Annotated in this window: 48 protein-coding genes and 2 pseudogenes; 28 read left to right on the top strand and 22 right to left on the bottom strand. The window is 37.7% G+C overall.

Annotated elements, in window-relative coordinates; all coding sequences use genetic code 11:
- Positions 1–587 precede the first annotated feature (587 nt).
- Positions 588–3,347, top strand: a complete 2,760-nt coding sequence (polA, locus tag H4J67_RS17050) for a DNA polymerase I (RefSeq protein ID WP_182172392.1) — start codon at positions 588–590, stop codon at positions 3,345–3,347.
- A gap of 302 nt (positions 3,348–3,649) precedes the next feature.
- Here polA and H4J67_RS17045 read toward each other — a convergent pair whose 3' ends face one another.
- Together H4J67_RS17045 and H4J67_RS17040 are read right to left on the bottom strand one after the other, a co-directional pair.
- Entirely contained in the window at positions 3,650–3,832 is a 183-nt protein-coding gene (locus tag H4J67_RS17045) for a hypothetical protein (RefSeq protein WP_220463235.1), read from the bottom strand.
- A gap of 23 nt (positions 3,833–3,855) precedes the next feature.
- Complete coding sequence (locus tag H4J67_RS17040) at positions 3,856–4,722, bottom strand: SPFH domain-containing protein (RefSeq protein ID WP_182172394.1); 867 nt, start codon at positions 4,720–4,722, stop codon at positions 3,856–3,858.
- A gap of 596 nt (positions 4,723–5,318) precedes the next feature.
- Between H4J67_RS17040 and H4J67_RS17035 the strand changes: the two genes are divergently transcribed.
- The 5 genes from H4J67_RS17035 to H4J67_RS21085 all read left to right on the top strand — a co-directional run bounded on the left by H4J67_RS17035 (position 5,319) and on the right by H4J67_RS21085 (position 10,603).
- Complete coding sequence (locus tag H4J67_RS17035; protein WP_182204448.1) at positions 5,319–8,096, top strand: pitrilysin family protein; 2,778 nt, start codon at positions 5,319–5,321, stop codon at positions 8,094–8,096.
- Positions 8,097–8,417: 321 nt separating this feature from the next.
- Positions 8,418–8,891: a transcription elongation factor GreB gene (greB, locus tag H4J67_RS17030; protein WP_182172396.1), complete on the top strand. Its 474-nt coding sequence runs from the start codon at positions 8,418–8,420 to the stop codon at positions 8,889–8,891.
- A gap of 180 nt (positions 8,892–9,071) precedes the next feature.
- Positions 9,072–9,263 carry a PAS domain S-box protein gene (locus tag H4J67_RS21095; protein ID WP_310740639.1) on the top strand — a complete coding sequence of 64 codons (192 nt, stop codon included), beginning with the start codon at positions 9,072–9,074 and terminating at the stop codon, positions 9,261–9,263.
- Positions 9,264–9,600: 337 nt separating this feature from the next.
- Positions 9,601–10,122: a methyl-accepting chemotaxis protein gene (locus H4J67_RS21090; RefSeq protein ID WP_310740637.1), complete on the top strand. Its 522-nt coding sequence runs from the start codon at positions 9,601–9,603 to the stop codon at positions 10,120–10,122.
- A 97-nt stretch (positions 10,123–10,219) separates the two neighbouring features.
- Positions 10,220–10,603, top strand: a complete 384-nt coding sequence (locus H4J67_RS21085; protein WP_310650634.1) for a methyl-accepting chemotaxis protein — start codon at positions 10,220–10,222, stop codon at positions 10,601–10,603.
- A 263-nt stretch (positions 10,604–10,866) separates the two neighbouring features.
- On the opposite strand, the gene H4J67_RS17020 is transcribed toward H4J67_RS21085, so the two are convergent.
- The 3 genes from H4J67_RS17020 to H4J67_RS20835 form a co-directional block, all read right to left on the bottom strand.
- Complete coding sequence (locus H4J67_RS17020) at positions 10,867–13,122, bottom strand: EAL domain-containing protein (protein ID WP_182172398.1); 2,256 nt, start codon at positions 13,120–13,122, stop codon at positions 10,867–10,869.
- An 88-nt stretch (positions 13,123–13,210) separates the two neighbouring features.
- Positions 13,211–13,597, bottom strand: a complete 387-nt coding sequence (locus tag H4J67_RS20840; RefSeq protein ID WP_259368655.1) for a peptidylprolyl isomerase — start codon at positions 13,595–13,597, stop codon at positions 13,211–13,213.
- A 23-nt stretch (positions 13,598–13,620) separates the two neighbouring features.
- The gene (locus tag H4J67_RS20835) at positions 13,621–14,067 is read right to left on the bottom strand and encodes a peptidylprolyl isomerase (RefSeq protein ID WP_259368654.1); all 447 of its coding nucleotides are present in this window, start codon (positions 14,065–14,067) and stop codon (positions 13,621–13,623) included.
- Positions 14,068–14,182: 115 nt separating this feature from the next.
- Here H4J67_RS20835 and H4J67_RS17010 point away from each other — a divergent pair, with 115 nt between their 5' ends.
- Together H4J67_RS17010 and H4J67_RS17005 are read left to right on the top strand one after the other, a co-directional pair.
- Positions 14,183–14,893, top strand: coding sequence for a DUF445 family protein (locus tag H4J67_RS17010; RefSeq protein ID WP_182172402.1), 711 nt, complete (start codon positions 14,183–14,185; stop codon positions 14,891–14,893).
- A gap of 256 nt (positions 14,894–15,149) precedes the next feature.
- The gene (locus H4J67_RS17005; RefSeq protein WP_182172491.1) at positions 15,150–16,337 is read left to right on the top strand and encodes an amino acid aminotransferase; all 1,188 of its coding nucleotides are present in this window, start codon (positions 15,150–15,152) and stop codon (positions 16,335–16,337) included.
- 122 nt (positions 16,338–16,459) lie between these two features.
- Here H4J67_RS17005 and H4J67_RS17000 read toward each other — a convergent pair whose 3' ends face one another.
- The gene (locus tag H4J67_RS17000) at positions 16,460–17,071 is read right to left on the bottom strand and encodes a DUF952 domain-containing protein (RefSeq protein ID WP_182204435.1); all 612 of its coding nucleotides are present in this window, start codon (positions 17,069–17,071) and stop codon (positions 16,460–16,462) included.
- A gap of 213 nt (positions 17,072–17,284) precedes the next feature.
- Between H4J67_RS17000 and glpE the strand changes: the two genes are divergently transcribed.
- The gene (gene glpE, locus H4J67_RS16995; RefSeq protein ID WP_083277969.1) at positions 17,285–17,614 is read left to right on the top strand and encodes a thiosulfate sulfurtransferase GlpE; all 330 of its coding nucleotides are present in this window, start codon (positions 17,285–17,287) and stop codon (positions 17,612–17,614) included.
- Positions 17,615–17,627: 13 nt separating this feature from the next.
- On the top strand, positions 17,628–18,500 hold the full coding sequence (gene glpG / locus H4J67_RS16990; RefSeq protein ID WP_182172406.1) for a rhomboid family intramembrane serine protease GlpG: 873 nt from the start codon (positions 17,628–17,630) through the stop codon (positions 18,498–18,500).
- 483 nt (positions 18,501–18,983) lie between these two features.
- On the opposite strand, the gene H4J67_RS16985 is transcribed toward glpG, so the two are convergent.
- Positions 18,984–19,376, bottom strand: coding sequence for a flagellar basal body-associated protein FliL (locus H4J67_RS16985; RefSeq protein WP_182172409.1), 393 nt, complete (start codon positions 19,374–19,376; stop codon positions 18,984–18,986).
- Between the two features lie 308 nt (positions 19,377–19,684).
- On the opposite strand from H4J67_RS16985, the gene H4J67_RS16980 reads away from it, so the two are divergent.
- Both H4J67_RS16980 and ubiA read left to right on the top strand, forming a co-directional pair.
- Positions 19,685–20,257: a chorismate lyase gene (locus tag H4J67_RS16980; protein WP_182204433.1), complete on the top strand. Its 573-nt coding sequence runs from the start codon at positions 19,685–19,687 to the stop codon at positions 20,255–20,257.
- 37 nt (positions 20,258–20,294) lie between these two features.
- Positions 20,295–21,158: a 4-hydroxybenzoate octaprenyltransferase gene (gene ubiA / locus H4J67_RS16975; protein ID WP_182204431.1), complete on the top strand. Its 864-nt coding sequence runs from the start codon at positions 20,295–20,297 to the stop codon at positions 21,156–21,158.
- A gap of 104 nt (positions 21,159–21,262) precedes the next feature.
- Here the strand turns inward: ubiA and plsB are convergent, their stop codons facing one another.
- Entirely contained in the window at positions 21,263–23,704 is a 2,442-nt protein-coding gene (plsB, locus tag H4J67_RS16970; RefSeq protein ID WP_182172417.1) for a glycerol-3-phosphate 1-O-acyltransferase PlsB, read from the bottom strand.
- Positions 23,705–23,842: 138 nt separating this feature from the next.
- Here plsB and H4J67_RS16965 point away from each other — a divergent pair, with 138 nt between their 5' ends.
- The 3 genes from H4J67_RS16965 (at position 23,843) to H4J67_RS16955 (ending at position 25,925) form a co-directional block, all read left to right on the top strand.
- The gene (locus H4J67_RS16965) at positions 23,843–24,316 is read left to right on the top strand and encodes an NYN domain-containing protein (protein WP_220463233.1); all 474 of its coding nucleotides are present in this window, start codon (positions 23,843–23,845) and stop codon (positions 24,314–24,316) included.
- 174 nt (positions 24,317–24,490) lie between these two features.
- Complete coding sequence (locus H4J67_RS16960; RefSeq protein ID WP_182204429.1) at positions 24,491–25,471, top strand: WD40 repeat domain-containing protein; 981 nt, start codon at positions 24,491–24,493, stop codon at positions 25,469–25,471.
- A 31-nt stretch (positions 25,472–25,502) separates the two neighbouring features.
- Positions 25,503–25,925: a hypothetical protein gene (locus H4J67_RS16955; protein ID WP_182204428.1), complete on the top strand. Its 423-nt coding sequence runs from the start codon at positions 25,503–25,505 to the stop codon at positions 25,923–25,925.
- Here H4J67_RS16955 and H4J67_RS16950 read toward each other — a convergent pair.
- Complete coding sequence (locus H4J67_RS16950) at positions 25,922–27,364, bottom strand: response regulator (protein WP_182204426.1); 1,443 nt, start codon at positions 27,362–27,364, stop codon at positions 25,922–25,924. The genes H4J67_RS16955 and H4J67_RS16950 overlap by 4 nt on opposite strands.
- Positions 27,365–27,650: 286 nt before the next feature.
- Here H4J67_RS16950 and H4J67_RS16945 point away from each other — a divergent pair, with 286 nt between their 5' ends.
- From H4J67_RS16945 to H4J67_RS16935, 3 genes are read left to right on the top strand one after another with little or no spacing between them, the layout of a single operon-like run.
- Positions 27,651–28,259 carry an energy transducer TonB gene (locus tag H4J67_RS16945; RefSeq protein WP_182204424.1) on the top strand — a complete coding sequence of 203 codons (609 nt, stop codon included), beginning with the start codon at positions 27,651–27,653 and terminating at the stop codon, positions 28,257–28,259.
- A 9-nt stretch (positions 28,260–28,268) separates the two neighbouring features.
- Positions 28,269–28,865, top strand: coding sequence for a sigma-70 family RNA polymerase sigma factor (locus H4J67_RS16940; RefSeq protein ID WP_182172434.1), 597 nt, complete (start codon positions 28,269–28,271; stop codon positions 28,863–28,865).
- Positions 28,862–29,569, top strand: coding sequence for an energy transducer TonB (locus H4J67_RS16935; protein WP_182172436.1), 708 nt, complete (start codon positions 28,862–28,864; stop codon positions 29,567–29,569). Before H4J67_RS16940 ends, H4J67_RS16935 begins: the two co-directional genes overlap by 4 nt.
- Positions 29,570–29,718: 149 nt before the next feature.
- On the opposite strand, the gene H4J67_RS16930 is transcribed toward H4J67_RS16935, so the two are convergent.
- Positions 29,719–32,052 carry a fatty acid cis/trans isomerase gene (locus H4J67_RS16930; protein WP_182204423.1) on the bottom strand — a complete coding sequence of 778 codons (2,334 nt, stop codon included), beginning with the start codon at positions 32,050–32,052 and terminating at the stop codon, positions 29,719–29,721.
- Positions 32,053–32,395: 343 nt separating this feature from the next.
- Here H4J67_RS16930 and H4J67_RS16925 point away from each other — a divergent pair, with 343 nt between their 5' ends.
- Positions 32,396–32,803, top strand: coding sequence for a GFA family protein (locus H4J67_RS16925; protein WP_182204421.1), 408 nt, complete (start codon positions 32,396–32,398; stop codon positions 32,801–32,803).
- 212 nt (positions 32,804–33,015) lie between these two features.
- On the opposite strand, the gene H4J67_RS16920 is transcribed toward H4J67_RS16925, so the two are convergent.
- The 4 genes from H4J67_RS16920 to H4J67_RS16905 all read right to left on the bottom strand — a co-directional run bounded on the left by H4J67_RS16920 (position 33,016) and on the right by H4J67_RS16905 (position 37,444).
- Positions 33,016–33,660, bottom strand: coding sequence for an NTP transferase domain-containing protein (locus H4J67_RS16920; protein WP_182204419.1), 645 nt, complete (start codon positions 33,658–33,660; stop codon positions 33,016–33,018).
- Positions 33,661–33,684: 24 nt separating this feature from the next.
- A complete protein-coding gene (locus H4J67_RS16915; protein WP_182204418.1) occupies positions 33,685–34,707 on the bottom strand; it encodes an XdhC family protein in 1,023 nt (340 codons plus the stop codon).
- Positions 34,708–34,797: 90 nt separating this feature from the next.
- Positions 34,798–36,975 carry a xanthine dehydrogenase family protein molybdopterin-binding subunit gene (locus tag H4J67_RS16910; protein ID WP_182204416.1) on the bottom strand — a complete coding sequence of 726 codons (2,178 nt, stop codon included), beginning with the start codon at positions 36,973–36,975 and terminating at the stop codon, positions 34,798–34,800.
- A 1-nt stretch (position 36,976) separates the two neighbouring features.
- The gene (locus H4J67_RS16905) at positions 36,977–37,444 is read right to left on the bottom strand and encodes a (2Fe-2S)-binding protein (RefSeq protein WP_259368652.1); all 468 of its coding nucleotides are present in this window, start codon (positions 37,442–37,444) and stop codon (positions 36,977–36,979) included.
- 573 nt (positions 37,445–38,017) lie between these two features.
- Between H4J67_RS16905 and H4J67_RS16900 the strand changes: the two genes are divergently transcribed.
- From H4J67_RS16900 to H4J67_RS16895, 3 genes and pseudogenes are all read left to right on the top strand, one after another.
- The gene (locus H4J67_RS16900; protein WP_182204414.1) at positions 38,018–38,287 is read left to right on the top strand and encodes a HAMP domain-containing sensor histidine kinase; all 270 of its coding nucleotides are present in this window, start codon (positions 38,018–38,020) and stop codon (positions 38,285–38,287) included.
- A gap of 99 nt (positions 38,288–38,386) precedes the next feature.
- Positions 38,387–38,500 (top strand): annotated as a pseudogene (locus H4J67_RS20830) (ATP-binding protein); the annotation flags it as partial.
- A gap of 6 nt (positions 38,501–38,506) precedes the next feature.
- The gene (locus H4J67_RS16895) at positions 38,507–38,926 is read left to right on the top strand and encodes a response regulator (RefSeq protein ID WP_259368657.1); all 420 of its coding nucleotides are present in this window, start codon (positions 38,507–38,509) and stop codon (positions 38,924–38,926) included.
- 75 nt (positions 38,927–39,001) lie between these two features.
- On the opposite strand, the gene H4J67_RS16890 is transcribed toward H4J67_RS16895, so the two are convergent.
- From H4J67_RS16890 to H4J67_RS16880, 3 genes are all read right to left on the bottom strand, one after another.
- A complete protein-coding gene (locus tag H4J67_RS16890; protein WP_259368651.1) occupies positions 39,002–40,039 on the bottom strand; it encodes a GGDEF domain-containing protein in 1,038 nt (345 codons plus the stop codon).
- 118 nt (positions 40,040–40,157) lie between these two features.
- Positions 40,158–42,167 (bottom strand): tetratricopeptide repeat-containing sulfotransferase family protein, encoded by a 2,010-nt coding sequence (locus tag H4J67_RS16885; RefSeq protein WP_182172460.1) that lies wholly within the window; start codon positions 42,165–42,167, stop codon positions 40,158–40,160.
- 130 nt (positions 42,168–42,297) lie between these two features.
- On the bottom strand, positions 42,298–44,952 hold the full coding sequence (locus tag H4J67_RS16880) for a TonB-dependent receptor (RefSeq protein ID WP_182172463.1): 2,655 nt from the start codon (positions 44,950–44,952) through the stop codon (positions 42,298–42,300).
- Positions 44,953–45,207: 255 nt separating this feature from the next.
- Here H4J67_RS16880 and H4J67_RS16875 point away from each other — a divergent pair, with 255 nt between their 5' ends.
- Positions 45,208–47,163, top strand: coding sequence for a choline BCCT transporter BetT (locus H4J67_RS16875; protein WP_182172466.1), 1,956 nt, complete (start codon positions 45,208–45,210; stop codon positions 47,161–47,163).
- A gap of 32 nt (positions 47,164–47,195) precedes the next feature.
- Here H4J67_RS16875 and H4J67_RS16870 read toward each other — a convergent pair whose 3' ends face one another.
- The 5 genes from H4J67_RS16870 to H4J67_RS21300 form a co-directional block, all read right to left on the bottom strand.
- The gene (locus tag H4J67_RS16870; protein WP_182172468.1) at positions 47,196–47,699 is read right to left on the bottom strand and encodes a MarR family winged helix-turn-helix transcriptional regulator; all 504 of its coding nucleotides are present in this window, start codon (positions 47,697–47,699) and stop codon (positions 47,196–47,198) included.
- A gap of 301 nt (positions 47,700–48,000) precedes the next feature.
- Positions 48,001–48,180, bottom strand: coding sequence for a type II toxin-antitoxin system RelE/ParE family toxin (locus tag H4J67_RS21310; RefSeq protein ID WP_182172470.1), 180 nt, complete (start codon positions 48,178–48,180; stop codon positions 48,001–48,003).
- A 147-nt stretch (positions 48,181–48,327) separates the two neighbouring features.
- Positions 48,328–48,561: a helix-turn-helix domain-containing protein gene (locus tag H4J67_RS16860; RefSeq protein ID WP_182172472.1), complete on the bottom strand. Its 234-nt coding sequence runs from the start codon at positions 48,559–48,561 to the stop codon at positions 48,328–48,330.
- A gap of 110 nt (positions 48,562–48,671) precedes the next feature.
- On the bottom strand, positions 48,672–49,049 hold the full coding sequence (locus H4J67_RS21305; protein ID WP_182204410.1) for a cupin domain-containing protein: 378 nt from the start codon (positions 49,047–49,049) through the stop codon (positions 48,672–48,674).
- A gap of 5 nt (positions 49,050–49,054) precedes the next feature.
- Complete coding sequence (locus H4J67_RS21300) at positions 49,055–49,285, bottom strand: cupin domain-containing protein (protein WP_182204409.1); 231 nt, start codon at positions 49,283–49,285, stop codon at positions 49,055–49,057.
- 326 nt (positions 49,286–49,611) lie between these two features.
- On the opposite strand from H4J67_RS21300, the gene H4J67_RS20820 reads away from it, so the two are divergent.
- From H4J67_RS20820 to H4J67_RS16825, 5 genes and pseudogenes are all read left to right on the top strand, one after another.
- Positions 49,612–49,953 (top strand): cytochrome P460 family protein, encoded by a 342-nt coding sequence (locus tag H4J67_RS20820; protein ID WP_310740638.1) that lies wholly within the window; start codon positions 49,612–49,614, stop codon positions 49,951–49,953.
- Positions 49,954–50,181: 228 nt separating this feature from the next.
- Complete coding sequence (locus H4J67_RS16840) at positions 50,182–50,439, top strand: hypothetical protein (protein WP_182172476.1); 258 nt, start codon at positions 50,182–50,184, stop codon at positions 50,437–50,439.
- 566 nt (positions 50,440–51,005) lie between these two features.
- Complete coding sequence (gene msrB / locus H4J67_RS16835) at positions 51,006–51,452, top strand: peptide-methionine (R)-S-oxide reductase MsrB (protein ID WP_182204407.1); 447 nt, start codon at positions 51,006–51,008, stop codon at positions 51,450–51,452.
- A gap of 2 nt (positions 51,453–51,454) precedes the next feature.
- The gene (msrA, locus tag H4J67_RS16830) at positions 51,455–51,955 is read left to right on the top strand and encodes a peptide-methionine (S)-S-oxide reductase MsrA (RefSeq protein ID WP_182204405.1); all 501 of its coding nucleotides are present in this window, start codon (positions 51,455–51,457) and stop codon (positions 51,953–51,955) included.
- Positions 51,956–51,995: 40 nt separating this feature from the next.
- Positions 51,996–52,463 (top strand): annotated as a pseudogene (locus tag H4J67_RS16825) (peptide-methionine (S)-S-oxide reductase).
- Positions 52,464–52,546: the final 83 nt, after the last annotated feature.

Raw genomic sequence — 52,546 nt, 5'->3', positions numbered from 1 at the left:
ATTAAAATATTAAAATTGTAATGTTGTAATCTTATGGCAACAATAATAAAGCAAGAATAATAAAGCAATATTTTCGATGATTTATTTTCTGATGATTTCAGCTTTTATTCAAATTATAGATAAATTAATTCAGGTTTTTTTATCTTTAAAATCGCGCAAAGTCTTACTGTTATTCGCTTATGTTTTTTAGTTATTTAAAGCAGAAATATACCACTAAAAATAATTTAATAATTGTCTGGTATTGAGAGAAAATTCTGGTACTCTCTTACCTCGTTTATTTGAGCAGCACAAAAAACACACAATTAATAAGATGCTGAAAACATACAGGATAAATTTTTATCCACATAAATAAAAATAATAATAAATATGTGAAAAAGGAATTTAAAACTACCTTTTCCCAATAAAAATAAGATGTTACCTATCAATTTATCGTAATAGCCATTTGGTTGTTATGATTTTTTTCGTTGTTTTCAACATACTTATCCACAATTTAAACGATCTTTTGTGACTAATTTTATAGATTAAGTGGAGAGAATGTACTGAGTATGGCATCCTTAGCCAAATTTCACTTCTAGTCACATATCATCATGACAAATTCTGCTTTATCGCCACTCATTTTAGTAGATGGTTCTTCGTACTTATTCCGTGCTTATCATGTTCCATATTTACAAGCATTATCAACAAAAGATGGTCAACCTACCGGTGCGATTACTGGCGTGTTAAACATGCTAAAAAGTCTGAAAAAAAATTATCCAAATGGCAATGTTATTGTGATATTTGATGCGAAAGGCAAGACCTTTCGTAATGACATGTATCCTGAATATAAAGCGAATCGTCCACCAATGCCCGACGATCTTCGTACTCAAATTGCACCCATCCATGAAATTGTTGCCGCTATGGGGTTACCGCTATTGGTGATTGATGGCGTCGAAGCCGATGACGTTATTGGTACCTTGGCAGAACAAGCGAGTAAAGCCGGTATCGACACCGTTATTTCAACCGGCGACAAAGACATGGCACAACTCGTTGATAAGCATGTCACGCTTATTAATACCATGACCGATGTAAAAATGGATGTTGATGGTGTTATTGAAAAGTTTGGTGTCCGCCCAGACCAAATTATTGATTACCTCGCGTTAATGGGTGATAAAGTCGATAATATTCCAGGGGTCAATAAGTGTGGTCCCAAAACCGCAGTAAAATGGTTGCTTGAGCACGAAAATTTAGAAAATGTCATGGCTAATGCTGGAAACGTAAAAGGTAAGATTGGTGAGTATTTACGTGAAGCACTTGAGTTTTTACCCCTCTCTTATGAATTAGCTACTATTAAACTTGATGTACCGCTTGAGCAAACCGCCGATCAATTACAGCCAGGCGTTGCCGATGTTGAAAAATTAACTGAGTTATACACTCGATTTGAACTACGCCGGTTATTAGCAGACTTACAAAATGGCGAATCTGCTATTGCGGGTTCACCCGGACAACAACCCTCAAGTGTTGACACGATTGTAGAAGAAACACCTGCAACAGATGATATTGAAACTGACTATCAAATTATTTTTAGTGAAGCTGAGTTTACTTCTTGGCTGACAAAATTAAAAAATACTGATCTCTTTGCCTTTGACACCGAAACAACCAGTGTCGATTATATGAAAGCTGAGTTAGTGGGCTTATCGTTTTCTGTCGAAGCTGGAACTGCCGCTTATGTGCCGCTTATGCATGATTATCCTGATGCACCCAAACAGCTCGACCGTGACTGGGTCTTGACGCAATTAAAACCACTTCTCGAAGATAAAAATCAAGCAAAAGTTGGTCAGAACTTAAAGTATGATGTTAATGTGCTTGCACGTTACGGTATTGAAATGCAAGGTATTACTTTTGATACCATGATCGAGTCTTATTGTTTAAACAGTGTTGCGACTCGCCACAATATGGACGCGTTAGCGACTAAATATTTAGGTTACAAAACGGTCAGTTTTGAGGAAGTTGCTGGCAAGGGCGCTAAAAAATTAACTTTCAACCAAATTGAAATTGAAAAAGCCGGATATTATGCCGCCGAAGATGCCGATATTACCTTGCGCTTGCACCAAGCCATTTATGCCAAGTTAGAAAAAAATAAAGATCAATTGTCAGTATTTACCGACATTGAAATGCCTTTGTTACCTATTTTAGCGCGTATGGAGCAACACGGTGTTCTAATCGATTCTGATTTGCTCAATGAACAAAGCCATGCACTTGGTATGCGCTTACAAGAATTAGAAATTCAAGCACACGATATTGCTGGACAAACGTTTAACTTATCATCACCCAAGCAACTACAAAAAATATTGTTTGAAGAGTTAAAAATCCCAGTAATTAAGAAAACGCCCAAAGGTGCACCTTCAACTGCAGAAGAAGTGTTACAAGAGCTGGCGTTAGATTACCCTTTACCGAAAGTTATTTTAGAAAACCGAGGACTGAGTAAGTTAAAATCAACTTACACTGATAAGCTTCCATTGTTAGTGTGTAAGTTAGGTCGAGTACATACCTCTTATCAACAAGCCGTTGCGGCAACAGGGCGTTTATCTTCGACCGATCCAAACCTTCAAAATATTCCAATTCGTAGTGAAGAAGGTCGAAAAATTCGCTTAGCTTTTATTGCGCCCAAAGATCATAAAATTGTCGCGATAGATTATTCTCAAATAGAATTGCGTATTATGGCGCATTTATCTGATGATCCAGGATTAGTCTCTGCCTTTTCAGAAGGGCGAGATGTGCATAAAGCAACAGCGGCTGAAATATTTGGTGTCGATTTGACCGAGGTAACCGTTGATCAACGCCGTAGCGCTAAAGCAGTAAACTTTGGTTTGATTTACGGAATGTCAGCGTTTGGTTTAGCAAAACAACTTGATGTGCCTCGCCATCGCGCGCAAGAGTATATGGATAAATATTTTGAACGTTACCCTAATGTTATGGCTTACATGGAGGACACGCGTCAGCAAGCTGCAGAGCAAGGTTTTGTGGAAACATGCTTTGGTCGTCGTTTATATTTACCTGATATTAAAGCTAAAAATGCGATGCGTAGAAAAGGTGCTGAACGTGCCGCTATTAATGCACCTATGCAAGGCACTGCCGCTGATATCATTAAAAAAGCAATGTTAGCTGTAGATGAATGGATACAAATCCAGCAAGACCCACGTATTAAAATGACAATGCAAGTACACGATGAGTTGATATTTGAAATTCATCAAGACATCGTTGATCAAACAACGGCGAAGCTTGTTGAAATTATGAATGATGCGGTAAAGTTAAAAGTCCCTCTCATTGCTGAGGCAGGTATTGGCGATAACTGGGAACAGGCGCATTAACTATACAAGCGTACTTTTTGGTGTTTTTAAAACTAAAGTGTAATTTAATTACATAATTCGCTTTACAAAAGTAGAATGATTACTCTATAATGGAGTTGTTCTTTTGTGAACACTTGTTGTAATAATTTGTATATTCAAGCTCTCCTCATAGCTTATAAGCCGATGACATTGTCATCGGTATTTTTTTGTCTAAAATTTGATAACTATGTCTTATGTAATTATATTTCAGAATATGAGTGATCGACACCACTTAATAACAGTATCACTGTCGATCATCCGTTTATGGGTATTTAAAAACAAGATTAATTTTTAGGATCAATAATAGTTTCTATCGGTTTAGGCTTAGTTCGGCCAGACTTTCTTAAGGCATCACGCAGCACGTACTCTATTTGTGCGTTTAAACTGCGTAATTCATCATCAGACCAGCGTTGCATGGCAGAAAGAATTTCTTCATTAATGCGAAGAGGATATGCTTTTTTTGCCACAATATTTCTCACTCAATTGACGATTAGTATAAGCTGCCAGTATTTACTACAGGTTGTGCCGCTTCGTCGCTACATAGAACAACTAATAAGTTACTCACCATAGCGGCTTTTCTTTCTGCATCAAGTTCTACAATTTGACGCTCTTCTAATTTTGTTAATGCCATTTCTACCATACCGACAGCACCTTCGACTATGGTTCTACGTGCGGCAATAATTGCCATGGCTTGCTGGCGTCTTAGCATAGCGTTGGCAATTTCTGGCGCGTAGGCTAAATGACTAATACGAGATTCAATCACAGTGACTCCAGCTTTTTCTAACCGGTCTTGCACTTCAATTTTTAATGCGGCTGAAATTTGAGTAGGATCGCTGCGTAAAGAAATATCGTCATCCTCGTGATGATCGTACGCATAACTTGTGGCTAAATTACGTAATGCGGATTCACTTTGAATTGAGACAAAATCCTCATAATCATCAACCTGGAAAACGGCCTCAGCGGTATCTGTTACTTCCCAGACAATAACCGCCGCAATCTCAATGGGGTTACCATTTTTGTCATTAACTTTTAGTTTACTACTTTCGAAATTTTTAACCCGTAAAGAGACGCGCATTTTTGTGTAAAAAGGGTTAGCCCAGCGTAGGCCTGAATCATGAACGGTACCCGTGTACTTACCAAACAATTGCATTACCCGAGCTTCTTTGGGATTGACCATAAAAAAACCAAACCAGCAAATAAAAATAGCAAGGGTGACCAATAAACTAATAATGGTAAGTGTGACATTGTTATTTATTATGTTATTAATTAACAAGGTGAAAGTTCCAATCTGTAATGTCAATAAAACAAAAATAAACATAATGCCATTGGGGGCTTTGATTTCTTTTTCCGTAATCATATTATTCTCAGTAAGATTTCAATAAGTGATATCATTATGATATCACTTATTGTTTGTTGCAAGTATTTAGCAGAGCAACATTCATTAAATAAGATATTTATAAACGTTTAGGTGTCAGTAAAAGGCTAAAGTTATTAGACGTTTGATGATTTCGATCAATTTTGTCGAGTTCAGGCTTAGCTATAATTTTTCCTTCATTATTCAATAGGAAAATACAATGGGATGATGCAGAGGCGGTGGCGGCGAAGGTCATCAACCAGTGAAAACTGAAACACAAGAACAGCAAGAACAAGAGAAAAAACAAAAAGAGTAGCTAATATTTTTCCTGTATTCATTGAGACAACAGCCGTTGTCTTTTTTGTTTTAAATTTAAAGGTTAACAAATAAGTAACAAAGTATTACAAAACAGAAATATCATTGGCAAAGCAAGTGAGCAAATCATATATTAGAGCTAGATACTGGCGCAGAAGTTGAGCGCGAGAAAATATATTTATATAGATAATAAAGCCACCAAGGAGCATAAATTGAAAAAATGGAGCATCCCATTGCTATTAACTTGTTTAGCAGCATGTGAACAAACTGCGCCAACCACCACCATGGTTGAAGTAACATTACCAGCAGGTGTAAGTTTTGTTGAGCAAGTAACCACAGAAGCGGGTAAAACTGTTATTCCTTATCAAAAATATACCTTAAGTAATGGTTTGACGGTTATTCTTCATAAAGATGCTTCTGATCCCTTAGTTCATGTTGACATGACTTATCACGTTGGCTCTGCTCGCGAAGAGTTGGGTAAGTCAGGTTTTGCTCATTTTTTCGAACATATGATGTTTCAAGGTTCTGAAAACGTAGCTGACGAACAGCATTTTAAATTAATAACTGAAGCTGGTGGTACCTTAAATGGAACCACTAACGGTGACCGAACTAATTATTTTCAAACAGTTCCAGCTAACCAACTAGAAAAAATGTTGTGGTTAGAGTCAGACCGTATGGGCTTTTTGGTAGATGCGGTAACGCAAGAAAAATTTGAAGTACAACGTGAAACGGTAAAAAATGAAAGAGGACAAAGTTATGATAATCGTCCTTACGGTTTATTAGGAGAGAGAGTTGCCGAAGCGTTATATCCGGCAGGGCACCCTTACTCATGGCAAACCATCGGTTACTTAGAGGATCTAGATCGTGTAAATGTTAACGACTTAAAAGCATTTTTCTTAAAATGGTATGGTCCAAATAACGCAACCTTAACCATAGGTGGTGATATTGACGCTAAAGAAACGTTAGCCTTAGTGGAACAGTATTTTGGGTCTATCCCACGCGGACCTAAAATCGCGATGCCTGAGAAACCTACATTCACCATAAATGAAGACCGTTATATTTCCATGGAAGATAATGTTCATTTACCTTTAGTGTATATGTCTTATCCGACCGTTTCTGTTCGCCATGCAGATGAAGCCCCACTTGACGTTTTATCCAGTATTTTAGGTGGCGGTAAAACATCTTTGCTTTATAAAAACTTAGTGAAAAATCAATTAGCGGTTCAAGCTTCAGTGGGGCATCCCTGTGCAGAACTAGCTTGTACCTTCACTTTATTAGCGTTACCACACCCGGCTTCAGGAAAAACATTAGCAGATATAGAAAAAGTGATCCGCGATAGCTTAGTTGAATTTGAAGAGCGTGGCGTACAAGACGACGATCTAGCGAAAGTTAAAGCGAGTATGGAAGCAAGCTTTATCTTTGGTTTACAAAGTGTTTCAGGCAAAGTGAGTACACTTGCGGCTAATCAAACATTTAAGGGCGATCCAAATTACATTGAAAAAGATATCGCACGTTATGCCAATGTTACTAAGGCTGATGTTATGCGAGTCTTTAAAAAGTATATTAAAGACCAACATGCGGTGATCATGAGCATAGTGCCTAAAGGCAAACTTGATCTAATCGCAGCACAAGATAATTTTATTCCTGCACCGCGTAGTAAAGGTCAAACATCTGAAACCTCAGCAGAGAGTTTAGTGGTTCGTAAAGCAAAAGATAATTTTGATCGCAGTAAAATGCCAATCTCAGCTGCTAATAAATCAGTAGCTGTGCCACAGATGTGGAACAAAACGTTAGCCAATGGTATTAAAGTGCTGGGTACGCAAAGCATTGAAACCCCAACAACATCATTATTGTTAAAAATCCCTGCGGGTCATTATTACTCAGACAAAGATAAGGCAGGCATTGTTTCGTTACTTGCTAGTGCATTAAATGAATCGACCACCAAACGTAGTGCTGAAGAAATGAGTAATGAATTACAAAAATTAGGTAGCTCAATCGCTATTTATGCGGGTAATCAATACTTGAATGTTAATGTCAGTACACTAACTAAAAACCTTGATGCGACAATGGCACTGGTTAATGAAAAATTAATGCACCCAGCATTCATTGAAGCGGAATTTTCACGTAACAAAAGTAATGCTATTCAGGGCGCAATTAATAGCAAGAAAGATGCTGGTTATTTAGCCTCAACAGCTTATCGTCAATTATTGCAAGCTGACAACATTGCAGCAACTTCAAGCCAAGGTACCGAGCAAAGCCTCAATAATATTATCTTAGCAGATGTTAAAACCTTCTACGAACAGCAAGTAAAACCCAGTGATAGTCAGTTAATCGTCGTATCAGATTTGAAAGAAAAAACGCTAATTAAATCACTTAACGTCTTTTCTAGCTGGCAAGGTAAAGGATCAAGCTTAGTGTTAACACTGGCTAAACCTGAGACAAAAGCGGGTGTTATTTATTTAGTGAATAAAGAGGGTGCCGCACAATCCGCGATTCGCATTGGTAAACGCTCTATGACGCAAGATATAACCGGCGAGTATTACAAGTCTTATTTAATGAACTTTACCTTAGGTGGCGCATTTAATAGTCGTATAAACCTAAACCTTCGTGAAGATAAAGGTTATACCTACGGCGCACGTTCTGGTTTTAGTGCTGACAAATTCTCTGGTACATTTACCGCCTCTGCTGAAGTTCGTGCCGATGTTACCGATAAGTCAATTATTGAGTTTGTAAACGAAATAAAAGGCTACAGCGAACAAGGTATCACTGCAGAAGAATTAAGCTTTATGCGTAATTCAATTAATCAAAGAGATGCGTTAAAATATGAAACACCATGGGCAAAATTAGGTTTCTTAGCGCAAATCTTAGAATACGATTTAAAGCCAAGTTTTGTGCAAGAGCGTGCAGAGATTGTTGAAACAATCAGTGCAGAAGAAATAAATGCGCTTGCAAAGAAACACTTAAATTTAGCGGAAATGTTAATGGTAGTTGTTGGTGATGCTAAAACATTAAAACCCCAACTAAAAGCATTGGGTTATGAAGTGATTGATTACGAAATCTAATCTTACTTGTTGCTCTTTGAGTAATTGATATAAAGCCTTAACGATAAACGTTAAGGCTTTTTTATGCTCAGGATGAACGGTCATGACAGCTCTTAGGCATTCATGCGTTCGCTGCATTAGTGCTTATTGCACGTCATTTATTCTAGATAAATCATAGCTCTACATCGATTTGGGTAATGTAATGTAGACAATGTCAAGGTGCTACGGATAGCAAAGAGCGACGATGTTTTATTAAACCTGTTATCTTTATTATTGCTGAGTATGGTCAGTTCAGCTTAATCCTGTCACAATAAATATTCTGCTTACGAGTGTTTAAAAAATATGAAACGAAGTAACTATATTACCCGCGCAGGCTGGGATCGCTTAGATAAGGAACTAAAATACTTATGGAAGGAAGAGCGTCCTCTTATCACTAAATCTGTCTCAGAAGCTGCTGCGCAGGGCGATCGAAGTGAAAATGCAGAATACATCTATGGTAAAAGGCGTTTGCGTGAAATTGACCGACGCGTAAGGTTTTTAGTTAAGCGAACCGAGGACTTAACGATTGTCTATTATGATGCTAAGCAAGAAGGTAAAGTTTATTTTGGTGCTTGGGTCTCGTTAATTAATGAAGACGACAAAGAACTCACCTATCGAGTGGTGGGGCCTGATGAATGGGACGTTAAAAAAGGGGAGATAAGTCTTGATTCACCAATGGCAAGGGCATTAATAGGTAAGTGTGTTGATGACGAGGTCGTAGTACAGACACCCGAAGGTGAGCGTGTTTTTGATATTTTAAAAATTTGGTATAAATAAACAGCACACAAGAGTACTAAGGTTTATCGTGCTTTAAACATCGATTGCTCTATTTCCCTTTATTAAAATACCAGGGTGTCTCAACTTCCCATTTTTTTATGTAATATCCCTTCAAAATCAGTATATTTTGTTGATATTTTTGATCTTATCATTTTATTAATTAAAATATAAAAACAACAAATTCATACAAAAGGATTTATCTATACAAGACAAAAGCAATCGATTATTAATGAAGAAGTTAATTTTGAAAACGGTGTAGAACTAATTTCAACAACCAATAAAAAGGGTGTCATTACTTACGCGAACCCAGACTTTTGTAAAATTGCCGGCTACTCCCTTGATGAACTCGTTGGACAAATCATAGCATTGTAAGGCATCCAGACATGCCTAAGCCTGCCTTTAAAGATCTATGGACTAATTTAGAATCGGGCTTACCTTGGCGAGGTGTTGTTAAGAATCGCTGCAAAGATGGCCGTTATTAATGGGTTGATGCTTTTATTACCCCTATTTTTAGTCAGGTCAGCTAGTTGGTTTTCAATCAGTAAGAACACGCTTAGAAGAGAAAACTAAAAGTAATGCCATATTATCTTATCAAGCACTACAAGCGGGCAAGTCTTTAAATAAGTGGTACGAAAATGCCAGTATTAAAAATGCAGCCTACTTTGGCGCAAGTATAACAACATTGTTCAGCGCTCTTTATTATCCATACATGATGTTTTTATTACTTTTACTACCCTTTATAATTTATAAAAATGAAATTATCAATACGCCTAAATATTTTAAAAAACTCAGCAGAGACTATGACAGTCTTTCACGGTTAATTTATTGTGGAAGTAAACCTCAAGGTATTGCCGATTTTCATTTGAAAATGGCTGAAGGTAAAATTAAAACAATTTTAGGTCGTATTACCGACAGTAGTGATTTACTCAGTGCAGGCGTGAGTACGCTTGAGCAAGCGGCGAGAATAGCTAAAGAAGGTGTTGAACAAGAAACGGCTGAATTACACCAAGTCGCGACAGCTGTTGAAGAAATGGTTGCAACAATCGATGAGGTTGCCCAGAACACCACATTTACTTCACAAAAAGTTAATCAAGCCCATTCAGATTGTGAAATTGCCACAAAAGCCATGCACACCACCACGGAAAAAGTCAATATATTGGCTGAAGAAGTCGCAAACTCAGTGTCTTTGGCAACAGAGCTCGCCAGTGAGGTTGAAAATTTGGCAGCATAATGCATGTAATACAAGGCATTGCTGATCAAACTAATTTATTAGCACTTAATGGGTAATCGAAGCCGCACGCGCAGGAGAACATGGTCGAGGATTTTCCGTGGTGGCCGATGAAGTTAGGGCGCTATCAAGCAGAACCCATGCGGCAACAGAGCAAATACAAAGCCCAATATCAGAAATGCAAAATACACTTTTATCATGGGTGCAAACTATGACAAAAGGCAAAGAGTCTGCGGACAGTTGTGTGGAAAAAGTAACAGAAGCTCATGATGTTGTTGATAAGGTATATTCATTGATCACTGATATTTCTGATTTAGCCATACAAATATCGACAGCATCAGAAGAGCAAAGTATGGTTTCTCAGGAAATTAGCCGCAATATTATTAACATCAGTGATGCTTCTCAAAATAATCTTCAACAAACAAATACGGTTGAACGTGAGACGGTTAACATTAAAAAAAAGCCAATGCGCTTAGCGCTTTAGGGCAAGGGTTTAATGGCTAAGGTAATGTTTAATCATTATTAAATAAAAATAAGATAGCGCCACTTTATTATTAAAAAGGTCTGGTAACGAGCCTTTGAAACGTAGTCCATTATTAAAGGCAGATAATTTTTATAGTTTACATTAGCAGCCTATATACCAGGATTGTCGCTTCTATTGTAAAAATGCCGCTTAAAAAATGAATTTTTAGCGGCATTAATTTCAGTAGAATCAACAGATATAAATCAGTGGTTGGTATTAATAAACTAGTGGTGATGGTCAATATTAATTTTATGCCACGCTAGATAGTCACCTTTAGTCATAGGCTTGGCAATTAGATAACCTTGAATTGAATCAATATGTAGCGTTTTGAGTAACTCGTGCTGCTCTAACGCTTCTACTCCCTCAGCAACCACGGTTATGTTAAGGCTTTTAGCTAAGGTTATTATCGTATTAACGATACTAAAGCCGGTGCCATTATCTAAGATTTTATCGATAAAGCTTTTATCAATTTTAAGTTCATTGACCGGGAAAGCACTTAAGTGTGTTAAACAAGAGTAGCCAGTACCAAAGTCATCTATGGAGAAGGTAAAGCCTTTTGCTTTAATTTCTTGCATTTGTTGAATGGTATTATCAATATCTCCAGCCAACATCGACTCAGTAATCTCTAACTTAATCTGTGATGGTCGTATATCGAAGTCAGCTATGGCATTAAGTAACTCAGTTTTTAAAGTAGATGAGTTAAATTGGCAATGACTTATATTGATTGAAACACTGAACAACTCGTCAATAATATTATCGGTACGCAGTTGCGTAATTAATATACAAATATCACGTAAAACAATGTTTTGTAATTTTTGAATAAGCCCATATTGTTCAGCAATAGGTATAAAATCATTGGGTGCGACCAGACCTTTACTGGGATGATTCCATCGAATAAGCGCCTCTGCTCCAATGACTTTACCCAAGGTATTTACTTGCGGCTGAAAATAGGCACAAAACTCTTCATTAGCGATTGCTCTAACAAGATCAGTTTCGAGTTCAGCCTGCTTTTCTAGTAAGGTTTGTAATTCGGGGTCATAGAAGTTATAACTATTACCTTTTTTCATTTTTGCGCGATACATAGCGGTATCTGCAAACTTCAAGATGTTATCTACTAATAAGTTACCATTGTTAACTAGGCTAATACCGATACTGCAACTGACCTGAAATGCTAATTCACCTAACTCAAATTTTTCATCAAATACGCTGTGTAATTTTTGAGCGATCTTTTCAGATTCTATAATGGCCTGCTCATTACTTTCACCAACATATTCCAATAAAAGAATAAATTCATCGCCACCCACTCTGGCTAAAGTATCTGATGCCCTTATAGCAGCGCTAAGTCTTGTTGATAATTCGACTAAAATTTGATCTCCAGCGCTATGTCCTAGTGAGTCATTAATTCTTTTAAAGTTATCCAGATCCAAAAATAATAAAGCGCCAGTTTTGCCAGAACGTTTTATTCTTTCAATGCACATTGTCAATCTTTCGTTGAGCATTCGTCTATTAGGAAGGTTGGTTAATGGATCAAAAAAAGCCAATTTCTCAATCGCCTTTTCTGCCTCTTTACGCACTGTTATATCTCTAGCTATCCAGACGATATGCCTTTTATTAGGAAAGTTTGGCTGATAATGGTCAAGGGGGGCTGTTCTTCCCTCGAAAGTCATATTACCTTTTAGAACGTCAAGCTGATATTCAAAAATTTGCACTTCATTAGTGGCTAAGGTCTTTTCAATGACCGACATGATTGGCTGTGCATCTTCTTTAGGTAAAGCGTCATTTACATTTTTGTTAATAAGTTTGTTAATTGAACCATATAACAATTCATCAGCTGAGCCATAAATATCGGTATATACGCCATCTTCACTCAATATTAAGGCTAAATCAGGCATAACCTGAGTAAAAGCTTGGAATTTTTGGTTACTTTTTTGTAGATCAGCAATCAGTTGCTTGGCGTTAAGTGATTCAACGTTTTTTTCTAAAGCGATGCTTGAAAAATGCACGAAATAGTCGATTAACTCTAAATCTTTATCCGTTGGAGATTTAGGAGAGCTATGGTAAATGGCAAGAGAACCAAGAGTTTTGGACTTTGTTGAAATAATGGGGGTTGACCAACACGATTTAAGATCAAAGCTCAATGCGAGTGCTTTAAAGTCTTGCCATAACGGGGATATTGCGATGTCTTCAACAATGACTCGAGACTTTCTAAATGCTGCAGTCCCACAAGAACCTACTTTTGGGCCAATGCGTACGCCATTAATAGCCTGACAATACTTATCATCAATATTTGGCGCAGCGCAGTGAAAAAGTTGTTCGTCTTTTAACGATAATATTGAGCACTTCGCTGACTTGTCATCGATAAGCTCTTCTATAGATAAACAAATATCATTTAGTACATCATTTAAAGACCGACCTAAGGCAATTTTAGATAAGATATCTTGTTGATGAGATAATAGTTTTTTTAATCTAGCTATGTCCATATCTCACCAAGATTATTTATTACATTACGGGTTAATTTATAGCAAAACATTTTCAAGGTCAAAGCGATCCCCCCCTTTTAAGTAAGTTTTAATTAATTATCTGGCTTTTCACTGGCGTTTGGCAAATATCTAACACGGGTGGTGGTTTTTTGTAGAAAAATGCATTTTCTCGTTTTTTTTGTTTTTCTATCATTTGACTAAAAGCGGGGTGCTCGGTATCTTTTACGGCTAATAAAATTTGTTGTTCCTTGGGCACGTCATTCATCATTCTCATGCTTGTCATGATGGTATAATCTTTTTCAGCAACAGGCTTATCACCTTCAATAACTGATGTTCTAGTAATGGCTTGTACGTGATTCATGCCATAAACCACACGACCAAAGATAGTCATGATTCGATCTAAATAGCGAGTGGCTTGACCATTAACAATATAAAAATGACTGGTGCCGGAGTCGGCGTCATTACCCCTAGCCATTGCAATGACACCTGGGCAGTGCGTTAACCAGGCTTTTTTTCACTCGGGTTATGAGCTAATGAAAATCCGTCTTTAAAACCTGTTTTTTCAGCGAATAAATCATTGTTTTGAATTTTAGTGAACTGCCAGTTTTCATCGGTAGTAAAGTCACCTTCCATGATTAATGTTGGTACTAACTTATCTTGACGACTGCCATCTTCAGGACCTCCTTGCGCAACAAAACCGTCGATCACTCGATAGAACTTATTACCATCATAATGACCTGATTGGGTCAGTTTTATAAATTGTTCGACATGCTTAGGCGAAAACTGTGGTGCCAGTTCTATAACAACTTTTCCGTGTGGTAGTGTCAATAATACGGTTCTCGCAACATCTAAAGCTCGCCATTCATCAGCTACTTTTGATGTTTGTGCCGCAGCGCTAAAAATAGTCAGTAATGTACTCATGACTAAAATAAGTTTGATTTTCATGACGTTTCCTTAATCTTTATTGTTTACCCGTGACTATACAGTAAAAAAGTTGGCGCAAAACCCTGTAATTGTTAATATAACACGATAGAAACCAACACTAATTTTGAGGTACTCAGTGAATAAAAGCTTTATGACTAATATTATCGCCTTGCTTGCTACGTTAGCGGGTTATTTTTTCGAGCAGTCTTTACTCTTTACCATAGGCTTATTCGCCTTGTCGGGAGCATTTACTAATTGGATTGCGATACATATGCTTTTTGAAAAAGTCCCCTTTTTATATGGCTCTGGTGTTATTCCTGCGCGCTTTGAAGATTTTAAAAAAGCAATAAAAGAGCTGATGATGGAACAGTTTTTCACTGAAGAAAATATTGACCGATTTTTATCGGGTGGTTCAGGGGGGTTAGTGTCTTTAGACTTAACGCCCGTCATTGAAAAATTAGACTTGAATCCTGCTTTTGATGACTTAGTTGATGTTATTGAAAAGTCATCGTTTGGTGGCATGTTAGCGATGGTCGGAGGCAGTGAAGCATTACAGCCGTTACGAGAACCGTTTATTGAAAAAATGAAAGTCACCGTTGGGAAAATTTCACAAAGTGAAGAATTTAACAATATCCTCAAGGATGAGTTAGAGCAGCCGAGTGTTATGGCGGATATGCGTGATAAAGTCAGTGAAATTATTGATCAAAGGTTAAATGAACTAACACCACAACTGGTCAAGGAAATTATCCAAGCGATGATCCGCAAACACTTAGGTTGGTTGGTTGTTTGGGGAGGTGTATTCGGTGGTATTATTGGCTTTATCGCCGCCGTTACTAATAATTTCTAAGATTTTATCAGCGACTATTTCGCAACAAACGTTGGATATAATTTGTTGCGAAACTTGTCATTACAGATAACAAGGTTATCCTTGTTATTCCTTAGTCCCTTTTGTGCTATTAATTCCTGCAATTTTTTAGTTTAAACGCTTTAAATTTAACCTTATTGGGGCTATGCTTGCGCTCTAAACACAGGGATTTATCTCTCTTGTTGAGCGAAATCGCCCAATTAAGAACATCCCGTCATTGAATAAGGTAACCGGAGACATGTTTGGTAGCTTAAAGGCTTTGCCAGCCGATCCTATTTTAGGCTTGTTGGCTAAATATCGTGAAGATTCAAACCCACATAAAATTGATTTGGGTGTGGGCGTTTATAAAAATGAAGCAGGTCATACAGCGATTTTAGACTGTGTGAAAGCAGCGGAAAAATATCGTAACGATCACGAAGATACCAAAGTTTACATTGGTCCTACCGGCTCACCTGTATTCAATGAAGAGATGAGCAAATTAATTTTCGGTCACCATAAAGTGCTGCTCGAAAATAGAGCTCGTACGGTTTCTACTCCCGGTGGAACTGGGGCATTACGTGTTGCGGCTGAATTTATTAAGTCTTGCAAAGCGGGCGCCACTATTTGGGTGAGTAACCCAACATGGGCAAATCATACCGGTTTGTTTGAAGCCGCTGGTTTAACCGTTAAAACCTATCCGTATTACGACCACGAAAACAAAACGCTTGATTTTGATGGCATGTTAGCGGCATTAAAAGAAGTCAGCAGCGATGATGCTGTGTTGTTACATGCGTGTTGTCATAATCCCAGTGGTATGGATTTAAACAATGAGCAGTGGCAACAAGTTGTTGAAGTGGCTAAAGACATTGGTTTTTTACCCCTTATCGATATGGCATACCAAGGTTTTGGTGTTGGTTTAGACGAAGATGCCTATGGTTTGCGTTTAATGGCTGAACACGCGAAAGAAATGATTGTTTGTAGTTCATGTTCGAAAAACTTTGGTTTATACCGCGAACGTATTGGCGCTTGTACTATTATTGGCGAAACATCTGCCGCAGTTGATGTTGCACAGTCCGTATTACTTTATGTGATCCGTGTTATTTATTCTATGCCACCAGCGCATGGTGCCGCATTGGTTGAAACAATCTTAAGTTCTGATGAACTACGTACCCAGTGGCATGTAGAATTAAAAGAAATGCGAGACCGTATTAATGGTAACCGTCAACTCTTGGTTGATAAGTTAGTCGAAAACGGTGTCACTCGTGATTTCAGCTTTATTACCCGTCAAATGGGAATGTTTTCATTCTTAGGTATAACCCCTGAGCAAGTGCAACAGTTACAAGATGAATATAGTATTTATATGGTCGGTTCAAGCCGTATGAGTATTGCGGGTATTGCGAATAGTAATGTTGATTACTTAGCAAAATCTATCGCGAAAGTTCTTTAAGCGCTAAGATTAGTTAACCACTTTAACGCTTAAAAAAGAATTAAAGCCAAAACATCTCGGTGTTTTGGCTTTATTGTTTTTTGGTTATCTAGCCAATTGATAATGCGAGTAAGCGGCTATCTTTAGAGGTAAAAATTTCCATCCTCATTCAGTGATATTTTTTCAACCCGAGTAACCGCATTGATGTTTAAGGGGCCATATATATGTGGGTATAAGCCACCACTTGCAGGTTCCCACTTTATTTCTGGTATAACTAACTCTTTATCAACAATCAAAATAAGTGGCTGCTCTTTGTCTTTATAATATTTATTGGCAAGACGGTTTAATTGACTTTTTGGTGTCGCATGAATAAAGCCTTCGCTGGTTAACGAATCACGCGTTAGCTTACCTGCACTTAGTGCTTGTTGATATTCAGCATTTGATGAGAGTAAATAGATAGCCGGATCATCGAGTCCTGCATACATGCGAATAAAAATATTTGTGAGTATTTGTTGCTCATCTTTTTGGTAAAGGTAGTCAACACGAAATATCCCTTTAATATTATTATTTTCAATAGACTGACTTACAACGCTTATTTCTGCTCGAGCAGTCCAATCAGTACCTGTTAACCATAGAGGAACATTGTCAGCAAGATGCTGATGACCTTTTCTTTCAAAGGGATAGGTTTTTCCACGCACTAACTCTACGTAATCATCTGAACGGAGAATTGAATTATTTGCTATTTTAAAGCCCATGGGTTTTCCTGTGTTAAATTGTTATTAGCGATAAAGCTATTAATTGTCTATGTTACCGATAAGTGCACATGCTTTAAATGGTAAACAACAAAGAATATATTTGTTGTCTTATCACTATTCGCAATCAATATGTATTTTGCTGAGTTTTGAATGGTAACGTCTAGATGTAAAATTATGCTACATTAACGGCGTAAATTTTTAGGGAAATAAAAAATGACTGAACAAACCAATTTCAAACATATGCAACTGGCCACCTTACACGAGAGTTTAACTGATAAAACTCATGTCATTGTTGATATTCGTGACGCGGCTTCTTTTCAAGCAAATCATATTCCTGGTGCTATTCATTTGAGCAATGAAAACTTTGCCGACTTCATTCGTGAAGCCGACTTAGATGCCCCCGTTGTTGTTTGCTGTTATCACGGTATTTCTAGCCAACAAGCGGCACAGTTTCTTATTAGCCAAGACTTCAGTGATGTTTATTCACTCGATGGCGGCTTTACTGATTGGCAATTACGTTTTCCACAAGATATAGAACACTAAATAGTTGAGCATAATGTCGGAATATAATTCAGCGGATGAGCTAAGTCCGTTAGTACAAGTTAAACAACATAACATTGCCTTGTTGTTTGCGAATTATTTAACCAGTTTAGATATCGATGCTAAAGTTCAAAAGGATGACAGCGACTATGTTATTTATTGTGCAAGCCATAAAATAGACCAAGCAAAAGAAATTTTTGCTGAATTTATTGCCGATCCTTACCAAGAAAAATATCAACAAGCTGCATGGCAAAGCGGACAAGTTTCACAAGTTCAAGATAACTCTCCGTCATTAATAACAAGCTTTAAACAGCAATTTTTAGCTCATGCCGGTGTGGTAACCTTAACTGTTTTTGCTTTGTGCTGGTTAGTTTTTATCGCGAGCTTGTTGGGTTTCGCTCGACCGACTTTTGAATTATTACATTTCTATCCTAAGTTAACGATCGAGGCCTTTTTTGATTCTCCATTACGTCTTTTAGGGCCCGCACTGTTTCATTTTTCATGGTTACATATTGTCTTTAATACTATGTGGTGGTGGCAATTAGGTGGCAGTGTTGAACGGACTTTAGGGAAGGGGGCGTTAATTAATTTATTTTTGATCACCGCACTGGTCTCTAATCTCGGGCAGTTTATGGTTTCAGGTCCTAACTTTGGCGGCCTGTCTGGTGTGGTTTATGGCTTAGTGGGTTATGTTTGGTGGTATGGCTGGCTAGCACCTGAAAAAGGTTTAATGATCTCTAAGCCCATTATTGGCTTTTTACTGTTTTGGCTTTTACTGGGCTACGCTGATGTTTTACCGGTTAATATGGCAAATACTGCGCACTTATTAGGACTAGTCAGTGGCTGTTTGTTAGCAGCAGTCAACGTTTTGTTGATGAAAAGGCATTAGTTCTGTATCAAAAGGGCTAGGTTCTGGTCTAGGCTAATGTTTTGCCGGTTAATATGATGGCAAATACTGCGCGCTTATTCAGCGGTTGTTTGTTAGCGGCAGTCAACGTGTTATTGATGAAAAAGCATTGGTTCTGTATTAACAGGGCTAGGTTCTGGTCTAGGCTAACGTTTGCCGGTTAATATGATGGAAAATACTGCGCGCTTATTCAGATTAGGCTTAGTCAGCGGCTGTTTGTTAGCGGCAGTCAACGCGTTATTGATGAAAAAGCATTAGTTCTGTATTAACAGGGCTAGGTTCTGGTCTAGGCTAATGTTTTGCCGGTTAATATGATGGCAAATACTGCGTGCTTATTCGGGTTAGGCTTAGTCAGCGGTTGTTTGTTAGCGGCAGTCAACGTGTTATTGATGAAAAGGCATTAGTTCTTTATTAAAAAACCGTAGGTTGAGTTTTACCAACCTACGGGTATCTTTTAATTTACTGTTAGTTGTCTAACCACTGTGTAAATAACAATTTTTTAATTAGCGGTTGACCTGTTTCTTGTGTCAAAAGACTCTTCACTTTTTCTTCACATAAACGCTGGATTTCGTGGCGACCATTAATCGATTTTACTTTTGCTTCAGGTTGCTGACCAATAATAGCAATAATAGCATCGCGTAATAACGGTGCATGATGCTCAACCGCTTCATAATTTGCCGAATCTTCAATCATCAATTCAACGGTGAGACGAACATAGCCAAGTTTCTTTTTTACCGCTACATAGTTAGTGATAATAGCGGGTTCAAAACCAAAGTAAGCATAGTCTGCCGCTTTCACTGAAGATAAAGGAAAAGAGAACGACAATAATGTCGCTAATATTAATAAGGTGTTTTTCATTTTGCCGCTCTATTTAACTGGAGAATCGAAAAGACTATCGACTATATTACAATGAATCATTAGCTTTTATTAGCAAATTTGTTCGCTTTATTTATTTTTATAACGCTAAGCGCTAAAAACCCCTCAAGTATAACCCATTTGATAGGCTAATTTATTCCGTGTGGCTTATTGATGCTAGCTCGGCTTCCTTAGAAATCACTACTTGAATTGGGTCGGCTGCGAGTACCAAATTACCAGCGGCATAAATTAAACAATACTGATATGATATGCAGGTTATTGTTTAATAAAATAGTTATTAATTAGTTGTTATGACCCAGTCGCATCCATTATTTCCCATTACTATCGATACAACATGGCAGTCTCCTTTAGGAGTATCGCTTAGTGAAACGCTATTAAGTTGGTTACTCGACCCAAGCTCGTTAACTGCTCGTTTAAGCCAATGTTGCCAACATTTTCGTGTTGAAGTCTTAGGGCAAAAAATTCAGCCTTGCACAAGAGAAGAAGCAACGGCAGACATTAATGTAGGAGAACAAGTGTTAGTGCGTGAGGTGATATTATATTGTGACAATGTGCCACAAGTCTTTGCCCGCAGCTTACTGCCTTTAAAAAGCTTAACCGGTGAAGAGCAGCAGTTAGCACACTTAGGTAACCAATCGTTAGGACAGGTGCTGTTTAGCAAAAAAAAGTTAACCCGTAAATGCATTGAAATCTCGTCTTTTTCTCCAACCACTACCGTATCAGCACTAGCCCGACATCTTAAATTACCGGTTAAAACTGAGCTCTGGGGACGGCGTTCAACGTTTATGCTGCATGATAAACCTTTATTAGTTGCTGAAATATTTTTACCAAATGCCTTTGCTTATCAAACTAATCAATTATGAGATATAGAAAAAAAATAAAAAATCTTCAGGATAATATATGACAAATTCTATTGCAGATAAGTGGCAAGGCATTGTAACAATTACTCGCGCCGACAAGCCGATCGGTACCTACTTGCTATTATGGCCAACATATTGGGCGTTATGGATAGCGGGCGATGGTTTTCCACCCTTACATTGGCTAACTGTATTTACCTTAGGTGTTTTTGTTATGCGCAGCGCAGGTTGTGTTATTAATGACTGGGCAGATCGTAAAGTAGACGGACAAGTAAAGCGAACCCAGCATAGGCCATTAGTTACCGGTATTTTAACACCAAACGATGCATTATCGTTATTTGGTTTGTTGATTGGCATTGCGCTCGGCTTAGTTTTAACCTTAAGTTGGTTCACCATTCAATTGTCAGTGGTTGCGGTGTTACTGGCAGCAAGTTACCCTTTTATGAAACGCTATACCCAGTTACCCCAAGTGGTATTAGGTGCAGCGTTTAGTTGGGGGATGATTATGGCGTTTGCCGAAGGTATGGGTGAAATCCCCACAGTTGCTTGGCTACTCTTTAGCGCTAACTTATTATGGACGGTAGCTTACGATACTATGTATGCGATGGTTGACCGCGATGACGATTTAAAAATTGGTATAAAATCAACTGCCATTCTATTTGGTCGCTATGACAAACGTATTATTCTATTTCTTCAACTGGCTACACTAGCTTTGTTAATGAGCGTGGGTGAAATGCTCGCTTTTGGTTGGCCTTATCAACTGAGTCTTGTTGTTGCGTCCGGATTTTTTTGTTATCAACAAATTTTAATTGTCGATAGAGAGCGTGATAAATGTTTTCAAGCTTTTTTGAATAATCATTTTGTAGGTTTAGTGATTTTTATTGGCATATCAATAGAGTACCTCTAGTTACTACGGCTCCGTATAATCATGAGTTCCAACATTATGCTTGTGGTGCGTCATCCTGATAATCGTTCAGGATGACGATGTAGCCCGCTTTATTTGTGCAAGGGTTAACGAATAATACTCTGTAAAACTTCAATATCTATCAGTTGAGTAACCGACGACTTTAACAAACCTAAAGTACTGCTATCAACGAGTTGGTCGTTTTCATCTTTATTAATATAGCCTTGCTCAATCATGGCTTTAATTAAAATTCCCTGGGCTTTTTTATCAATAAACTCAGGAGCATTAATGTCATTTAATACCGATAAGCGCTTAGCAATAGCAACAACTTTGTCTTCAAGGTCATTTTTACTAATAGGTGATAAACGATGTGTTAATGAACAGATAATGGTAAGACGTTGCATGGTTTCATTAATGCATTCGCCGATTAAACGAATATTAGTGGTCAGTTCAACGTCATTCACTACGCTTAAAAAGCCACTATTACTTTTTCGAATAAGACCTTCGGCCATTAAAAATTTTACTATTTGCTCTGTTTGTTCCACGACATCATTTTCGCTTTGCCATAAAAACAAATCAATTTTTACTAAACTGATGATCCGTTGCACTTGCTCTAATAAAGTGTTGATATCTATTTTGCTATGGCGTTCCAATACTCGGCAAATGAGCGCAGGTAATATATAGCTATGTAAAATATTATTACGGTAATAACGCATTTCTAAAATGGCGGTTTCAGATAATGAAATAATGTCGCCATAACTGTCTTGATTAACCGTGACTTTATTAAGAGAGATAACCTCTTCAAGTAGTTGCTGGCCATCTTCACAGGGGATGGTCAATTGCTGACTATAAGGCGCATTGCGCTGTAAGTTTAAAAATAAATCAAGCTGGCTAATTAATTCTGTTTTAGCGAGTGCTTTATTATTACAAGCATGCAAAATAAGTGCGACTAAAGCGGTACCGTTTATGGCGGCGCTTTGATTGATATGTGTCATTACTTGATCAGCCAGAATATTAACACTTGGTGTTAACCATGTTGGCTTTTGTGGATCAATAGGGTCGATATCGTCTTTCCAGTTAGGAACCTGTTTATTTAAGAACTGGTTAATATTGATAGGTTCACCAAAATTCACGTAACCTTTTCCATAATTTCGTAAATTTTTAATCGCTTTAATCACACCAAAGATAGATTCATTTTTCTTCTGGCTACCACTTAATTCTTTATGATAGGTGCCGACTTCCATGACATGCTCGTAACCTAAATAAACTGGCACTAAGGTTAATGGACGATCAATGCCACGAAGCAGGCTTTGTATCGTCATGGCAAGCATACCCGTTTTAGGGGGTAGTAAACGGCCAGTTCTACTGCGACCGCCTTCAGAATAATATTTTACCGAGTAGCCACGTTCAAATAATAAGCCTAAATACTCGCGAAAGATGGTGGAATATAAGCGGTTGCCTTTAAAGCTACGACGAATAAAAAACGCCCCGGCTTTGCGGAAAATAGGGCCTGCTGGCCAAAAATTTAAATTAATACCGGCGGCTATTCTAGGAGTCACTAAGCCTTCTTGGAAAATGACATAGGTAAGTAGTAAATAATCCATGTGGCTTCGGTGACAAGGCACATAAATAATTTCATGGCCTTCTTGAGCGAGATCGCGCAGCACTTTTGCATTATTGATGTTTATACCGCTGTATAAGCGACTCCACAGCCAAGTTAAAATACGCGCGCCTAAACGAACCATAGAGTCACGGTAATCACCGGCAATTTCATCCATGATGGCGAGGGCTTGTTTTTTCACTTGCTCTTCACTAATTGCTTTGCTTTTGGCTTCGTCGCTGATTAAGCGTTTTATCGATGGATTAGCAAGCAGTGTCGCAAACATTTGTTGACGGTGCATTAACCTTGGGCCCGTTACTGCAATCGTTTGGCGGTAAAAGTGAAAACGAGCAATACGCATTAACTTTTGTGCACTTGCTTGCGTTGTACCATGCTTGTCTGCCATAAAACGAAAAGAAATCGCTTCACTAAATCGGACAATAGAATTACGCCCTAAAAATAATACAATGAAAAATTTTCGTAACCACGAAGGTGATTCTTGATCCGCTAAAACAGTACCAATATTGGCATTATTATGTTCTTTGGTTGGTGTTCTGCCCCAAATAACATGAGCAGGTATGAGATGAGCATCTAATTTTTCGTCGATGCTGTGCTGCTTTAATAATTCGAAGCCTTGGGTGATCGCTTCGGTATGACCTGCTTTTCGCCAACGAAACAGCGGTGTAGGTTTTTCTAAGCACAATAAACGTGAAAAACTTTGCCCATTAACGGTTACCAGGCTTAGTGGATCGGGTAATTTTAAGGTTTTACAGGCTTTTCGTAGGGCAAGTAGATCACTGGCAGATTGATGACGGATAACATAAAACTGTGGCTGTTCAAGTTTTACTTCTTCTGACTCTAAATAGTTGTCAGGAACAATCTTACTGCGAACAAGCAATTTTATCGGGAAACGTAATAAGAAATAGAATAATGAACGTATGGCTGACATCGAGTTTTCTCTGAATTATTATACTTTTAGACATGTTTTTAATAGTAGCTTTATTGTAGCATGTTGCCTATGGTTTTTGGTAATGGTGGCCATCACCAACATCCTTCCTTTATCATCGAGTAATAAATGACAAGCCAACTGAACAAAATAGCTATATTTGTAGATGTACAAAATATTTACTATACCACCCGTGATAGCTTTCAAAGGCAGTTTAACTACCGAAAGTTTTGGCAACAAATTAGTGAGCAAGGCGATATTGTTATCGCCAATGCCTATGCCATTCAACGCAGTGATGATGCCCAACATAAATTTCAAAAAGCGTTAAAACATATTGGCTTTGAGGTAAAGCTTAAGCCGTTTATTCAACGTCGAGATGGCTCTGCCAAAGGTGACTGGGACGTCGGTATTACCATTGATGTCATGGAAAGTGCCGGCGATGTTGATACCGTTATATTATTATCTGGCGATGGTGACTTTGATTTACTACTTCGCAAAGTTAAAGAGCGTTATGGAGTAACCACGCATGTTTATGGTGTGTCCGCTTTAACCGCTAACTCATTAATTAACGCGGCGGATGATTATTTTGCGATTGATGACGGGTTACTAATATAACTTTGCTTGTCGAAATTACAGTGAGTCTGTGCTCTGCTAATCATTAATGGCCATATTTTAATGATTGCTAATGTTGCCATATACCCTTGATCGCCAGCGAACAAAAATTATCCGCTTTTTCTTAAAGATGTGCGATAGTAGTTGTACATACAGATGAAATAAAATGATTAGACAATGAAAATATTGATATTACTGATGCTTTCTTTATTTGCATCAGCCTGTAGTCAACAAGACGTCTATAATTCTGCAGCGGTTAGCAAAAGCAGTTACAGTAAATCAGCGATAGCAACCACAGCCCTTTCCGATGATGGTAAGTTAACGGCGGTTGTTAATGGTAATGGCGTCTGTATTTGGCAGAAAAATCAGCAATCAATATTGCCTAAATGCCTTCCCGCTAATCATGCACAACATATTGAAATCGCTTATATCAGTAATAACAATCAGTTCTTATATCTTTCTAATCGTGTGTCTGTAAAGCAATATACAATTGATAATCTTGAAATAGTCGGTGAGTGGCAAGTTGCAGATAATATCATTAATGATATGTCAGTGTCTAAAAATGGCCAGTTACTGTTATTAGGATTTCGTAGCGGTAAAGCCAGTATTATTGATACCAAAGCGAATAAGGTTACTACTTTTCAAAAACATCGTTTAGATATAAACGCGGTGAGTCTGTCTGAAAACGGTCAAATTGCTTTTACCGGCTCAAGTGATAAAGCGGCCCAGTTATGGAATACTTCAACGGGTAAAACCCTGTTTGAATTTAGTCATGGCAGTCGAGTTAATCATGTTGATATCAGTAGCGATGGTTTGGTTGGTTTTAGTATTGACGCGGTTAAAGAACGCAAATTTTGGAACCTAGCAACAGGCCAGCTCATTGCAGAATTAGATACTTATTTAAAATTTATGGAAGTGAATGACTCTGTTTTTTCTGCTGACAAACAACTATTTTTAACTGGCTCACCCAGACAAGTATTACAATTATGGCGAGTGGCTGATGGCGCATTACTCGCTCAGTGGCAGTCAGCAATGGAAAATGGCCGAGCATCGGTATTAAGTGTCGCAATGAATGATGGGGATAGCGAAACCATCAAGTTTATTAATGCCAGTAATAGTGATGGCGTTTTAGAGCTGTGGCATTTTCCTGTTCATTAATTTTATAATCTTTTAGGTTAGAGGTACTACTTTGTTTAAGCCAATTCCAACAACATCTTTTGATATGTTACCACTGCCTATTATGGTTGTTGAGCTTAATGAAGAAGCGCTAAATCATACTATTGTTTATTTGAACCAAAGCTTTACTAACATTATTGGTTGGGATTTAGCCGATATACCGGATAAAAATCATTGGTGGCAAAAAGCCTATCCAGATTCCCATTATCAGAAGGTCGTTGAAAGCTTATGGGAACTGAGTATGGAATCAATAGATGCCGAAAAAGATAGCTTTGTTACGGTGACCGTGAATATTCAGACCAAGCGCCATGGCGTTAAGCGATTTAAAGTTTATACCGAATTGAAAAGCGCGCTAATGGACGGCTATTATGTGGTCGCATTTGAAGAAATTAATGAATCACTAGCCAGAAGATTAACGAATAAAGCCATAAGCTAGTGATACATTTCTCCTAAATAAAATGTCTTTTTGGGAATTTTAAAAAAATGTACGTCGCCACTATTTTCATGATGAACCCCTATAGAACCATCGTATTCATTGATAATTTTTTGGCAAAGTAATTGATTTAAAATAGGGGTTTGGAATATATATTCAGGAGACTTTTCTATTCCTGCAGATGACAGCGGATTGGCTTTATCTAAAGGTGAGGCGTCTTCTACTTCAAAAAAAATATCCTCATTTTTTGTGTAAAGTCGAATTTTAAGCTCACCACCGTTTTGTGACCGCATCACTGCATCATGAGTCAATTGATTGATAACTTGACCAATCTTCTCTGGAACACATAAGTTTTTAATATCATCATCAAACGATTTTTTGACGATAATATTACGTAATTTATCTCTGCTTGATTCGAGGTATAGTTGTGTTGCTATCATTGATTGCAACGAAGACGATTTTAAAGCAGAGCTTTGCATATAGTTAGAAATGGCAAAATAATTTAAAAAACTGTCAAAAGTACGGGTTAATTTTTCTTTGGATAACTGGCTAAGTTCTTTAAAATTTTGGTATTGTGCCTTACTGACTTTTCCCTCTAATAAACAATCGTTCACCGTTGTTAACACGTAAATAGGATCAGAAATTTCCTTAGTCATATTATTAATGATTTTTTTATAGTCGTTGAGAGTACATTGATCTTTATTCATTTTATGCACATTAAAGATCAATCTTCTAAGCGTTAAGATAAAGAGTTCATTATCGATAGGCTTAATAAAAACATTATCAGCACCATTGGCTAAAAATTTAATCGCACCATTTCTATTACCGGTTAAACCAATAAAAATAAAAGATCGATCCACAAAAGTTTCCTTTATTTCTTGCATTAATTCACAGCCATTTTTAGAGGGCATTTCATAATCAAGAATCAGAATATTAATTGTGGGTGTTAATCTTAAACGCTCTATTACTTGCTCGCTATTAAGCTCAGTGTCGTTATGAATAAACTCACTACTCAAAATATTGGCAACAATACGGCTATCAACTCTTGAGTCATCCACAACCAGTGCGTGTTGAAAACGATAAATATCGTGCTGTCTAATAAAACCGTAAATCAGAGAGCTTAATTCGCTATCATTTTCATTGACCACCATATCAATAAAATGTTCTTTAGCGGTTCTTTCCATTTCAAAATTAAGAAAACGGGTGATCAATAAAGTGGGTATATTTTGTTTTAATTTAAGTCTGCTAAAACTCTCTTCATCAATCTTTTCAATATAAAGAATGAGATAATCAGTGTTTGTTATATCGACTTTTAGAGGTTGGGTGAGGTCATCAGCTATGAATGATTCGACATGTCCTAAATTTTCTCCCTGTAATACGGGTAGCAAACTTTTAGAGACTTTATCGGGTAGGTTTACTAGGAAAATATTTGAATTCATCATAACTGCTCCTTGTCTTAAATGAAGCGCTTTGGTAGATAAAAGAACGATAAGCGCTCATTAACTATACTCTTTATTTCTATTTTGAACAGTAGCTAATGTGATTTTTATGGAATCAACCAACCTCATTTTACAATATAGTTAATGATGAGTAATCACCAGGTTATTTATAAATATCCTTTTAGTTAAACATAATTTAACCCCTTTTACTTTTTCCAAACGTTTTACCTGTATAAGTAGCAATTTAGCGCTTATATCTGTTTTTTGTTTGTTAAATAAAGGAATTACTATGGCTAAATTATTATCTTATATCAGCTTGGCAGTTATTATTACTTTCAGTTTATTTGCTTTTATGGCGTATTTAATCAGTAGCGACAGTGTAAATATTACCAAGCCATTAACCGATGTTATTGTTGAAGTGGCACAATTACCTAAAGATTCAAAAGTTATTGAAATCGATAAGGTAAAGCTTGAACCACCAGCACCACCAGAGCCTATGCCAAGAAATGTTGTGACAATTGATGTTGCAAGTGACACGCACAATTTATCCTACCGATCAGCTCCAATCTCAATGACGGGAGGTAGTACTGGCTTTAAGCAATACCAAGGGATGAATAATAATGAGGCTCGCCCCATCGTACGTGTTAATCCTAAATACCCAATAGAAGCTATGAGAAAAGGAACTGAAGGCTGGGTGCAATTAGCTTTTGATATTAATGAAGTCGGTAAAGTTGTGAATATCTCAGTGATTGACGCCCAGCCAAAACGTATTTTTGATAAAGCAGCTAGACATGCTTTAAGAAAATGGAAATATCAGGCAAAATCGGTTGATGGAGCAGCGGTCTATCAAAAAGGTCGTACCGTACAATTAGATTTTTCTATGGATCAACAAAGTTAGGATGCGCCTTTGAAGTTACCTTCTATGGTTAAGGGTTGGTTTAATCCAACTATCAGCCCTGAAATATTAATAACGCGTTATATTGCCACCAGCAAAGATAAATATTTTACTTTGCTGGTAAAGCAATTTAATCAGCCAATTTATCATTATTTACTGAGCCAGTCTGATAAAGAAACCGCTGAAGATATTATTCAGTCGATGTGGTTAAAGGTGATGAACATTAAAGCGAGTCATCCAGCACACAGCAATGTTAAAAGCTGGTTGTTTACCATTGCTAGAAATACCTTAATTGATGAATTAAGAAGGCAAAATCGTTGGCAAACACAATCCCTTGATGAGCAGGGGGCGGCCACAGATATACAACTATTGTCGCAGACCGATAATCACTCACTAGAGCAACAATTTGAGTATATCGATAGATTAGCCCTTTTCAATCGAGCGATTACCTTATTGCCTTTTTACCAGCGAGAAGCTTTTATTTTTCAACAAGAAGGTTTTTCACTTGAACAAATTGCCGAATTAACCGGTGAAAGCTTTGAAACGATTAAAAGCCGTTTACGTTATGCCAGAACTTATATTAAAAATTTATTGGAAGATAAATCATGAAACACCCATCCTGTGATGAAGAAATCGCCTCACTTTATCAACAAAGAAAGCAACAAGTCATAGCACCAGAAATTCACTTGTCAGCTTTGCAAAAAAGTAAAAAATCGCGATATAGCCTAATGCAGTTATTGAGCATCTTATTTTTAGGAGGCGTAGCTTCCTTTAGTATTTTAGCTGTGATAAGTCATTTTTCTAAGCAAGTGAACCTCCAAACAGCGCCAAAATCGCCAACAAAGCTAAGTGTTGTTAAATTTCAAGAAATAATCCCAGAAGATAAATTTATTGCGGTTGTTATACCGCCATTAGCACCCAAACAACCCTATGTTGTTCCTGCTCAATCTGCGAATGAAGTTGCTCTTGGAGCTAATAATAGACCAGAGACCTTAATTGTTTCACTGCCTATTGATGTTGTCACTGTTTCAGTGACCGCCGATATTAAACCACCAATGTTATCTTTGGTGCCACTCTATCAAGAGCAACCAAAATATTCGGTTGACGCAATTAGAGCCCAACAATCAGGTACCGTAAAGCTGGCTTATAGTATTTCGCCACAAGGTGAAGTTTTAAATATTAGCACTGTCGAGTCGAGTGTTAATCGCGAGCTTAATATCTCTGCTAGAAAAGCGTTATCAAAATGGCGTTATCGTCGGGGAATATACAGTGAAGAGGGCTATGAAATTATTTTTGATTTCACGCTGAAATAAATAAATAATTAATTTATTTAAATTAATTTGAACTTATCAGGCAATAGGGGCTCTTATTATACGAGAGTTTATTTCCCTTAGTGTTTATGTTTTTATAAAGCGTTTCTTGGTTTCAAGAAACGCCTTTTTTTTGCCTTTTTTTAGTGCTATTACTTATTTTCCAAACGATTGTAATCTAATAAACCAAACTCAATACCTTGATCATTGTTTAGTTGCTGATGTAGTTTGTCGGAAAACGTCCAAAAGTCTGTATTGGTACGTCTGACCGCATAACGACTTTTCAAATTAAAGTAATCATCTTTTGTTTTCATATTTTCTATAGCAACAATAAATTCAGCCACTTCTTGCTGACTAATATTAAAAAACGCTTTCGGGTAAGTCCCTATGGCACCTCTGGCTAGGGTGAGCGTATCTTCTGCATGTAGTCGACGCTTTTTCTCTGCAAACAAATGCGCTACATTACTATGGGCAGAATTTCTCAACAGGGTAAATACCTGACTTGTGTTGCTATCATTTACGACAACAAAGCTGACTTCTGGTAGTAAAGAAACACTTTCACCAGTTAAATTTTCCAGGCGTTTGAATTTATAGTCATTAATTGACGACGTTAATTGATGACTATTATTGTGTGTTGTTGCGGTATGCTCTTTGAGCAGTTGGTATAACTCTGCTTGGGGTTGGTCAGTTTGGTATTCAATCCCCGAATCGGGCAAATCAGCGAAGTTAGTTAAAAAATTATAGTCATTAACATCCGAACTTGTCTCGCGATACCATAGGTCGTGGGTCTCTTTTCGAACTTTCTGGGGCAATAACATTAAAAAAGCTGATTCACCCTCCATACGTAAAAAGTCCATATATAAACGGGTTTTTAATTGATGACCAACATCGCCATAAACATCAAATCCAGCAACTAATAAGTAATGAATGCGCTCAAGTAGTGGGTAACCAATCACCCAAGCAGATTTGGGTGGCTTGCCAACAAAACCTTTAACCACTGAAGCACTGTCAAAATGCCGGAAAATAGTCAGTGCAGCGTTAGGATTATTTTCACCACTCCAAATTAAATCAAGATCAATATTGCCAGCTCGCAGATCAAGGCTTTCAATAAAGGCTTTTTTCGCTGCGACATATTCTTTTTGTCGACTGGTATATTCGCGCCAATCTAGAATCGATAATACGCTGCTGCTGGTTGCGGCTGGAAATTGTAATAGTTTGCTGTGTTCAACTAAAAATTTGTTAATACCAAACATATCAATATTCTCTGGGTTTTCAAAGGCCACCCAGAATTGGTCTTCAATAACATTCAGGGCAATTTGGCCTCGGCAAACCGGTCCTTTAATGAAATTCATAATTGAAAATTGCGCTTCATCAAGCAAAAAACGATAACGAGATTCAAGAGGCAATGCCTGAAAGGTAATAAAAGGGTTTGATGCATATTTTAGTTTATAGCCAGGGAGTTCCTCTACTGTGTAACCGGGGCTAAAAAACAGCGCTTTATAGCGAGTAAGTTTCGCTAAATCAAAACGGTAAGGCATATGACGTTTTGCTAAAACAGTGGCTTGTTTTTTCTGTAAACGGTAATAAACGCGCTCAACGTTAGGGTCTTCAAATGGGCGACGAGTGGTAATAATTTGCACCGCTTGTGTGGGTGGTGTTTTTGAACGAACGATATTAAAAAAGCTTTGCTGGCTAGCGTCAAAATATAAATTGGCTAAATATAAGTGTTCGTAAAGATATCGGCCAACGAGCTGTTCTTTTTTAGAGTCGCCATTTAAAAAAGTCTCCCATTTTTCAACCATAACAAGCTCAGTCGCACTTGGTGCAGTAGGCGCAGGCATTTTTGCACCTTCAGCTAACCATAGCGTTAATTGTTGGTATTCATCATCAGGTAAATTAGGTAAAGCGTAAGGCATGCCACCTAAAGGGTTATTTTCTTGATAATGTTTGAATTCATCTATGGTGGGGCATTCTTGCTGGCGGTTTAGACTCACATCAAATGCTTTCGATAAAATCACCTCGTCAGGTAATGGATTATTACGCTTTAGCTGTAGCATTTGATACATCAAGCTGCTGGCTAAGTTGGCTTGTGGTGATTGCTGGCGTTCATTTAAAATGGGATAAAACTCTTCACTACGCCATTGGTCAATTGTTTTAGGATTACCTTGGATATTAGTTACCGGGATCGCTTGTAAACGTGCACCATCATAAACAACAGTTTTATTGGCGCCTCGTTCAATACCGGCAATAGATTCCATTTTTAATTGGCAAGGTGCATCGTAACAGCCATGACAAACAATACAGCGATTTTCTAAAATTGGTCGCACTTGATTATGAAACAGCTCGCTTTGTTGTGGCGTTATAGTCGTAACATTGCTGCGATGAATTGGGTTTGAAAAGCCGTAACGGTCATCAAGCTCAATATAAGTGATAGTTGCACAACCTGAAATAAAGATGAAAAGTAGTAATAATTTAAAAAAACGCATTAAAATCCTAAAGCATAAAACGTGCAGACAATCGCTGCTTAAGCTAACAATTTTAATATAAATAGCCGAGAACGTTAAGTGCTTTTTTATTACAGCATCTTTATGTATTAACAAAGCACGATGAATAAAGCGCTATTTGTAGCCGTTTTATTTATGAGGAGACGAACCCTATCTATGGTTTATATCGGTAATAATAAGCAGATAATTACTGGGTTTGGGATGAAACGGCCTATTTATCTATATCGCTTTTTTTAGATGATAATAATGACAAGTTATTGATAGAATCTATAACGATTACTGAGACTCAAGGCTAATGCTGTGTCAAACCAAAGGGGTGGATTATATGTATTTAGGTCAGTGTTTGTGTGGCACGATAAACCTTAAAATTAGTGGGGCAATAAGTGATATTATTCACTGTCATTGTTCATTATGTCGAAAGAATAGTGGGTTGGCTTTTGCTACCAATGGTTTTATTAATACCGCTGATTTTGAAATCACTTCAGGTGAAGATTTTTTAATAACCTTTGCCTTCAAGCCAGGTAGAAGTCGTCACTTTTGTTCAAAATGTGGTTCGCCTGTTTTTAGTTCAAATGAGCAAGACCCAACAAGGCTTAGACTTCGTTTAGGTATAGTTGATTCTGATATTATAGAAAGACCTAGCTCGCACAATTTTGTCACTTCAAAAGCAAACTGGGAAGACTTAAAGGTTAACCTGCTAGAATATGATAGCTTTGAGCCTAACCGGCAATAGAATTAACGCATTATTGACAACTAAATTAGGGGCGAATAGATCTTGTATGTCGACGCTTTCTATTTGAAAAACACCCTTGAGTACTAGTTTTGCTGACATGCTTCCCACTTCATTGACAGGGTTATTAATTGTCGTTAGTTTTGGCTACAAATAGAAGGTGAAAATAACATTGTCAAAGCCGATGATTGATAAATCTTCAGTGAGTATACTTGTCATAAAATGCCATCATTATTGTTATGCCAGTCAAGTAGATCTTGCTGGGTGTCTATATCTTTTTCAGCGTGGGCAATACTGACAGTTTCTAGCTTATCCTTATTGTTATACAAAATAGGTTTAGCACCTTTATCACCTTTTAACTGAGCTAATTCAGTAAAATAAGTGTAAGGAAATATAGCGGGGGGCATTAACTCTTCTCCTGCTTTTGCACAAACTAATTTGTCTGGTAAAGCCAAAGACTGTTTTATCAATAGGCTATAATCATCGGCATTCAAGGCAACTTGGTCAGCCAGAGTAATCATTATATGGCTAATACACTTATGGTCATTGAGTAGATTATTCACTGACTGCGCAATAGTGTGTCCTAAGCCTAAATGAGCCGCTTCGCAATAATCTAAGAGGTTGGGGTCGTCTAATAATTCGCTTATTTGTTGATGATAACGCCCTGTGGCGACACGAATATTTTTGTTACTGATATTCAGTGTCTTAAGTGCCAAAAAAAGTTGTTGTAAAGCATGTTCGAGCAAAGTCATTGACGTTTCTTGCTGCTGTAGTTTTGCGAGTACCTTAATGCCGTTAAAACGTTCACTTTTACCTGCCGCCAGTAGCACTATTTTCAAGTTATAATCAGGGTGTTTCATGGTGTTATTGTTCGATGGCGGCGACTAAAGTACATGGCTAATTGACTGAGCACTTTTGTTAAATAGGCTGGCATGGCATTCGGCAAGTATCGACAAGGCTATACTCTCAGGCAAGGTTCCACCGATTTCAAGACCCGCAGGGCCGGCGAATGTAAACGATAAGGATCGCTCGACAACTTCAGCCTGAGTAATAACTTGCTGCTTTCTATTGTTTGGACCAAGCAAAGCTAAATATTGAATATTGGTGTTAGCTAAAGCTTTTAGAGCTTGTGCGTCAATCGAGACGTTATGGCTCATTAATATGGCGGCGTTAACATCTTTTTCTGCAGCAAAGGTGGTCAGTACTTTGGCTTCGCCTTTTATAATATGGCTAACATTTGAAAAATATTCTTTTCGAGCATTGGCGGGACGTGGATCCCACAACGATACTTTCCAACCTAGCTGTTCAGCCATATTGACCAGTGGACGCGCGTCAATACCTCCGCCAACAACTAGCAGGTGAGGCTCGGGTACAATCGGCGTTGCTAACCAGTTTGTTTTGTCATCGTTATTTAAGGGGGAGGAAATTAATGTCGCTGTTGCCGCTATATTCGTTACTTTTGCCGCTTCAAAATAAGCTTGCGCATCATTGCCTTGCTTGACAATACTTTGATAAAGGTAGCCAGAAATACGATGCTTAAGTGCATCGTAGACTTGCGCCAATGATAAATAGTCATTAGCGTTATTGACTTGCTGTAACATTATATAAATTGTGCCGCCACAGCCAATACCCAGATGAAAAGACATATCATCTTCGTCTGTTCCATCATAGCAAACCAACATTGACTTGTTCGTTTGCATAACTTTTCTGGCATTAACACCAATATCTGACTCTAAACAGCCACCACTGAGCATACCTAATTGATCACCTTGGCTACTAAATAACATCATAGCTCCGGGTTTTCTGTAACACGGGCCTTCGGTTTGGTAAATAGTAGCAAGTACCCAGTCAGCGTTATCTCGATGCGGGTACCATTGCGCTAATAAGTGCGATAAATGATTGCTCATAGGGAAAAGTCCTTGCTGAGCAATACGTGTTGTTGCTCGAAATTGCTACAACAATATAAAAAAATTAACAATAAAACGTTCATTTAATCCTTACACTGACATCGGTTTAAAAGGTAAATCTCTATAGCGCTTACCTGAAGCGGCAAAGACAGCATTGCTTAATGCGGGTGCAAAAGGAGCAACACCCGGTTCGCCTAATCCTGTTGGGCTTTCATCTGAATCAGGAATATGAACCCTAACATTTGGCATATCGGTAATACGCATCACGGGGTAATCATGAAAATTTGAATTAACCACAGCACCTTCTCTAAAGGTTATCTCAGTGCTTAATGCTAATGACATGCCCATAACAACAGCACCTTCCATTTGCGCGGTTGCGCCATCAAGGTTCAGTACTTGGCCACAATCTATCGCACAGTCTACATTTAATACTTTAATATCATCACCGTTGACTTCAACATGTACTGCCATGGCAACAAAACTTTGAAAACTATAATGCACCGCTAAACCAATAGCTTGTCCTTTTGGTAGTAATTTACGGTTCTCCCAGCCTGATTTTTCAGCAGCAATGGCGAGAATATCTTTAGCTCGTTTGACGTTTGCTTGCTGTTCTTTATTTTTATTGTTATCAAAAATTTGATTAACAAAAGACAAAGGATCTTTATTTGCTTTGTACGCTAATTCGTCGGCAAAGGTACTAAAAGCAAAGCCATAGAAAATAGCATAAACTGCACGGTACCAACCAATACGCGTATGAGCTTTGGCATCACCTGATTCGATACGACAATTCTCAATACCAAATAAATGATTAGTAATATCTTCTAAACTATTCGCCGGTGTTCTAACCAACGAAGGGTCAAATAAGGTTGATATTGACGGAAAGGCGGCGCGATGTAACCAACCTGTTACGTTTCCTTGGTCGTCCATAGATGCTTCAATATGTTGGGCATTTATCGAGTGATAATAGCCCGTACGCATATCTTCCTCGCGGGTCCACGTCAGCTGAATTGGCACGCCAGTCTTTTCTGAAATAACAGCGGCTTCATGAACGTAGTCACACTTAAATTTACGACCAAAAGCACCACCGGCCATTGCTACATGCACTACGATATCTTTTGGCTCGCGTGTTAAGTATTGCCCTAATACTTTTTGAATATCGGCAGGGCTTTGTGTTGACGCCCATACTTCACAGGAGTCTTTTTGTACCCATACGACACTCGCATTAGGCTCCATCGGTGCATGTGAAAGATGTCCTCCGGTATAAGTGGCTGACATCTTATGTTTTGCTGCGCCAAACGCTTTTTCAATATCACCACGTTCAGCAGCTAACGTTGCTGGTTTTTCAACATTTTTAACCAGTTGCTGTTTATATTCTTTGGTGTCGTAAATAGCATTTTCGCCTAAATCCCAAGTTATTTTTAACTTTTTCACCGCTTGTTGTGCCGTCCAGCTATTGTCAGCTACTACGGCAACACCGCCAATAGAACCAAACGGGATATTAAAACGTGGAATTTCGATAACGTCAATAACACCTTTCATTTTTAAAGCCTCGGTTTTATCAAAGCTTTTCAAGGCACCACCTAAAACAGGGCAATGGATCATGGCCGCATATTTTAAGCCGGGTAGTTTAGTGTCGACACCATAAATACGTTTACCGACCACCACTGCTGCCTGATCATGACGAGGTAATTCTTTACCTATGTAATTAAAGTCACTTTTGTTTTTAAGCACAGGTTTTTCAGGTACTGGCATATTGGCGGCAACACTTGCTAATTCACCATAAGCGAGTTTTTGTTGATTGGTTTTATTAATAACAAAATGTGCTTGGGCAAAGCAGTTTTCAGGAGAGGTTTTCCACACTTTTGCTGCTGCGGCAATTAACATTGCTTTTGCTGTCGCCCCAGCTTCACGCATAGGCTGGTACATTACGCGGATACTCGCTGAGCCACCTGTTGCTTGTGGACCATATTTTTCGTTGGCGTCACCTTGTTTTACTGTAACACGCTGCCAATCAGCTTCCATTTCATCAGCGACAGCAGAAGGCAGGGCAGTACTAATTCCTTGGCCCATTTCGCAGCGGCCACAATAGATAATAGTATCGCCATTTTCAGCCAGGTGAATAAAAGCGTTAAGTTCACCACCACTGTCTTTGATAATGCCCTTTTCTGCTAAGGCATTCATCGGTAGAGCGACACTTATCACTAAACCACCGGTGGCTAAACCGGCTGTTTTTAAAAAATTACGACGGCTTACATTTGAAATGGTCATACTAAACCTCTTTACTTAACGTGTCAGCAGCTTCAACGATGGCTTTTTTAATGCGTTGGTAGGTACCGCAACGACAAATGTTACCTTGCATTGCCGTATCAATTTCAGCTTCAGTGGGGGAAGTATTAACCGCTAACAAGCTAGCCGCATTCATAATTTGTCCGGCCTGACAATATCCACATTGGGGAACATTATTATTTAACCAAGCTTTTTGTAGCGGGTGATCACCCTTTTCGGATAGTCCTTCAATGGTGGTGATTTTTTTATCAACCAAGGTACTTACGGGAGTAATACATGAACGTATGGCTTGGCCATCAACGTGAACGGTACAAGCACCACACAAACCACTACCACAGCCGAACTTGGTGCCAGTGAACTCCAAGTTGTCTCGAAGAAACCATAAAAGTGGCATATCACCATCTACCGTAATTTCATGAGCTTTTCCGTTGATTATCATCGACTGTTTCATAAGTACTATCCTATTTTTGTGTGATCCTAGATTAGCCTGATATGGCCTATTACACAAAAGTAAAATCGGTAAACAATCAAATATCTACGACCAAAGATAGATTGTGCTGTTATTAGCGCTAAAAGTAAGATTTTCACATAATTATTACCTATAATTTATCGAAAACCTGTCTATAGTTAGTGCAATATTGAAACAAAACAAAACTCATACTGTTGTTATTCATTATTTTTAACCTACTGACGTTTACTTCCTCTCAAGCGCAGAACCTTCGTAATGACGAACCGATAAAAGTTGTCTTAAACGATTGGACAAGTTAGTTGGTTTTATCTCATATTGCAGCCGGATTATTTGAGGGTATGGGCTACTCTGTTATTTTTCAAAAAAAACCACAGGTGCTCAATGGGGGGCACTGCAACGTGGTTTAGCGCACGTACAAATCGAAGAGTGGTAAGGCACCATGGAGAAAATGTATACCCGCATGATAGATGAAGGTGGCATTATCGATGTAGGTTCTCATGATGCGACAACACGTGAAGAATGGTGGTTCCCTGATTAACCATTTTGAATGATATTTTGGATTTTTCTGAAATTGAGGCCGACAAAGTAGAATTTGAGGACAATTCTTTTGATTTAAAGGAACTGCTCAACAATCTTTATAATGAATTTAAACCCATAGCGGTCGAAAATTCAATCACATTAGCATTGAACTTTGATGATCATTTTCATCAATATTGGCTAGGTGATGTAACGAGAGTAAAACAGGTCTTGATTAATATTATCTCTAATGCACTTAAACTTACTCATCAAGGTAGCGTAGATATTAATATTAGTGGCTCACAATAAGTCGTTATTAAGGTGATCGACACGGGCATAGGCATGTCTGAATATGCATTGAGCAGTATTTTTGACCGTTTTGAATAAGCGGATAAGTCGACGACCAGAAAATATGGTGGCAGAGGTTTAGGTGTTAATATCGCTTTGAATTTAGCTAAAATGATGGGGGGCAATATAGAGGTGCAAAGCAAGTTAGGTGAAGGGAGTTGTTTCGTTATTTCTTTACCTTTGACTCGAACAAATAAACAGAAAATATTGAAAGAAAAAGTACTTTTGGCGACACCGCAATTAAATAACATCACTATTTTACTTGCTGAGGATACTGCCATTAATCGCACCATATTTAATAAGTTAATGGCGCCGACCAGTGCCAATATACTAATGGCGAAAAATGGCACTGAATGTATCGAACTGTTTAAAACCCATCATCCTAAGGTTATCTTTATGGATATTCAAATGCCGGTAATGGATGGCGTTGAAGTCTGTAAAATTATTAGAGCAAGCTCTAATATTCCAATTGTTGCGATAACGGCAAATGTTATGAGTGAAGATGTTGAGTTATATAAAGAGATAGGCTTTGACCGCGTGCTAAGCAAACCTGTACAACTACAAGAGCTTTACGAGGCTTGTACTAAATACATTGTATGATGGGCATATTTTGATTTTAAGCTATGCTGATCAGGCGCCATAATCCTTTGATTACCGTGTGATAAAACAGCAAATTTAAAATTTTGGAAAAATTTGATTTCTGCCAGCATTCTTCGCTTGGTAAAGCTGCTTATCTGCACAGTTGATCATTTCATCAATGGTTTGGTTGTCTTTGAATTGCTCAATGCCCATACTCATCCTGACATTAATATCATGGCCTTCATAATGAACGATATGGTGTTGGAGTTTTTCTTGGATTTTTTCTGCTAAAACATGGGCACTTTCGGCTTGGGTTTGCGGTAAAATAAATAAAAACTCTTCTCCGCCCCAACGAGCAATACAATCTTGCTCCCTCGAACCGTTGGTAAATATTTTTGCTAACTCAATTAATACTGCATCACCCGCATTATGACCGTACTTATCATTAATTTTTTTAAAGTGGTCAATGTCACATAAAATAATAGATAAAGATTCTTTACTTCGAATGACACGTGCTTGTTCTCGTTTTAACAGGGTAAGCGCAGCACGGCGATTAGATAATTGGGTTAGGGGATCTAAATGCGCCAAGCGTTGGTATTTCTCACTTAATTTTAAGGTGTGCTGATAAGATTGATCTCTTGAATATTCATATAGAGCAGAAAGAAAAGTCACGGTTAAAAAAGAGTATAATAAGCGTAATTTAAATTCAGTGCTGTAGGCAGCATGAGAAATAATTTCCGCTGGTATACTCATGATCCCGATAGATATTATTACAAAGAACATCAGATCTATCAGGCCACGTTTTAAGCCATGAACAAATACTGAAACAGGAGCAACAATAAACACCCATAATGGACCTGTATTCTCAACGCCACCAGTATATATAAGATAAAACATTAATATATATAAAGAATATAGAATAATTGCGGAGCTTAATTTAACATTGTTAAATTTTTTGTAGGCGTAATAACCGATGAAATAAATAAAGCTGGCGATGAATAACGATATCGCTAAAACAAAATTTTTGTTAAAAAGACCAACAATTCCCATAACAGCCGTTATCGACATACCCACTAATGCAAATAATGAAATGACATGAGGTTGATGAAATTTTTTGTTATCAAAGTGGTTCATTTTAGCTTGTTCTCACAAAATCCTTTTTTAGCGAAGGTGTTATTTCGCTGTTTATTTATTCACTATAACAGTTTATATAATGGTTTTAAATATTTACTAATCTCTTAATAACAACAGGTTATTCGATGTTTAATACTTTTTTTAATGGCGCTAAGTAAGGTTCAAAGTGACGCCATTGCTCGGTAGCACTTTTGTAAATTGGCTGACGGACTTGCTCAGAGCTTGGGGTTTTAATGGTGCGTTTGGTTTTATGAAAATCAACACACGATTGTTCAAAGCTTAAGCCACAAAAATCAAGTATTCTTCTGACCTGCTTTTCTAAGTCATCAACCACATCTTCATGATTAACGGTTAATACGAAGTCAGGTAATACCTGGTCCCAATGGGCCATTAATTTTAAATAAGCTTGATAATAACGTCCAATGTCTTCAAGGTTGTAACTAAAATCTTGTCCTTCGGCAAATAATTGCTTAAAACCACTAAAGCAACAAGCCATTGGTTGGCGTCTTGCGTCAATAATTTTCGCGTTTGGCAGTATTAATTTAATCAAACCTATGTGTAAAAAGTTGTTAGGCATTTTGTCAATAAAAAGTGGTGCTTGCTCACGGTATACACGTGTTTCATCAATAAATTGTTGACCAAAGCGTTTAAAATATGTCGGATTAATTTCAGCTAAATTTTTGGGGTATTGGCTTTCTTTATGACTTTCCTGATCATTTTTATTATTCTCGCGTCCGCGTAACCTCGACGCTAAGCCTAAAATATTGTGTAGTTCCATCGTGCCATCAACTTGACTGTGTGAAGCCAGTATTTGTTCAAGCAGGGTTGAACCTGCACGGGGCAAACCAACAATAAAAATAGGGTCAGGTGAGTTAAGACCTAAATTGCGACGAACTTCAAATAACTCGTGGGTACAGTATTTTATTTGTTCAGCGACTTGTTGTTCTATTTTATTAATGTCAAAGCCGTTGCTAGCATGCTGTAATTCATTACCTTGCTGATAAGCTTCAAAGGCTTGCTGATAGTCTTCTCTGTCTTCAAAGGCTTTACCGGTAGCAAAATGTAATTGCACTTTGTCGGTTATCGCCAAATTCTCATCCGTGCGCTGGTGTTGCATTTTGGTGATTTCTTCATCACTAAAGCGGTAGGTTTTCGTATTGGCTAAACTCCAAAATGCATCACCGTAGCTCGGGTTTAATTGATAAGCTTTTTGGTAAGCAGCAACCGCTTTTTTGATATCGCCTTGAGCTTTTAGTGCATGACCAAGTTGTAAATAGAAACCGGGGATCTTGTTATCTTGTTTGATGGCTTGATCAAACAAAGTAATAGCTTGTTCTATTTTACCTAAGCCGGTCAATGCATTGGCTTTGGCTATCTTATAGCTAAGATTGTCTGGTTGTGTCAGTAGTAATATTTCAACCTGCTGCTCTGCGGCTTTATATTTTCCTAAACGGATAAGAAGGTTTAGATATTGAGAGCGTGCATGAATATGATCAGGGGCTAATTCAAGGGCGCTAGCCAGTAAAAATTCAGCATCGTCATAAACCTTTAGCTCCATACCTATTTCAGCAAGTAAGCACATGCCATCAACATGACGCTTGTTGTTCTGTAAAAAATGTCGACAAATTTGCTCAGCTTTTAATAATTTCCCTTCATACCTTAATTCGGTAACTGCCAGTAAAGCCGGTGGTAATTTTTTTAATTTTTCGAGATGGTTAGCTGCCTTTTGCACCTGTTCTTGTTGGCCGTCTTGTCGATAAAGTTGAATCAGTTCATGCCAACTACCCACTAAACTTGGATTAAGTTGTACGGCTTTTTCAAAGGATAATTTAGCTTGCTTAACCTTGTTTAAGGCCAAATGCGTATAACCTTGTTCTTGATTTGCTCGGCTGTGCAGGGTATCAAGTTCAAGTAACGCGTTAATACTGGTGAGTGCTTGGGTAAATTCTTTGCTATAGCGCTGGGCAATAGCCATTAAATACCATAATTCAATGTGGTCTTGTTGTTTGGTAACTTGTTGTTGTAGTGCTTTACTTTGTGCAATCGCTTCGTTAAATTTTGCTGTTTGGATTAAGGTTTGAATCGATTTTAAGTGTGTTTCAATCGGGGGGAAAGTTGTGTTGTTCAACGATTTTGCTCCAAGGCAGGTTAACAAGTGGTCTTGCTTTGATGAGATACTCTATCAATAAAAAGCCGCTTGATACAAAGTTCAAGCGGCTTTATTTCGTTTTTAGTTAAAAGTTAAGTAATATTAACGCTTAATAAAAATCATACGAGAATCTAAAGCCTACGGTACGAGGTCTGTTAGAAACAACTTTTGGCGTATATTGTTGTGTATCTACGTACAGAATAGCGCTTTTATCAGTTAAGTTATCAATAAAAACTTCTGCTTTCCATTCGTCGTTAGTCACACCAAAGCTTAAGTTGGCCAAAACGTAACTATCTTGGATGTAACGACCACCGGCAAAGGTTTCTCCGTTACTACTTTGATAGTTAACACCTTTATAAACATCAGCTTCTTTTTGAATACTTAAACCTGAACCTGTGCCATAAACTAAATTAGTCGCATCTTCGACCATGTAAGCATCCATCGCCATACCCGCAAGTCTTTCGCCGGTATAACTAATTGAACCGTTGACATAACCGGTTAAATCACCAGAGATATTATAGTAATATTCTGCTTGTAGGTTGCCTGAAAATTTAGCTGAATAAGGTAATCTACTACCCACACTTGGTGCAATGCCATCAAGTACGTCATTAACTGATGTTAATTCAGTATCAATTAAGCTGAACGCGCCCGAGATCACTAAGTTGTCAGTCACTACCCAACTAAAATCACCATCAATACCTTTGATCTCTGCATCACCTACGTTATCAGTAAATACTAAGAAACTGATATTGGTTGGATCATAGCGAGAGGTCTGTAGATCAGATATTTTTGAATAATAAGCGGTTGCATTAAAACGTAATGTTTGCTCAAACAAGGTTGATTTAAAACCAACTTCAACGTTATCTAAGCTATCGGTAGTTGAGTATACGGGTATACGAAAACCTTCAAAAGCGCCTTCTTGGTTTGCAGCAGCACCACCACCTACACGGTTAGTTACCGGCGGTCTAAAACCTTCAGAATAGGAAGCAAAGACCATCACATCGTTAGTTACCTTCCAATCAACCGAGGCTTTAATAATTGTATCATCTACGGTTAATTTACCACTATTGTCAAGTAGACTTGTGTCTAACTGACCGCTAGCAATAGCTTCTTTAATAGCAGTTGCTTCTTCTTCACCAAAAAATTCGTTCAAGGCAGCGTCACTTCCGTCACCAAAGGCACGTAATCGACCACTAACATCAGCGGTTGTTGTTGACCCTTTGTAAATGTCATCAATTTGATACCAACGTGCACCAAAACTTGCAGTAACGGTGTCGGTTATGTCATAAGCAAACTGACCAAATACCGCGACTTGATCTATCGTGTGGGTAACATCATTAACAAAGCTCACTTCAGCAGGGAAAGGTCCACCATTACTGTTAATACCTTCACTACCAACAAGTTTTCTTTTTAAATCAGGAAAAAGTTCGGTATTGGCTATTTTAAATTGACCCACTGATGATACTTCTTGTGTGTCATAAAAAACACCAGCCGTTATACGCCAAGCATTGTCAGCTGGAGTATTGAATCGAAGTTCGTGGGTGGTACGAGAGGTACTCGTTTCTTCTTTGTAATACTTAGTTGGGTCAAGACATTCTTGTGCTTCAGGTGCACTTGCATAATTACAAACGTAATAAGCAGAGAATTGGCCACCATTAGTATAACCGGTGTAATCAATCGTTGAATTAATATCTCTGTCTAAGTAACCACCAGTATAAACGATATCAAGTTGCTCAAGGCGGCCCTCTAGTGTCCACGTGGTTAAACCAAAGTCATCATTGTTATTTTCTGGTACAAAACGGTTTGTTGATGTTTGGCCTTCAAGATTTGGATCATAAGAAAACACACCTTCAGTATCGAGAGATTGTTGAGTGTGTTGAACTAAAAGGTTCCATTCGTCATTGATCAAGTATGAGGCACCAAAACGTGCACCAGCATAATTGGCCGTGTTAAAGTCGTCCTCGACTAAAGCATCATTTTGTGGAGCAGTTACCGGTGTATTTTCAGGATCTGCTAGTTTAGCAAAATTAGCAGAAATTCTATCAATAACTACCGCACTACCGTTATAACCACCTTGACCAGGAACATTGCGAATATTATCTATCCAACCACCTTGGTGATCATTGTAAGTAGCAACACGAACGGCAAGTGAATCTGTTAGAGACATATTGAAATAAGCTTCAACAGAATTACTTAAATCACCACCTTTTGTGGTACTTGTGCTGGTATCAAAGCCGGCAGAAAAGCCATCATGGTTTGGTTTTTTGGTAATCAAGCGAACTGTGCCCGATTGCGAGCTAGCACCAAAAAGTGTGCCTTGTGGCCCAGGTAAAACTTCTATACGTTCAACATCAGTCGCGTAAACATCTAAGTTACGTCCTTGCATAGAAACAGGTTGTTCGTCTAAGTAAAAAGCAACTGACGGTTGCAATGCCTGTACTGAAGAAACAGATATGTTTGTTTGTGCGGTAGCTGCACCACGAATATATATTTCATTCTGTCCAGGGCCAGTGCCCTGAAAAACAACATTAGGTAAAAATTCTACATATTCGTCGAAATTTGACACCCCAAGTTTTTCTAAACTATCACCCGTTAAAGCGGTAACGGTAACAGGAACATCTTGAATAGATTCAATGCGTTTAGTTGCAGTAACTTCAATAACTTCTATCGTTGCTTTTTGTTGCTTTTTGACTTCCTCTGCAGAGAGCGCGCTCGATGCAGCTAGTGCTGTAAGCACAGCATAATGCAACTTAGTGAATTTCATATTAAGTATCCCTTGGTATTTGATTATGTTTTGAGTTGATATTATTAGAGTTCTAACTATATTTATTCAAGCATAGCTTAACAAAAAATAGGACTTATAGATAATTTTTACAAATCTTTATGTATTAGTTGATGTATTTGTGTTTCTAATAAAGCATTTATTCCTCTTTAAATTTCCTTGTGTCGTATACACAATTGTTTACAGCATGGCTTAAGTCGATATAATATCAATACTAATTAAAATCAGGGGAAGAATTTGCCTACAACTGTAAAGAGTCAATTAAACAAGAAGGTATTTGGCAGTGCCTCCGCTATTATTATTGCCTTGTTAGTTTATACCGCTGCACTACCTCAACAGGCGCAAAGTTTATTTACACTTATTCAAACGAGTATTATTGAAAATGGTAGTTGGTTCTATGTACTGACTGTCGCATTCATCTTCTTTTTTGTTATCTTTTTAGGCGTTTCTCGTTACGGCGACATTCGGTTAGGTCCAGATCATTCAACACCTGATTACACCTTAGTCTCTTGGCTGTCGATGCTCTTTGCTGCTGGAATGGGCATTGGCTTAATGTTTTTTGGTGTCGCAGAACCCTTAATGCACTACTTGTCACCACCGACAGCAGAAACAGGTACAGTTGAAGCTGTGCAAGAAGCAATGAAAATGACATTTTTTCATTGGGGACTTCATGCCTGGGCTATCTATGCCATTGTTGCCTTAGTATTAGCCTATTTTAGTTATCGTCATAATTTACCGCTAACGTTACGCTCTGCACTATATCCTTTGATTGGGGATAGAATATATAAATGGCCAGGACATTTAGTCGACATTTTTGCTGTGGTGAGTACGGTCTTTGGTGTCGCTACTTCCCTGGGCTTAGGTGCCTCACAAGTTAATGCAGGTTTTGGTTATTTGTTCGGTATTGAAGTCTCAGTCATTAATCAAATAATTATTATGTTTGGTATCACGTCACTTGCGGTTATATCAGTTGCCACAGGGCTAGATAAGGGCATTAAAATACTCTCTGAAACCAACATGGTTTTAGCGGTAATCTTGTTATTATTAATTTTTGTACTCGGTCCAACAGTATTTTTATTACAAGCCTATTTACAAAATATTGGTGACTATTTAGCGGATATCATTCATAACACCTTTAATTTATTCGCATACAAAAAGACTGAATGGATAGGTGGCTGGACAATATTCTATTGGGGCTGGTGGTTGGCGTGGGCACCTTTTGTTGGTTTGTTCATTGCCAGGATTTCACGTGGCCGTACTATCAGAGAATTTATTGTTGGCGTTATGCTAATACCCACGGTATTCACTTTATTTTGGATGACTATTTTTGGTAATAGTGCGATTGATTTGGTCTATAATCAAGGTATTGTCGAATTAGGTGAGATGGTAAGTAAAGACTCATCTGTTGCTTTATTTGTCTTTCTTGAAAACTTCCCATTATCTTCGGTGTTGTCATTCTTTAGTGTCTTAATGATTGTGATATTTTTTGTCACCTCCTGTGATTCAGGCGCTATGGTCGTTGATATGCTTTGCTCGCATGGCAAAAATGATACGCCGCTATGGCAACGTGTGTATTGGGCGGTAGGTATTGGTATCGTTGCGGCAATATTATTATTGGCAGGTGGTCTTAATGCCCTCCAAACCATGACTATTGCCAGTGCTTTACCTTTTACTATCGTGTTATTGCTTGCCATTACAGGCTTGATTAAATCGTTAAAAGTTGAAGCTTTTAAGCAGGATAGTCAGCTAATCACAGCAATCCCACATTCAGGTAATGAGAATAGTGATAGTTGGCAAATGCGCTTAAAAAATGTTGTCGATTTCCCCAACAAAGCTAATGTAAGTAAGTTTGTTACGCAGACAGTAATTCCAGCATTTGACTCCGTCGCTAAAGAGCTACAAGCTAACCAAATCAATGTTGAAATCTCAAATGATGATGGGCTGACGTTAATTGTTGACCATGGTGAAGCACAAGAGTTTGTTTATCGGGTGTTAGCTCGTAAGTACTCTCAACCTGACTATGTTATTGAAGCCAATGAAGCGGAAGATGAGCAAAGTTATTATCGTGCTGAAGTTCACTTGGGCGAAGGTGGGCAAGACTATGACATTATGGGCTGGTCGAAAACGGCAGTGATCAACAATATTATTGATCAATACCACAAGCATTTACATTTCTTACATTTGCTACGCTAATTGAATACAGCTCGGGTTAAACCGAGCTGTACTTACTTATCAGGTGTGTCAGCTTTCTGAGTGCTGCTGGCGCTCATCGCATTAAGTTCTAATAGTGGGGCAGCATCTATTTCATTTGCATCCATCATACCGGCCAATCGCTCCATAGATGAAAGTAACTGTGATTGCTCCCACTGTGCCAAATTAGCAAAATTTTCAATGAAATGCTCTTGCAAAGCTTGTGGTGCGTTGAGTAAAAGTGCTTTACCATTCTCGGTTAAATATAAACTGACTTTACGTTTGTCTTGGGTACTACGTACTCTTGAAACTAGGCCTTTATTCTCTAGCCTATCCAAAATATTAGTCACGGTAGCAGCACTTAAATTAACATTTTTAGCGACTTGACTTGAATTGATACCAGAGGTTTTATCAATTTCTAGCATAATTAGTAATTGTGGGGTCGTTAAACCTGATGTCTTATTCAGTTGTTTTGAATGTAAACCGATTGCCCGGATAACTTTCCTTAAGGCAATTAATAATTGTTGATGTTTTTCCATTACAGTGTACTTCTTACTTTAATTACTGTTAGTTTAATCAAAAAAATCAGCAACACCTAGATAAATTACCTAAATAGGCGTTATTAGATGGTTTTCAAGAGAAATTTAGAAAAGCCCTATAACTAAAGGGACTTGAACCCTCAACAACCCAAATCACAATAAAATTTTCGGTATAAGATTTACTCAGTTTAACGGGGATTAGGCTAGATACTAAGAGTGTGGTTCATGTCATAACTTGGATTTAAACGTTATTTATTGCCGTTACATACTCACAGATTGATACCAGAACATCATTTTTGACTCAATAATCTAACAGTAAATGCATTAATCTTTTGCTCCGCCAGACTCTAATAATCTGAATGCTTATTTTATTTAATACATACATAATACGAAAAGGTGAGTGAATTAATTTTCTAATTGATGACATGCTAAATTCAGGAAATTGTCTGCCAATTTTCGGATTGTTGGGTAATTTTTCCATATGACTCATTATAGGTTGGATTTATAAAAATAACTTTTGCTATGTATCAATTTTTGGTGAAAATATCTATTTTAAGGTACAGCTTTGAATGTTTGAAACAAACTTACCTTATCTTTATTAAGAGGAATACAGCGTTTATAATGATATTTATCGCCCTAATTTCTTACGGAATTGGCTAGGGGTATCATCATAGTGATCTTTGAATGCATGTGAAAGTGTTCGAGCGTCTGAAAATCCAATGAGATCAGCAATTCCTTCAAGTAATAAATTTGAATAATTTAACAATTGATAAGCTTTTGCCATACGCCAACGGCTTACATAAACCATGTGAGAAACAACGATGGTAGCTTTGAATTTACGTTGTAATGTTGCACGAGACATACCGACAACATCACTAATAATATTGAGAGTCCATTGTCTTTGAGGGTGTTGATGGATGAGCTGTAATATTTTATTTAAACGAGGTTCTTTAATCGCGGATAAGAAACCTGTTAGTGATTATTTTTCTCAATAAAACTGTTTAATAATTGAATAAATAAGACTTCAGTTAAACGGTCGATAATACTGTTTTTTTTATTATTTGTTCTCTTTATTTCCACATCAATTAACTTTACTGTCATCCAAATATTATCATTTGATTGAATATTGGAAAGTTGAACTATGGAGGGTAAGGCACTGAGAATAGGATATCCAATATCCTCATCGTATTCAATTATTTCATACATAATCTTATTGGTTATCTCACCTTGTTGAAAAAGTGGCATACCTAAAGCACAGGCGTCCCCCGCTTGTTCACTCGGCACCAATTTGCTTCCAATTTCGTCTGCTATCCAATGCAGATCTCCGCCTGGCATCATGACGATATCCATTGGCGCTACATTAGTATTACTGGTTTGTGCCCCAACATAAAACCGCCTTCTAACGCAATATGAAATCTGGGCATCACAATTGATGATAATGATATTCCCCATGGAGCTGCAAGGCTCGAATGAAAGAATATACTGCCACGAAAACGAAGCGTATCTATAACATCGTCAAGTACATTAAATTCTGATATTGGACATTTGAGTTGATGAGCGACATTTTTGAGTATTTCAGATACCAAGGGTTAGTAGCAATGATTGTTATAGTGGCTAACACGAAATAAATCAGAGTATATTATGAAAGCGAATAAAATATTAGTGGCAGTATATTTACTATTTGTGCAAGTCATTTTTTCAGGATCCACTTATGCAAATGAAGCATTTGTAATGAAAAATGGTGAGCTAGAACGCCCTATGGGCTATCGAGAATGGATCTACGTTGCCACCCCCGTCACCCCCCAATGATATGAATAATGGCAAAGCTGCATTTCCTGAACTTCATAATGTTTATATTGATCCTAAGAGCTGAAAACATTGGAAAAATAAAAGTGAATTTCGTGAGGGTACTATCATTATTAAAGAACTAGTTTCAGTTGGCTCAAAATCTGCTGTCAGTGGCAGAGGATGTTTTATGGGGGACTTTATCGGTCTTGAAGCGACCATTAAAAGTAAAAAACATTTTAAAGATGAACCCGGTAACTGTGCATATTTTAGTTTCTCAAGTGCAGATCATAAAACGCTATCAAAAACAGCAAAAGCATTCCCTGCAAAATCTTGTAATTCATGTCATGCCGGTGCTGCCGTAGATGATTTTGTTTTTACTCAATATTACCCTGTATTAAGTCAAGGTAAAGGAATGAAAATGAAGGCTGGTGGTGGACATTTAGACAGTCTTAAGCCAATTAAATAAAAACAATTTATCGAGCTGTTTTCTTTTGATTTTATATTAAGGTCGAATCTTAAACTGGCTCATTCTTATCGCTTTATAAATAACTTTTATCGCAGGCAAATATGCCCACATTCTCAACTAATAGGTAATGGGCGTAAACGCAGTTACTCATTTATAGGAAACCGACCCAATAGCAGTATTCAAAAAGCTATCTCAATTAACGCTGAAATAAAAGGGAAAAAATGAAAATTGATCGTTAAGCATAACTATGGAGCTAAAAAAGAACTTACACCGCATAAAATTTATAGCGATGATCAAGCTGATAATTATTTCGCGCTTACGATTATTTTTCAACGTGAAAAAGGCTACGACTCAACTAATAGTGATTGGTTTTCGGCTGAGTATTATTCTGATGGTAGAATCATTAAGTATCAAGGCGTAGATTTATCAGATCGTTTACAAATGTGTTTAGGTTGTCATATCCCACTTGGAGGTAAAGACAGATAAGTATTAAACGGTAGATCTAAATAACTAGCTATTAACTAATATGGGTACACGACATTATGGTAACGATATTACACTGGAGTATTGCGGTGACTTACTTAACTGCTTACTCTTAATATTGCCATACTAGGAAAACTGAAGCTGCGAATTGGACCTTAATCGTTGTTCATAACGTATTGTTAGATAGATCGGTAAAAATAATGCATTATATTTTGTACTTTATGCTTTTTTTCACTACCCGTCAGTGCATTAATAACTACAGGTTTTGATATTCTAATAGCTGGTGCTATTGGCTTGCCTAGTTTTTTTTGTCTGAATTCATTCAAATTATTGCAACATAATTTTAAACTGTTGATGATCACTTTTATAGAAGCTTTTGCCAATTATCATTGGGATATAGCTTCAGAAATCATACTGCCCATATTGTCGATTGGTCATGTTGGTCATGTTGGTAAGGCAATAATACATCAAAAAATAAAATAAAATAAAATAACGAGTACCGTTATTACATACAGTGAATACCTATAGCGTCACAATGAAATGTGACAAAACGCCGAGGACAGAAAGTTATGACAATCTATCAAAAATCCACCGAAGTAATTTCAGCACTAACCAAAGAACAATATCGCGTAACACAAGAAAATGGTACAGAGCAAGCGGGTAGCGGAGCGCACCTTAATAATACTTCGCCAGGCATTTATGTCGACATTGTTTCAGGTGAGCCGTTATTTGCTTCATCAGATAAATATGAATCAGGCTGTGGTTGGCCAAGCTTTACCAAACCGATAGAAACAAAAAATGTTAAAGAAATTAATGATAACAGCCATGGCATGATTCGAACTGAAGTTCGCTCGGGTCATGGGGACAGTCACTTAGGACATGTATTTAACGATGGTCCAACAAGCGAAGGTGGGTTACGTTACTGTATTAATTCATCATCACTTCGTTTTATTCATCGTGATAAAATGGTCACTAATGGTTATGGCGAATACGTTAATCAAGTGGAGAATGTATAGATATGACAATTGAACGCGCTATTTTAGCTGGTGGTTGCTTCTGGGGTATACAAGATCTTATACGCAAGCTTCCCGGAGTTACGTCAACCCGAGTGGGTTATACCGGTGGAAATGTCATCAACGCAACTTATCGTAATCATGGCAGTCACGCAGAAGGCATAGAAATTTCATTTGATACTAATATTGTTAGTTTTCGCAGTATCCTTGAATTGTTTTTTCAAATCCATGATCCAACAACACAACACCAACAAGGAAATGATAAAGGTGCTTCATATCGTTCAGCGATTTATTACTGTTCAGCTGAACAAAATGCTGTAGCGATGCAAACGATAAGCGATGTTAATGCATCAGGTTTATGGCCTGGGACTGTAGTTACTGAGTTAGCACTTGCCGGTGATTTTTGGGAAGCGGAAATAGAGCATCAAGATTATCTACAAAGAATACCAAATGGTTATACTTGCCACTTTCCCCGAAGTGACTGGGTATTACCTTCAGTAAAATGAGCTAATAAAAGTAACTTCAATAGTAACTACAGATAACACTATGCATACTGAAAACTTCAGCAAGATTGGTTTAGGTGGTGGTTGCCATTGGTGTACCGAAGGGGTTTTTGAATCACTTATTGGTATCAAAGCGTTAAAGCAAGGCTGGATTACTTCAATCGATGATAATGCTGAGTTATTTGAAGCGATTGAAGTTTATTTTGTTCAATCTATAGTTTCTTTGCAGACTTTGATTGAAATTCATTTACATACTCATGCCTCGACAGCAAACCACTCTATGCGTCAAAAATAACGATCGGCGATATATACCTATAACGATAGTCAAAACCAACAAGTTAACAGCGCTTTAGATACTTTACAAAGTGATTTTGATAAACCAATTATCACACAGGTACTACCATTTTATTCGTTTGAGGCAAATAAAGATCAATTGCTCAATTACTTATATAAATCACCTAAAATGCTAATTAAGCCACCCATAATAACTTGTTTGTTTTTTCAACAATAAACTACACTTAATTTACCCTCTTATAAGTGTGGTGATTGTTATGCCCAAGCCTCGTTCACAACAAATCAGTTTATCTGATACAC

This window comes from Colwellia sp. BRX10-4 (assembly GCF_014077465.1).
Classification (GTDB): Bacteria; Pseudomonadota; Gammaproteobacteria; order Enterobacterales; family Alteromonadaceae; genus Colwellia_A.
Note: the sequence above shows the minus strand (reverse complement) of the source record. Positions and strands in the feature narration are given on the sequence as shown.

What these genes read in the sequence shown, in the direction of transcription:
- H4J67_RS16860 (WP_182172472.1), bottom strand. Translation starts at nt 48,561, where the DNA reads ATGTCTCGTGCAACATTACAACGTAAATTCAAAGCTACCATCGTTGTT.
- H4J67_RS17035 (WP_182204448.1), top strand. Translation starts at nt 5,319, where the DNA reads ATGGTTGAAGTAACATTACCAGCAGGTGTAAGTTTTGTTGAGCAAGTA.
- H4J67_RS16930 (WP_182204423.1), bottom strand. Translation starts at nt 32,052, where the DNA reads ATGCGTTTTTTTAAATTATTACTACTTTTCATCTTTATTTCAGGTTGT.
- H4J67_RS17020 (WP_182172398.1), bottom strand. Translation starts at nt 13,122, where the DNA reads ATGGACATAGCTAGATTAAAAAAACTATTATCTCATCAACAAGATATC.
- H4J67_RS16880 (WP_182172463.1), bottom strand. Translation starts at nt 44,952, where the DNA reads ATGAAATTCACTAAGTTGCATTATGCTGTGCTTACAGCACTAGCTGCA.
- H4J67_RS16915 (WP_182204418.1), bottom strand. Translation starts at nt 34,707, where the DNA reads ATGAGCAATCATTTATCGCACTTATTAGCGCAATGGTACCCGCATCGA.
- H4J67_RS16910 (WP_182204416.1), bottom strand. Translation starts at nt 36,975, where the DNA reads ATGACCATTTCAAATGTAAGCCGTCGTAATTTTTTAAAAACAGCCGGT.
- glpE (WP_083277969.1), top strand. Translation starts at nt 17,285, where the DNA reads ATGACTGAACAAACCAATTTCAAACATATGCAACTGGCCACCTTACAC.
- H4J67_RS20840 (WP_259368655.1), bottom strand. Translation starts at nt 13,597, where the DNA reads ATGGCTAGGGGTAATGACGCCGACTCCGGCACCAGTCATTTTTATATT.
- H4J67_RS21090 (WP_310740637.1), top strand. Translation starts at nt 9,601, where the DNA reads ATGATGTTTTTATTACTTTTACTACCCTTTATAATTTATAAAAATGAA.
- greB (WP_182172396.1), top strand. Translation starts at nt 8,418, where the DNA reads ATGAAACGAAGTAACTATATTACCCGCGCAGGCTGGGATCGCTTAGAT.
- H4J67_RS16950 (WP_182204426.1), bottom strand. Translation starts at nt 27,364, where the DNA reads ATGATGAATTCAAATATTTTCCTAGTAAACCTACCCGATAAAGTCTCT.
- H4J67_RS17000 (WP_182204435.1), bottom strand. Translation starts at nt 17,071, where the DNA reads ATGGGCTTTAAAATAGCAAATAATTCAATTCTCCGTTCAGATGATTAC.
- polA (WP_182172392.1), top strand. Translation starts at nt 588, where the DNA reads ATGACAAATTCTGCTTTATCGCCACTCATTTTAGTAGATGGTTCTTCG.
- H4J67_RS16960 (WP_182204429.1), top strand. Translation starts at nt 24,491, where the DNA reads ATGAAAATATTGATATTACTGATGCTTTCTTTATTTGCATCAGCCTGT.
- H4J67_RS16890 (WP_259368651.1), bottom strand. Translation starts at nt 40,039, where the DNA reads ATGAACCACTTTGATAACAAAAAATTTCATCAACCTCATGTCATTTCA.
- H4J67_RS16905 (WP_259368652.1), bottom strand. Translation starts at nt 37,444, where the DNA reads ATGAAACAGTCGATGATAATCAACGGAAAAGCTCATGAAATTACGGTA.
- H4J67_RS16945 (WP_182204424.1), top strand. Translation starts at nt 27,651, where the DNA reads ATGGCTAAATTATTATCTTATATCAGCTTGGCAGTTATTATTACTTTC.
- H4J67_RS16980 (WP_182204433.1), top strand. Translation starts at nt 19,685, where the DNA reads ATGACCCAGTCGCATCCATTATTTCCCATTACTATCGATACAACATGG.
- ubiA (WP_182204431.1), top strand. Translation starts at nt 20,295, where the DNA reads ATGACAAATTCTATTGCAGATAAGTGGCAAGGCATTGTAACAATTACT.
- H4J67_RS17040 (WP_182172394.1), bottom strand. Translation starts at nt 4,722, where the DNA reads ATGATTACGGAAAAAGAAATCAAAGCCCCCAATGGCATTATGTTTATT.
- H4J67_RS16925 (WP_182204421.1), top strand. Translation starts at nt 32,396, where the DNA reads ATGTATTTAGGTCAGTGTTTGTGTGGCACGATAAACCTTAAAATTAGT.
- H4J67_RS20835 (WP_259368654.1), bottom strand. Translation starts at nt 14,067, where the DNA reads ATGAAAATCAAACTTATTTTAGTCATGAGTACATTACTGACTATTTTT.
- H4J67_RS21310 (WP_182172470.1), bottom strand. Translation starts at nt 48,180, where the DNA reads ATGGAAAAATTACCCAACAATCCGAAAATTGGCAGACAATTTCCTGAA.
- H4J67_RS17005 (WP_182172491.1), top strand. Translation starts at nt 15,150, where the DNA reads ATGTTTGGTAGCTTAAAGGCTTTGCCAGCCGATCCTATTTTAGGCTTG.
- H4J67_RS21305 (WP_182204410.1), bottom strand. Translation starts at nt 49,049, where the DNA reads ATGGATATCGTCATGATGCCAGGCGGAGATCTGCATTGGATAGCAGAC.
- msrA (WP_182204405.1), top strand. Translation starts at nt 51,455, where the DNA reads ATGACAATTGAACGCGCTATTTTAGCTGGTGGTTGCTTCTGGGGTATA.
- H4J67_RS16935 (WP_182172436.1), top strand. Translation starts at nt 28,862, where the DNA reads ATGAAACACCCATCCTGTGATGAAGAAATCGCCTCACTTTATCAACAA.
- plsB (WP_182172417.1), bottom strand. Translation starts at nt 23,704, where the DNA reads ATGTCAGCCATACGTTCATTATTCTATTTCTTATTACGTTTCCCGATA.
- H4J67_RS16870 (WP_182172468.1), bottom strand. Translation starts at nt 47,699, where the DNA reads ATGGAAAAACATCAACAATTATTAATTGCCTTAAGGAAAGTTATCCGG.
- glpG (WP_182172406.1), top strand. Translation starts at nt 17,628, where the DNA reads ATGTCGGAATATAATTCAGCGGATGAGCTAAGTCCGTTAGTACAAGTT.
- H4J67_RS16985 (WP_182172409.1), bottom strand. Translation starts at nt 19,376, where the DNA reads ATGAAAAACACCTTATTAATATTAGCGACATTATTGTCGTTCTCTTTT.
- msrB (WP_182204407.1), top strand. Translation starts at nt 51,006, where the DNA reads ATGACAATCTATCAAAAATCCACCGAAGTAATTTCAGCACTAACCAAA.
- H4J67_RS16920 (WP_182204419.1), bottom strand. Translation starts at nt 33,660, where the DNA reads ATGAAACACCCTGATTATAACTTGAAAATAGTGCTACTGGCGGCAGGT.